The sequence below is a fragment of the [Clostridium] symbiosum ATCC 14940 genome, assembly GCF_000466485.1.
Lineage (GTDB): Bacteria > Bacillota > Clostridia > Lachnospirales > Lachnospiraceae > Otoolea > Otoolea symbiosa.
Map to the genome: position 1 here is coordinate 1 of NZ_KE992963.1, position 43,048 is coordinate 43,048.

The 43,048-nt window shown below is 48.1% G+C and carries 36 protein-coding genes; 9 read left to right on the forward strand and 27 right to left on the reverse strand.

The annotated features are described in order from the left end of the window. Positions 1-119: 119 nt before the first annotated feature. A complete protein-coding gene (locus CLOSYM_RS15120; protein WP_021642768.1) occupies positions 120-2,195 on the forward strand; it encodes a sigma-54 interaction domain-containing protein in 2,076 nt (691 codons plus the stop codon). Here the strand turns inward: CLOSYM_RS15120 and CLOSYM_RS15125 are convergent. The 13 genes from CLOSYM_RS15125 to CLOSYM_RS15185 form a co-directional block, all read right to left on the reverse strand. Beyond that, on the reverse strand, positions 2,174-3,139 hold the full coding sequence (locus CLOSYM_RS15125; protein ID WP_021642769.1) for a dipeptidase: 966 nt from the start codon (positions 3,137-3,139) through the stop codon (positions 2,174-2,176). The genes CLOSYM_RS15120 and CLOSYM_RS15125 overlap by 22 nt on opposite strands. A 77-nt stretch (positions 3,140-3,216) precedes the next feature. Then, the gene (locus tag CLOSYM_RS15130) at positions 3,217-4,218 is read right to left on the reverse strand and encodes a D-cysteine desulfhydrase family protein (RefSeq protein WP_021642770.1); all 1,002 of its coding nucleotides are present in this window, start codon (positions 4,216-4,218) and stop codon (positions 3,217-3,219) included. An 18-nt stretch (positions 4,219-4,236) separates the two neighbouring features. Further along, positions 4,237-5,040: a M55 family metallopeptidase gene (locus tag CLOSYM_RS15135; protein WP_021642771.1), complete on the reverse strand. Its 804-nt coding sequence runs from the start codon at positions 5,038-5,040 to the stop codon at positions 4,237-4,239. After that, positions 5,037-6,419 carry a transglutaminase-like domain-containing protein gene (locus tag CLOSYM_RS15140; RefSeq protein WP_021642772.1) on the reverse strand — a complete coding sequence of 461 codons (1,383 nt, stop codon included), beginning with the start codon at positions 6,417-6,419 and terminating at the stop codon, positions 5,037-5,039. Before CLOSYM_RS15140 ends, CLOSYM_RS15135 begins: the two co-directional genes overlap by 4 nt. 19 nt (positions 6,420-6,438) lie before the next feature. After that, positions 6,439-7,443 (reverse strand): 1-aminocyclopropane-1-carboxylate deaminase/D-cysteine desulfhydrase, encoded by a 1,005-nt coding sequence (locus CLOSYM_RS15145; RefSeq protein WP_242828686.1) that lies wholly within the window; start codon positions 7,441-7,443, stop codon positions 6,439-6,441. 85 nt (positions 7,444-7,528) lie between these two features. After that, positions 7,529-8,512 carry an ABC transporter ATP-binding protein gene (locus CLOSYM_RS15150; protein WP_003503271.1) on the reverse strand — a complete coding sequence of 328 codons (984 nt, stop codon included), beginning with the start codon at positions 8,510-8,512 and terminating at the stop codon, positions 7,529-7,531. Further along, positions 8,490-9,524, reverse strand: a complete 1,035-nt coding sequence (locus CLOSYM_RS15155; RefSeq protein ID WP_003503268.1) for an ABC transporter ATP-binding protein — start codon at positions 9,522-9,524, stop codon at positions 8,490-8,492. Before CLOSYM_RS15155 ends, CLOSYM_RS15150 begins: the two co-directional genes overlap by 23 nt. 16 nt (positions 9,525-9,540) lie before the next feature. Next, entirely contained in the window at positions 9,541-10,890 is a 1,350-nt protein-coding gene (locus tag CLOSYM_RS15160) for an ABC transporter permease (RefSeq protein ID WP_003510091.1), read from the reverse strand. A gap of 10 nt (positions 10,891-10,900) precedes the next feature. Next, positions 10,901-11,818: an ABC transporter permease gene (locus tag CLOSYM_RS15165; RefSeq protein WP_003503264.1), complete on the reverse strand. Its 918-nt coding sequence runs from the start codon at positions 11,816-11,818 to the stop codon at positions 10,901-10,903. Between the two features lie 104 nt (positions 11,819-11,922). Next, the gene (locus tag CLOSYM_RS15170; RefSeq protein ID WP_021642776.1) at positions 11,923-13,665 is read right to left on the reverse strand and encodes a peptide ABC transporter substrate-binding protein; all 1,743 of its coding nucleotides are present in this window, start codon (positions 13,663-13,665) and stop codon (positions 11,923-11,925) included. Positions 13,666-14,038: 373 nt separating this feature from the next. Further along, positions 14,039-14,305 carry a hypothetical protein gene (locus CLOSYM_RS15175; protein WP_003503260.1) on the reverse strand — a complete coding sequence of 89 codons (267 nt, stop codon included), beginning with the start codon at positions 14,303-14,305 and terminating at the stop codon, positions 14,039-14,041. A gap of 42 nt (positions 14,306-14,347) precedes the next feature. Further along, positions 14,348-15,595, reverse strand: coding sequence for a dicarboxylate/amino acid:cation symporter (locus CLOSYM_RS15180; protein WP_003503258.1), 1,248 nt, complete (start codon positions 15,593-15,595; stop codon positions 14,348-14,350). Between the two features lie 70 nt (positions 15,596-15,665). After that, a complete protein-coding gene (locus tag CLOSYM_RS15185; RefSeq protein WP_003503255.1) occupies positions 15,666-16,847 on the reverse strand; it encodes a MalY/PatB family protein in 1,182 nt (393 codons plus the stop codon). 254 nt (positions 16,848-17,101) lie between these two features. On the opposite strand from CLOSYM_RS15185, the gene CLOSYM_RS15190 reads away from it, so the two are divergent. Continuing rightward, entirely contained in the window at positions 17,102-18,412 is a 1,311-nt protein-coding gene (locus CLOSYM_RS15190; RefSeq protein ID WP_181900355.1) for an HD-GYP domain-containing protein, read from the forward strand. A gap of 105 nt (positions 18,413-18,517) precedes the next feature. On the opposite strand, the gene CLOSYM_RS15195 is transcribed toward CLOSYM_RS15190, so the two are convergent. Then, positions 18,518-19,867 (reverse strand): glucose-6-phosphate isomerase, encoded by a 1,350-nt coding sequence (locus CLOSYM_RS15195; RefSeq protein ID WP_021642781.1) that lies wholly within the window; start codon positions 19,865-19,867, stop codon positions 18,518-18,520. Between the two features lie 275 nt (positions 19,868-20,142). Here CLOSYM_RS15195 and gdhA point away from each other — a divergent pair, with 275 nt between their 5' ends. Further along, positions 20,143-21,477: an NADP-specific glutamate dehydrogenase gene (gene gdhA / locus CLOSYM_RS15200; RefSeq protein ID WP_021642783.1), complete on the forward strand. Its 1,335-nt coding sequence runs from the start codon at positions 20,143-20,145 to the stop codon at positions 21,475-21,477. A 175-nt stretch (positions 21,478-21,652) separates the two neighbouring features. Here gdhA and CLOSYM_RS15205 read toward each other — a convergent pair whose 3' ends face one another. Together CLOSYM_RS15205 and CLOSYM_RS15210 are read right to left on the reverse strand one after the other, a co-directional pair. Further along, positions 21,653-22,660, reverse strand: coding sequence for a hypothetical protein (locus CLOSYM_RS15205; protein ID WP_003503248.1), 1,008 nt, complete (start codon positions 22,658-22,660; stop codon positions 21,653-21,655). Between the two features lie 165 nt (positions 22,661-22,825). Then, positions 22,826-23,518, reverse strand: a complete 693-nt coding sequence (locus CLOSYM_RS15210; protein WP_021642784.1) for a 5'-methylthioadenosine/adenosylhomocysteine nucleosidase — start codon at positions 23,516-23,518, stop codon at positions 22,826-22,828. Positions 23,519-23,873: 355 nt separating this feature from the next. Between CLOSYM_RS15210 and CLOSYM_RS15215 the strand changes: the two genes are divergently transcribed. Together CLOSYM_RS15215 and CLOSYM_RS15220 are read left to right on the forward strand one after the other, a co-directional pair. Then, positions 23,874-24,128 carry a TIGR03905 family TSCPD domain-containing protein gene (locus CLOSYM_RS15215; RefSeq protein ID WP_003503243.1) on the forward strand — a complete coding sequence of 85 codons (255 nt, stop codon included), beginning with the start codon at positions 23,874-23,876 and terminating at the stop codon, positions 24,126-24,128. A gap of 263 nt (positions 24,129-24,391) precedes the next feature. Further along, entirely contained in the window at positions 24,392-25,012 is a 621-nt protein-coding gene (locus CLOSYM_RS15220; RefSeq protein ID WP_003503239.1) for a flavin reductase, read from the forward strand. Between the two features lie 55 nt (positions 25,013-25,067). Here CLOSYM_RS15220 and CLOSYM_RS15225 read toward each other — a convergent pair whose 3' ends face one another. Then, on the reverse strand, positions 25,068-25,964 hold the full coding sequence (locus CLOSYM_RS15225; protein ID WP_021642785.1) for a LysR family transcriptional regulator: 897 nt from the start codon (positions 25,962-25,964) through the stop codon (positions 25,068-25,070). A 159-nt stretch (positions 25,965-26,123) separates the two neighbouring features. Here CLOSYM_RS15225 and CLOSYM_RS15230 point away from each other — a divergent pair, with 159 nt between their 5' ends. Genes CLOSYM_RS15230 through nhaC form a run of 3 tightly spaced genes read left to right on the forward strand, consistent with a single transcriptional unit; the run spans position 26,124 to position 30,791 of the window. Continuing rightward, the gene (locus CLOSYM_RS15230) at positions 26,124-27,317 is read left to right on the forward strand and encodes a M20 metallopeptidase family protein (RefSeq protein WP_021642786.1); all 1,194 of its coding nucleotides are present in this window, start codon (positions 26,124-26,126) and stop codon (positions 27,315-27,317) included. Next, complete coding sequence (locus tag CLOSYM_RS15235; protein ID WP_021642787.1) at positions 27,302-29,287, forward strand: DUF3604 domain-containing protein; 1,986 nt, start codon at positions 27,302-27,304, stop codon at positions 29,285-29,287. Before CLOSYM_RS15230 ends, CLOSYM_RS15235 begins: the two co-directional genes overlap by 16 nt. Positions 29,288-29,303: 16 nt before the next feature. Then, a complete protein-coding gene (nhaC, locus tag CLOSYM_RS15240; protein WP_021642788.1) occupies positions 29,304-30,791 on the forward strand; it encodes a Na+/H+ antiporter NhaC in 1,488 nt (495 codons plus the stop codon). A 62-nt stretch (positions 30,792-30,853) separates the two neighbouring features. Here the strand turns inward: nhaC and CLOSYM_RS15245 are convergent, their stop codons facing one another. After that, positions 30,854-31,792 (reverse strand): helix-turn-helix transcriptional regulator, encoded by a 939-nt coding sequence (locus tag CLOSYM_RS15245; RefSeq protein ID WP_021642789.1) that lies wholly within the window; start codon positions 31,790-31,792, stop codon positions 30,854-30,856. A 92-nt stretch (positions 31,793-31,884) separates the two neighbouring features. On the opposite strand from CLOSYM_RS15245, the gene CLOSYM_RS15250 reads away from it, so the two are divergent. Then, complete coding sequence (locus tag CLOSYM_RS15250; RefSeq protein WP_003503228.1) at positions 31,885-32,301, forward strand: pyridoxamine 5'-phosphate oxidase family protein; 417 nt, start codon at positions 31,885-31,887, stop codon at positions 32,299-32,301. Positions 32,302-32,388: 87 nt separating this feature from the next. On the opposite strand, the gene CLOSYM_RS15255 is transcribed toward CLOSYM_RS15250, so the two are convergent. The 9 genes from CLOSYM_RS15255 to CLOSYM_RS15295 form a co-directional block, all read right to left on the reverse strand. Beyond that, on the reverse strand, positions 32,389-32,766 hold the full coding sequence (locus CLOSYM_RS15255; protein ID WP_003503227.1) for a RidA family protein: 378 nt from the start codon (positions 32,764-32,766) through the stop codon (positions 32,389-32,391). Continuing rightward, positions 32,767-34,371: an N-acyl-D-amino-acid deacylase family protein gene (locus CLOSYM_RS15260; protein WP_003503225.1), complete on the reverse strand. Its 1,605-nt coding sequence runs from the start codon at positions 34,369-34,371 to the stop codon at positions 32,767-32,769. Between the two features lie 34 nt (positions 34,372-34,405). After that, complete coding sequence (locus CLOSYM_RS15265) at positions 34,406-35,803, reverse strand: cytosine permease (protein WP_021642791.1); 1,398 nt, start codon at positions 35,801-35,803, stop codon at positions 34,406-34,408. A 37-nt stretch (positions 35,804-35,840) separates the two neighbouring features. Next, positions 35,841-37,265, reverse strand: coding sequence for a dihydropyrimidinase (hydA, locus tag CLOSYM_RS15270; RefSeq protein WP_021642792.1), 1,425 nt, complete (start codon positions 37,263-37,265; stop codon positions 35,841-35,843). A gap of 51 nt (positions 37,266-37,316) precedes the next feature. Continuing rightward, positions 37,317-38,498, reverse strand: coding sequence for a YgeY family selenium metabolism-linked hydrolase (locus tag CLOSYM_RS15275; RefSeq protein WP_044902526.1), 1,182 nt, complete (start codon positions 38,496-38,498; stop codon positions 37,317-37,319). Between the two features lie 29 nt (positions 38,499-38,527). After that, positions 38,528-39,727, reverse strand: coding sequence for a diaminopropionate ammonia-lyase (gene dpaL, locus CLOSYM_RS15280; RefSeq protein WP_021642794.1), 1,200 nt, complete (start codon positions 39,725-39,727; stop codon positions 38,528-38,530). A 292-nt stretch (positions 39,728-40,019) separates the two neighbouring features. Beyond that, on the reverse strand, positions 40,020-40,565 hold the full coding sequence (locus tag CLOSYM_RS15285; RefSeq protein WP_003503216.1) for a DUF6933 domain-containing protein: 546 nt from the start codon (positions 40,563-40,565) through the stop codon (positions 40,020-40,022). Positions 40,566-40,618: 53 nt separating this feature from the next. Continuing rightward, entirely contained in the window at positions 40,619-41,113 is a 495-nt protein-coding gene (locus CLOSYM_RS15290) for an acetyltransferase (protein ID WP_003503214.1), read from the reverse strand. Next, entirely contained in the window at positions 41,091-42,869 is a 1,779-nt protein-coding gene (locus tag CLOSYM_RS15295) for a sigma-54 interaction domain-containing protein (RefSeq protein ID WP_021642795.1), read from the reverse strand. Before CLOSYM_RS15295 ends, CLOSYM_RS15290 begins: the two co-directional genes overlap by 23 nt. Between the last annotated feature and the right edge of the window lie 179 nt (positions 42,870-43,048).

Consider the following 43,048-nt stretch of genomic DNA (forward strand, 5'->3'; position numbering starts at 1 on the left):
CGCGTCCTCCCAACCTCAGTTAAATCTCCATATTTCTCTCCCCCGCTCTGGAAAAACAGCCGGTGAAATGATACAATAAAACAGTATTTTACCCATTTGCGCATTTAACAGGAGGCATAATGAAAAAGCTGGCCGTCGTCGCTTATCAGAAACACACAAGAGAACAGTATGCGGAAACACTCAGGGAACTGTTCGGAGATTCCGCCCAGGTGGCATATTATTCCATATACGGCAATGAACTGGAAAATCTGGATGCAGATATCGTCCTCGCTTCCACCTATACGGTCTGCGAGCTGCTGAAACAATACGTACCCGACTATGACAACATCGTTATAGCCAATATTACGCTGCGAAAGGATTCCGTCGCCCGGCTGCGGGCCGTCCCTCCCGGAACGCAGGCGCTGCTTGTAAACGTGTCGCTCCAGGACGCCATTGATACAATTTCTCTGATACACAGGTGCGGGATTAAACATATTGATTTTGCCCCTGCTTATCCTCCTATATCACAGGCTCTTTCCTGTGATATGGCCGTTACTCCCGGCGAGATGAATCTCGTCCCGCCCTATGTAAAAAATGTCATCGATCTGGGTGACCGCGTACTGTCCATGAAAACAATCATTGAAATAGCCGTCCGCCTGAATTCAATCGAGCTGCTGCACAAACCTATTTTCCGGGAATATTTTGACAGCATTATCTCTACCGATACCAGCGTACACGGGATGCTCTACCAGATTAATTTTCTTGAACAGCAGCTCCAGTTTGTCATGCAGGTGTTCGGATCCGGAATTATGAGCCTGAATGAACACGGCAATATAATTTTTGTCAATGAACCGGCGGCCGGGCTTGTCGGCTGGCCGCCGCAGCATTTATTCAAAAAGCATCTTTCCATGGTTCTGCCCGGAATCTGGGAAGACGCGTCCATGACCGCCGTAAAAGACAAAGTCATAACTGTGAATTCCAACGTGATTATCGTCTCCGTTCACACGATCGAATATACTTCCGTACAGCACGGCTATATCGTCCTTCTAAAAAAATTCACTGATTTGGAACAGGAGCAGTATAAGATACGCAGGCAGGTTATGTCCAAAGGCCATGCCGCTAAATACACCTTTGACGATATCGTCGGCAACAGCCTGGTAATCCGGCAGACTAAACAATTAGCCGGGAAGATGGCGTGCTCTAATTCCGCGGTGCTGATTTACGGACAGACCGGAACGGGTAAGGAATTATTTGCCCAGTCCATTCACAATGCATCTCCCCGCAGGAATTATCCGTTTATTGCCATCAACTGTTCGGCGATACCGGAAAACCTCCTGGAAAGCGAGCTGTTCGGTTATGCGGAAGGCGCTTTTACCGGAGCCAGAAAAGGAGGAAAATCCGGATTCTTTGAACAGGCCCACGGCGGAACGCTCTTCCTGGATGAAATCAGCGAGATGAATATCCATCTGCAGACGCGTCTGCTGCGTGTCCTGCAGGAAAAGGAAGTCACGCGCATCGGCGGCGACTCGGTTATCAATGTGGATGTCCGGATTATTGCCGCCTCCAATAAGAAATTGAAAACCCTTGTGAATCAGTCGGCCTTCCGCAAGGATCTCTACTACCGGCTGAATGTGCTGAGCCTTCAGATTCCTCCGCTCGAGGAGCGCAGGGAAGATATTCCGCTTCTGCTTGAAAAAATGAAAGAAGAACTGCACGCCGGCTATACCCTCGCTCCGGACGCTATGGAACTGATACAAAATATTCATTTTGAGGGAAATATACGTGAGCTGCGCAATCTGGCGGAACGCCTCAACTACTCAGATCAGCAGTATATAGACGCGGGGGAGCTGAAACGTTATCTGGATCAGGATGTTTACGGGGACGAGGGCGCGAACCGACAGGAGACGGAACTTCTGGAGCAGTTTTTGTCGGAAAATTCAGGACGGCTGGACCGGATCCTCCCTGTCCTGTCTGTTATTAAGCAGACGGAACACAGCCGCCTGAGACTGGGCCGGAAGACCGTTTTGAAAGAACTCGAGGACCGCGGCCTCTTCTTTTCCGAACAGGAGATCCGTACCCTGTTCCAGACGCTTGCCTTTTACCGCCTGATCCGGATTACGCGCGGCAGAGGAGGAACCTGTATCACCGGCCTGGGCATAAAAGCTTATAACCTCATGATGGAAAAAGGAGCGGCTCAGACAGAGTCGCCCCAATAACGATAGAAAAAGTTTTCTGCATTCCGGTAGCAGATGAGTTCCGCCTGACGTTCGGAAAACCCGTTATCCGCCATGGCTTCGGTTAATTTACCAATATCCTGTACTCCGTTAATCTCCAGCTCGATATCCATACCGTCAAAGTCGGCGCCGATACCAAGTACCTCTTCGCCGCCGACATTGATGATATGGCGGCAGTGCCGGATTATATCGGAGATACGGCTGACCGGATCGTCCGAGAGAAAATCAGAGTAGAAATTCACTCCGATTATTCCGCCGCAGTCGGCAATCTGCCGGATCATCGCGTCACTGAGATTACGGCTGACGGCGCGCAGGCTGCGTGCGTCTGAATGAGTGGCTATTACGGGCCTGCGCCCATACCGTATAATATCCTGGAACCCTTCGTCCGACAAATGGGAAACATCTGCGACCATTCCCAGCTCATCCATCCGCTCTAACACCTCAAAGCCAAACGGTTTTAAGCCTCTATGGCCGGAATGCGGGGCATTGTGAGGATATCCCAGACAATTCTCGTGATTCCAGGTCATATTAATCACGCGGATTCCTTTCTCATATAATTCATCCAGACGTTCCATACGGTTTTCAAGAACACCGCCCTCCTCCAGGGTCAGGAAACCGGACAATATCCCCTGCTTTTGGTTTTCGGCATAATCCTGAAAGCTTCCTGCAAAGCGGACTTTATCCTCATATCCGCAGGTCTGCTGGTAAAATAAATCTATCATGCCGAGTACGTCCTGATAATGGCTTCCCAGACGCGGTTTTTTGGCAAGGTTCAGAAAGCAGGCAAACATTTGGGCCGTATAACCGCTACGCCGCAGATGCTTCAGCGACACATGGCAGCTATTCTCCCATAAATCGCCCAGCTCACGGTTCTCCTGGTAAAACAGGCGGTACAGAGTATCCGCATGAAAATCAATAAATTTCATTTCTCCAAGCTCTCCTCATCTCTAAAAAATAAAGTTACAGCGTTGCGTTAACGATACATGTACGCTCCGCGCACAGGTCACCCTTTGCGCAATCCTGTAAATAGCTCCCTGGCCGGGAAAAGTCCGAACAGGCCGCCCGTATGCAGGAAAAGCACATTTTTACTTCCGGCAAAGCTTCCTTTTTTGACTTCCTGTGTGAATCCGTACATACATTTTCCCGTATAAACGGGATCTAATAATACGCCCTCCATACGGGCAAAATCCCTGATAAAGTTAAGCTCTTCCTGACGGCTCAGAGCATATCCCCTGCCTACATAGCCGTCAATGATTTCCACTTCTTCCGGCCGGATTGCGACAGGCTCCTCCAGATAAGCGCCCGCTTCCTCCACTATCTCTGAAACACGCTGCCGGAAAAACGGAGCGTCGTCACACACATTTATCCCCACAACGCGTTTATTAAGCCCATACAGCCGGTTGGCCAGGCAGACACCGGCGAAGGTGCCGCCGGAACCGACTGCATCCACGATGGTATCAAAGGTAACGCCAAGTTCCCGTTCCTGCTCCATGATTTCCTGCATACAGGCCAGATATCCGAAGGTACCGATGCCATTGGACGCCCCTTCCGGGATAATATAAGCTTTACGGCTGGCTGCGGCATATTCGGCGGCCAGCTCTTCCATAATCTCACCACGCCTCGAACGGTAGCTTTCCGCGTCAATAATGCGCACATCCGCCCCCAGAAGACAGTCGATAAAGTAATTTCCGTCCACGGGCGGTTCCTTATCAGCGCTTCTAAGCACCAGACAGGTATTTAGTCCCAGCTTTACCGCCGCGGCTGCCGTAGCGCGGCAGTGGTTGGACTGGAGGCCGCCACAGGTGATGAGCGTATCGGCTCCCTGATCCAGGGCCTCCCTGACGGCATATTCCAGCTTGCGGATTTTGTTGCCGGAGTATTCCATACCGGTCAGATCATCTCTTTTTATGTAAATGGAAATTCCTGTTTGTTCCGAAAAACGTTCCAGTTTTTCAATTTTTGTCGGCAGATTGGCTAACGGAATCTTATTTGGAAAAGGTTTCATGATTTTATTCCTCCTGATTTATACTACAAAATGGAAAAAGCGGAGAACCTCATAGTAATCAGCCGATTGAAAGCCGATCGTATGAGGATCCAGCCTGCACGCTCCCGGATAGTACGAAGAGCCTTCCGCATCATAATGCTTGTGGTACGACACCGTCACGTGAAACTCGGGGGGCAGTACATAGGTATAGCGATCCGGATTCCCTTCCAGCGCCTTCCTGGCGGAGTCTTCCAGCATTTTCTCCGCCTTTTCCGGATGCAGACCGGCAACGGCCGCCCCGATTCCTCTTTTCACAGGGCAGGCCGCAATCAGCGGATTCAGCATCTTTGCCTTTTCACAGATTGCCTCATCCCCGGAAACAAAGGCCGTGGGTATTCCGAGGTAAGTACATGCATAAGAAAAGAGCATCAGTTCCGACGCAGAGGCGCCGTTAATGGTAATCTCCCGGATCCGCCTGCTGCTGATCGTGTGCGCCATGGGATTTCCTCCCTGGCCGGCGCCGTCGTGATATCCTACAAACAGCACGGCGTCATAGCTTTCATCGATGCCGCCCACCATGGAATAGGGGTTTCTCACTTCCCCCCGGATAAGGGTGACCGGCTCCGGCAGGTATTCATGCATGATATTAAGGCCGTATCCATGCGAATCCTTTACCGCCACAAACTCTGCCCCGGCTGACAGAGCGCCGCGGCAGACTGCGCCCACTTCCCGGCTCATTTGAATCATCCCTCTGGTATAAAGCTGCGGATTTTCGTTCCCGGCCTCCGCAAAAGAGGCCAGATCCGCGGTTCCTTCTATATCTGCGCTGATGAATACTTTCATTTTCCTTCTCCCTCCCACGGAATCTGACAAATCCCCAGTATTTCATGCTTAGTTTCGTATTCCGAGCTTCTGAGGGCGCGATCCTCATATTCACATTCTCCGTACTGATTGTCGGTCGGATCCTGGCGCATGAATTTTTTAGGCGGCATAAATTCGTGCTGGAATGCGGAGTTGGCTGGCATTCGGAACGGATCCAGATTACCAAAATAAAATTGCCGTCTCTCCTCATTGCCTGCGCGTCTGGAACTGCCGCCAAAGGACGGATCCGCAAAGAGCCAGCCATACGGCGCAATATAGAACTGTGCCCAGTCGTGTCCGCCGATATCGTACGGCGCGGCAAACAGCCCCGACTGCCAGCGGGCAGGCACCCCGCCGTAACGGCAGAGCGTAATGAAAAGAAGAGCCTGGATCCCACAGTCCCCTTTCTGGTTTATGCCTGCATATTCAGGTATATTCTCAATAATGCTGTATTTGCGCACATAGGAATACCGTATGTTGGAAGTAATATATTCATAAATTTTTTTTGCTTTCAGAAGCGGATTCGTTTCATCCCCCACCACTTCCCGGTACAGACTGCGTATGTACGGAGTAAACATGATGTGAGGGGCCTGCTCTTCCAGAAAGAAACCGGGCTGCACCGCCTCCACTTTTTCCGGATCCGGCGAAATGTAAGCCAGATGGTTTTCATATTGATACTCTACTGAAAACTCGCTGTCTTTTTCCAAGGTCCCCTGAAAGCAGACCGTACGGCTCTCGAAATCCTCGGGTGAGGCAAAAGCGCCGGAGGGAACGGAGATAAGCTGAATATTCCTGACCTGTGTTCCCGCACAGGGAATCGGCAGATGGACGGTAATCCGGCTGCCCACGCGCCGGGCCTCTTCTTTCACCTTCAGGGTTGTGCGGATCCTGATGAGATAGGCATTCCCGCCCTTCTCCTTCATGGTGCGCATATTTTCATTGAGAACCGTCTGCTTTAACTGCGCGTCACCGGACTGCTGGGGCGCCGACAGACGGGCGGTAACAGGATGCTGTACTTTCAGCAGATTATCATAAAACGTGCGGATAAAATGCATTTTTCCATCCCTGTATATCCAGTCGAACAGCCCTTCGTCAATGTATTTATCAAATTCTTCCCTTGTAAAACCGCTGATGTTTTCGCTGAGGATGGCAAGAGCCTCATCGAAGGAGTACGGGTAATCAGCTTCCCAGACCGGAATCAGCTCCCGCTCCAGTTCCAGTCTTTTTCTCAGCGCCTGGGGCAGGTTCCCTCTCAGGCGAAGTTCAATTAGTTTCAGCGCTTCGGAAAAATATCCCGCATCTTTCCTCCTTCTGATATCTTCAGGCAGCGGTACTGCCAAATATGGCACATGATCCAACATAATTAATTACCTCCCTTTACTAGAGCGTTTCGAACTGGCTGAAAAGCGCGCCGAATCCGCCTGAATGGAGATAACAGGCGCTTCCGTCAATGCTTCCCTTTTGTATCAAATCCAACATGCCGTAAAGCGTTTTGCTCGTATAAACCTTTTCTACAAAGATGCCCTCTGCTCTGGCCAAATCGTGTATCCAGTCCACGGATTCCGGGGTGGGTATGCCCCATCCTTCACCGCGGTATTCTTCGTGTATCGTATACAAATCATCAAAGGATGCGCCTGCCAGACTTCCGGTAAGCTCCTGCAGGTCCCTGATAAAGCCGCATAAAATTTCCTGCAGCTCCTGTTTTTCATGTTCTACCGTTACCACATGCACGTGAAACGGAGCTTCCACCAGAGCCGTGCCGAATATCACTCCTGCCGCCAGTCCGCCGTTCCCGCCCGGGACGAACAGATGCTTAATCTCTATTCCCCTCCCGGCACACTGTTCACACAGCTCGACAACAGCCTGTACATAGCCCAGGGAGCCGAGCGCCGTTGAGGCCCCGTTTCTTATAACATACGGATGCCTGTTCTGTTCCTCCAGTTCCCGGCAGAACTGCTCCACATATTTCTCGCGTTCCCGGTCCGGCATATCCCCTATAAACCGCATATCGGCGCCGGATAAAGAATTCAGAAGCTGATTGCCTTCCGCCCGTTCCGGCTTGTCGTCGTTGTGAATAATGACGCAGTCAAGGTCTGCCTTGCTGCAGGCGGAGACAGCCAGGGAACACAGATTGGACTGGCATTTCCCTGAGGCAATTACAACATCCGCCCTTCTTTGCACCGCATCTCCCAGCAGGTATTCCAGGTTTCTGATTTTGTTGCCCCCGGCCCCCAGCCCGGTGAGATCATCTCGTTTAATATAGAGAGGAAACGGCGCTCCCGTTTTTTTCCTTATATTATTCATCTGATGAAGCGGAGTCGGAAAAGTCCCCAGCTCCAGACGGTGAAAGTTCGACAAAACTTTTTTCGCTTGCCCGGTATTCATATCAATCTCCATTCTGCCGCAGACGCAGGCGGCACTAATTCTGTTAATCTGTTCAAGCGTCTTGTACAAATCATTCCGATAACTGTTACTGTCCTTCAACTAGATGGCAGGCAACAAAATGGCCTTTGTGGGTTTCCTTAAGCACAGGCGCCAGCTCTCTGCAAACGTCCTTCGCATGAGGACAGCGGCTGGCAAATTTACAGCCTGCCGGGGAATTCAGCGGACTTGGAACATCTCCCTCCAGAAGTATCTGCCTGGACTGCCTGGACAGGTCCGGATCCGCCACGGGAATCGCCGAAAGCAGAGCCTTTGTATAGGGATGCTGGTTGTGGTTATATAATTCTTCCGTCTCGGCTATCTCCACCAGGCTTCCCAGATACATGACGCCCACACGGTCCGAAATATGCCGTACCATTGAAAGGTCATGGGCGACAAAGAGATAAGTAAGCCCCATCTGCTCCTGCAAATCCTCCAGCATATTAATGACCTGTGCCTGGATCGAGACATCCAGGGCCGAGATGGGCTCATCGCAGATAATAAATTCGGGACCTACGGCCAAAGCCCTCGCTATGCCCACACGCTGCCTCTGTCCGCCGGAAAATTCATGGGGATAGCGGCTGGCGTGATCTTTATTGAGACCGACCCGGGAAAGCAGATCCAGAATGTACTCCTCTCTCGCCTTTCCTGAACAGATATGGTGAATGTCCAGCGGTTCTCCCACAATGTCCGCCACAGTCATGCGGGGATTTAAGGATGCGTAAGGATCCTGGAAGATCATCTGTATTTTCTTTCGGTAGGCCATAAACTCCCTGGCGCTTAAATGTGTAATGTCGGCGCCGTCATACCGTACCGTTCCGTCGGTTGGTTCATAGAGACGGCTGATAGCGCGGCCCGTTGTGGTTTTTCCGCACCCGGACTCTCCTACCAGGCCGAACGTCTCACCCCTGTCTATAAAAAAGGACACGTTATCAACTGCTTTCACATAAGAAACCTTCTGCCTGATGACTCCCCTCACTTTTTTAAAATACATTTTGAGGTTTTCAACTTCAATCAGATGCTGATTGGCCACGCTTCACACCCCCCTTTTGCATTTCATACTTTTCTACGGCCGGCGCCTGTGAATGACAGAGCCAGCACCGGACCATGTGATCGCCGCCGGCAGGAATATCGGGAACCTCCCGCTCACGGCAGATGTGCATGGCAAATTCGCAGCGGGGATAAAATGGACAGCCTGTAGGAGGCTTCAGCATATCCGGAGGGGTTCCCGCTATGGAGCTCAGGCGTTCCCTGCTTCCTCCCGCCTTCGGTATCGACTGCAGCAGCCCGATGGTGTAGGGGTGGAGCGGTGAATAGAAAATATCCTCCACCGTCCCGGTTTCCATAATCTGTCCTCCGTACATTACGATAATCCGGCTGCAGGAGCTGGCAACAACTCCCAGGTCATGGGTAATCAGGATCACCGCCGTATTGGTACGCTCTTTTAGCTCCTTTAAAAGACGGAGTATCTGGGCCTGAATGGTAACATCAAGAGCTGTGGTCGGTTCGTCCGCGATAAGAAGTTCCGGCCTGCACGATAAGGCCATTGCAATCATGACGCGCTGACGCATTCCGCCGGAAAATTCATGAGGATAACAGTGTAACCGTTCCTCCGGGTCCGGAATGCCGACCAGGCGGAGCATTTCTGCAGCCCGCTCCATCGCCTCTTTCTTTGAGATCTTCTCATGCTCCAGGATTGCCTCGCTTATCTGGGCCCCGACAGTAATCAGGGCGTTTAAAGAGGTCATGGGATCCTGGAAAATCATGGCTATTTTGCTGCTTCGTATTTTTCGGATTTCCCTCTTGTTTTTTTTGAGCAGATCCTCGCCGTGAAAGAGAATCTGTCCTCCCGTCACTTTACCCGGATGCTGAAGCTGCATGATAGAAAGGGAGGTTACGCTCTTGCCGCTCCCGGATTCGCCCACAATACCTACCGCTTCCCCTTTTCGGATGGAAAAGCTTACATCCCGTATCGCTTTAACTTCTCCCACGTGGGTAAAAAAAGAGGTTCTCAGGTTTTTCACCTCTAATAATTGTTCTTCCATGAAAAATCACCTCTCTTTATTTTCTTTGTTTCGGGTCAAATGCATCGCGCAGGCCGTCGCTGAACAGATTAAATGCCAAAATTGTGACAGAAATGGCGATGGCGGGCGTCAGCATCTGATAGGGGTAGACATAAATCCCGGGAAGGGCGTCGTTGCACAGCGTTCCCCAGGAGGCCATCGGAGCCGAAACGCCGAGACCTACAAAACTCAAAAATGCTTCGGTAAAAATAGCATTCGGGATCTGCATGGCAATCGCAACCATGATAGCTCCCATCATATTGGGGATAAGATGCTTAATAAATATGCGCTGTGTGGATGCGCCGAGAATTTTAGCCGCCAGAACAAACTCATTATTCTTTAAGCTGAGTACCTGTCCACGGACGATGCGGGCCATTCTTACCCAGTAGGTCAGTCCCAGTGCAATAATAATGGATTTCATTCCCGGTCCTATCACGACCATGATGAGGATTACATACAGCATCATGGGAACTGAATCCACCACGTCTACTATACGCATCATCACATTGTCCACCATACCGCCCTTATAGCCTGCAAAGCAGCCGTAAAAGACCCCGATAAGGAAATTGACGAGGGCGGCGACGAACCCCACCGTCAACGACATCCTGGCGCCGTAGATGACGCGGATAAACAAATCGCGCCCGAGTGAATCGCTTCCCAGGATATATGTCTTATTCCTGAGCGTCCGCGTCTCAGTCAGAGGCTGTCCGTCATATGTAATGCTGCACTTGTCAACATCTTCCTCCAGGATTCTTTTGGCTTCCGCCAGCGAGACAAGCGTTCCCTCCTGTCCGCTGCCAAAATAAGAGGAAAGGTAAGGTGTCTTTGACACCGGTATACAGTCTCCCTCGGCATCCGAATATTTCTTCTCCAGTTTCCTGTATTCCTTTAGCGCCTGTGAATACATGCTGTAATCAATCGACAGTATTTTACCGTTCAAATCAAAGGTGCTTTTTCTGGCTATCGTATCCTTATAGACCGGCTCCAGCAGCTCCACCAGAGTTCCGTCTGCGGCAACCTCGACAACATCGTAATTCTGCGTGATATAGATATTCCGCTCATTGGCGTCATCCGACAGCGGATATACTTTGAGAACCGGCGGAATGTTCGACAGCGTCAGATTCTGTTCCTGATAGCTGTATTTCCAGAAAAAGGGGATAAATATGGCGCCGAGTACCAGAATAACTATAACGATCATGGACAGCATTGCTGTTTTATTCTGTTTAAGCCGTCTCCATCCGTCCTGCAAAAAGGTCAGGCTGGGTTTTTCAATTTTATCTGAATGTTTTTCTCCTGATTCCAATGGCTCCCAAAGAGAGGCCGGAATCTGTTCTGCATTATTCGTCATCTTCTCTCTCCTAGTCATACTTAATTCTCGGGTCCACAAAGACATACAGGATGTCCACAATCAGCGTGCAGACTACCAGAAATACGGCAAAAAACACGGTAATTCCCATGATAAGCGTATAATCCCTGCTCAGAATACTGGTTGTAAATAAACTGCCGATTCCGGGAATGCCAAATACTTTTTCTATTACAAAGGAGCCTGTGACCACCATTGCCACCATGGGACCGATATACGTCACGACGGGAAGCACTGCATTTCTGAGCGCATGCCTGGTAACCACCTTAAACTCTGAGATCCCCTTTGCCCTCGCTGTCCTGATGTAGTCCTGGTTTAACTCTTCGATCATGGATGTACGCATCAGGCGGGTGACAAAGGCCATGGAAAACACGGAGGTAACCAGGACAGGGCCGATGTATCCCTTCCAGTTTGCCACTCCAAAGGCCGGTACAAGCCCCAGGATTTTGCTGAATAAAAACAGATACAGCGTCGCAAACACAAAACTGGGGATGGTGGAACCGAGCGTGGATAAAACCATCAGAAAACGATCTACAAATTTGTTTTGGCGCAGCGCCGCCAGGATTCCGGCTGCGATGCCGAAGATAATAATGAGCACGGAGGAATAAATACCGATCCGGAGTGAATATGGAAAGCCTGCGGCAATAATCTCATTTGTGGAAAGCCCGACTTTGATGTATGAGATTCCAAAATCACCGTGAAGGTAATCCGCCAGGTATTTCAGGTACCGCTCATATAACGGTCGATCAAGCCCATACTTTGCCAGCATGGCCTGTTTGAGTGTAACGTCTAAAAACTTTTCCGAATCCAGAGGGCTGCCTGGAATTGCATTCATTAAGACGAATGTAATGGTCATAATAAACCATATCGTGATAAGAGCTGCCAGCACCCTCTTTACTATGTATCTGGCCAAACCGATCCCTCCCTTAAAAGCAACCGGGAGCGCCCGCCCTGCGGGCACTCCTGATTTACTTTTGTAACAGTTCTGACATCATGAACTGTTACCTACTGTTACCATTAATCTACAAATTCCGCATTTCTGAATAACCAGTTGCCGGTCTTGGAAAATTCCACATTGGCAACGACATCTTCGTTAATCAGCGCTTTAAGCACATAGTAATAGATTGGACACGCCGGGGCCTCTTCCATCAGAACCGCCTCTGCTTCCATCCACAGCTCATCGCGTTCGCTGCCCTGTGCGGCCATTGCAGCCTGGTAAGCGTCTTCAAAAGCTTTTTGCCCCGGATTCAAAATATGATCATGGGGTGCGCTCGGATGCTCCGCATATCTCCACTGCGCATAACAGCCGGAATCAAGCTTAAACTGTTTCATCATCTGGCTGGCGTCATAGTATCCGGCGCTCCAGCCAGACAGGCTGATATCATATTTACCGTCAGCCTTTGTCTGTAAGGCTACGCTCTTATCCTCATTGCGCAGCTTGACGTCAATATTAAGATTGTCCTTCCACATCTGCTGAATCGCTTCACAAATCTTCTTATCACTTTCTCCTGTGTAGTATAAAAGCTCCAGCTCCGGGAATCCTTCTCCGTCCGGGAAACCGGCTTCGGCGAGAAGCTGTTTTGCCGTATCTACGTCGGCTGAATCAGGAGAAATTCCATATGCCGGCTCAGGCAGGCCGCCTGCCTGTACGGTGCGGTAAGAACTGCCGTCCGTCTTCTGTGTTGTAATCGGAAGAAAACCGCTGGCGGGAATCTCACCGGAGCGTGTAATCTGATCCGTGATTAATTTACGGTTGATGGCAAGTGTCAGCGCACGGCGGACCCTTACGTCACTGACCGGATCCCTGTCCACGTTAAAGTCCAGGTATTTTGTTCCGGTAAGCGGGGATACGTACAGATTGGGATCCTCAGCCAGCAGTGTCGGTATTTCTTCGGCCGGAATTACCTCCGTACAGTGAATGTCGCCCGCCTTATAGCCCTGCAGGGACGTATTCTCATCATTTACCATAATTCCTTTAATAGCAGGCATCTTAATGCTGTCCGCATCATAATATTCGTCGTTCTTGACCATCAGGATATGAGAGCCTATCTGATATTCGGCGAGCTTGAAAGCGCCGTTACAGATAAATGTCTCCGGGCGTTTTTCCCAGCCTTCGCCTAAATCAACGCACTTCTTGTTAACGGGACAGTAGATATCGGCGGAAATACGGTTTAAAAAGAACGGAGCCGGATTTTTCAGTACTACCTCAAACGTATAATCATCCAGGGCTCTGGCCATAACCTCATCCGCGGTTCCCGTTCCCGCCAGATACTCGGCCGCACCGACCACGTAATCCGTTACACCGGCCGCAGAAGGAGACGCAACCGACGGGTCACACAGACGTTTCCAGGTATACTCAAAATCATTGGCAGTCAGCGGAGTGCCGTCCGACCAGTTAGATTTTCTCAGATGAAACGTATAGGTCAGTCCATCGTCGGAGACATCCCAGGACTCGGCCACACCCGGCTCAATACCGTCTGCACTCTGCCTGGTCAGTCCCTCAAACATCGAAATTGTTATGTACTCGGAAAGAGTCTCCGAGCTGAGGGTGGGATCCCAGGTTTTAGGCTCATTTCCCATATTCCACACCAATGCTTCCGGATGATCTGCCGACGGTTCGGCGGCAGGCTCCCCGGCTGACTCTGCGGAAACCGGAGCAGATGATGCGGGGGCCTCTGTCGTCTTCTGGCTGCACCCTGCCAACAAGCCTCCGAGTGCTGCAATTGCTAAAATACCGGTGAATAAACTGCGTTTTTTCATAAAATCCTCCTTTATTAATTTATGCTGACGGAAACCGCTCTTAGTTTCCTGGCCATCACTTATGTTTTATAAACAAGCAATTTATGTGCCAATTCCTGTAAATTTAAATAGTTTTGTAAATTATTTTGTATTTTTATGTAAATATTGTTTTTATTTGTTGTTTCTGTACTTCCGTCAGCACTTTTTCAGTATAAAAATTCTCCTATATATTTAAAAAACGGCTGATTCGCCAATTAAATGGTTATTAAATATAAAATAATAACCATTTAATTGGCGAATCAGCCGTTTAAAGTACAGCTGTCCGAAACAGGCATATGCACAGAAACGGTAAAAAACACCGTTTCGCGCTGTGCACCGCAAACCCGATCCCTGCCTACTCTTCCAGCACCTGGATTTCCAGATAATCAAAATCAATCGATTCAATAAAATTATCACTGGTAAACCTGGCCTTGTCGTGGCGTTTAAATTCTTCGACCGTAGCGTCCAGCCAGACAGGATGGCCCAAATCAAACTGGTAACACAGTTGATCCATGGCATCGAAAATCATGGCCGTTCTGGACATGGTATAGTCACTGTTGCAGATGACCGCATCCTGCAGCATTCTGTTATCTTTAAATATTTTTCCCCACAAGCGGAACATGGCAGGTCTCCTTTGCACTTCTTTTGTTATTTTATATTATTATCAGCCTTCTTCCGGCGCTCTGTCCATCCAGTCCCTGCCCTCTACCAGCCTTGTAACCATCATGGACGCAACGGTATCTCCCGTTGCATTGATCCAGGTAGCCGGAGGGTCTACGAGGAATCCGATTGTCGCAATAATCGGAAATGCCTCCGGCGGGAATCCGAACAGGTTTACAATGAGCATCTCACCAATCAGTCCGCCGCCGGGGACGCCGGACATGACGACGCCTCCCAAAATCGCAATACAGACACAGGTAATATAGGTTCCGATTCCGGAAAAATCCTGGCCGAATATTCCGAATAAAAACGATATCTTTAAGATCGAGGACAGACATGTTCCATCCATATGCATTGTTGCTCCAATCGGAAGCACAATATCCCTGATGTCTTTCGGAACGCCGATGGTTTTTGCAGCATCCAGATTGACCGGAAGCGTGGCGATGGAGCTCTGGGTAGCCAGTGATGTCACCGACGCATTTAAAATGTTTTTAAAAAACTTCCTGGTGCCCGGCCTTCCCCCTGCAAAATAAGAGTATGCGGCAAATGCGGCAAAGAAATACACAACGCAGAGCGGATAGTAGATAATCATCGCTTTTGCATAGGAGCCCAACAGCTGAGGTCCAAACTCACCAATCAGGGCCGCAAAATAGGCTCCAAGGCCGATGGGCGCATAGTACATTATCAAAGAAATCATCTTCATCATAACTGCCGAGAGCGCTTCCAGCCCTTTTGCAACCATACTGTTATTATCCTTCCCCGTCAGGCTCACACATACTCCAAACAGGACGGAAAAACAGATCAGCGGAAGCATGTTTGCTTTGGAGAGCAGTCCGGCAAAATCATTCACCGTAAGCGCCTTTACAATCTGTTCGCCCAGATTGACGCTGTCTAAGGCTTCCGGAGCGGTCAGCGCTATATTGACACCCTCAGCCGGCGGAAATAATTTTACCATAACAATGATAACAACAGATGCAATCGCACCCGTCACGATGAAAACCCCCAGCATATAGCCAAGAATCTTTCCCAGGCGCCTCATACTGAGCATATTTCCCACAGCGCTCGATATGGTTATAAACACCAGGGGAACAACCGCACAGAACATCAGGTTAATGAATATGTCCCCGAAGGGCTTTAATATTGTTGCCTTCTCGCCAAATACGAGACCGATGATACTTCCGATTGCTATACCTGCAATCAATGTAAGAGGAAAACGGTAGTTCTCCCAAAATGTGGATTTATTTTTCTCCATCCCCCATACCTCCTGATCTGTCTGATTGCTGCAGTTCAGCCTTCGGCCAAACTGCAGCAAATGATGCTCCCTATAACGCGCGCTCCCGGCAAACGGCGGCATTCAGCTGCTCCATTGCCTTTTCCAGTATCTTTCTGGGGCAGGCCGTATTCAGGCGCATATATCCGCTCAGCTCCCGGTCAAAATCACAGCCCGCATTTAATCCGATGCCTGCTTCCTCTATCATAAAACGGTTTAATTCTTCATCTGTTTTACCAAGGCCGCGGCAATCCAGCCACATAAGATAGGTACATTCCGGAATATTGGCTTTTATCTCCGGAATATTCTTATCACAGTAATCCCGGACATATTTGACATTCCCTTCCAAATAAGTCAGAAGCTGGTCAAGCCATTCTTCACCTTCGTTATAGGCAGCCATTGACGCTACAAGACTGAAGCAGTTATTCCTGTGTATCTCCAGGCTGTGCCAGAATTTTTCGAATTTGTCCTTCTCCTCCCGGTTGTTAAAAATAACGGAGGACGCCTGAAGTCCAGCCAGGTTAAACGTCTTGCTGACTGCCGTACAGGTGATGGTGACAGCGGCAATTTCCGGCGAAATCGAAGCAATCGGCGTATGGCGGTTCCCCCACAGCATCAGGTCGGCATGAATCTCATCGGAAAGAATCGGAACCCGGTATGTAACGCAGAGATCCCCCATCCTTTTTAACTCTTCCCGGGTCCAGGACCGCCCTACCGGGTTCTGCGGGTTGCTCAGGATAAATGCCTTTGGCCCCTGCTTCAGCTTTTCCTCAAAATCCCGGAAATCAATCTCATAACGGCCGTCCTCCACGGTCAGACGGTTTGTCAGCACCACCCTGCCTGCATTTTCCACAATCTCATAGAATTCTGGATATACCGGAGGCTGAACCAGAATCAAATCTCCTTCGCTGCTGAACTGCCGCACCAGAGCCGCCAGTGAAGGCACTACTCCGCAGTTAAAGCTCAAAAGCGATTTGTCCACTTCCCAGCCGTTCCTTCTCTTCTGCCATCCGGCAAGGGCATCCCAATATTCCCCGGGCCTGGAAACATAGCCAAAAATACCCTGATGCGCCTTGTCGGCCAGAGCATCCTCGATCGGCTTTGCCACACGGAAATCCATATCGGCAATCCACAGTGGTATCACGTCTTGCGTTCCGAACTTTTTAATTCTTTCGTCATACTTGGCAGCATTATTGTGAGTTCTGTCAATTATCTCATCAAAATTATAAATCACATCAACCGCCTCCCTTCTTTTTATAGTATATCAAGTTCAGTGTCCATTCACAACGTAAACTTTAGCCGGTTCAGAAACCGGAAGGTTACTGTTCGGACCATGCCGCTTTTGGGCATGGTCCGAACAGTAACTTTGGAGGTTCCGCTTGAACCCCCGGCCCGCCTATGCTAAAATCAAAGGTATCAATTATTACGTATTATAGAATGGAAAATTTCAGAAATGGGCAGGGATCTGCTGCCCGGGAAGGCATTCATATGTATCATTATACACTGCCTGTCAGCAATAAAAACATTGTTGAAATTGTGAAGCGGGCCTTCAATATGGTGGATAAACGGCTTATCGGCCATGGTTCCCGCGTTTCCTACATCGTATTTCAAATGTTAAAAGCGGCAGACAAATATTCGTCCCGGGAAGTCAGGGATCTCCTGATCCTTGCGGCTCTCCATGACATCGGCGCATACAAGACAGATGAAATTGACAGAATGGTGGAGTTTGAAACAAACCACGTCTGGAACCATTCCATCTATGGCTACATGTTCTTCAAATATTTTACGCCGTTTGAAAAAAGCGCTCCCGTTATCCTCTTTCACCATACACCGTGGGAGAAGTTAAAAGGGATTGATAAAATAGCCGGACCTCTGAAGCTGTCCGCCCAGCTCATTAATCTGGCCGACCGCTTTGATATTTATCTTGAACAGGCAAAGGAGTACCGTTGTTACCAGACATTCAGCCGCTATATCGAAGGATGCTGTCCGGATCGGTACTGCCCGGAGGCAGTTGCGCTCTTTAACAAAGCCGATTTTTCTTTTCTGTTCAGGGAGACATCCGGCGAATCGGCCGGGGCTTTACTGAATGATATACTGGAAACTGAATTTGATAAAGTCCTGGAGGACGTCCCTTTTACGGAGGACGAGAGGAATTCCCTCCTGAGGATGATGACTTACGCCATTGATTTCCGAAGTCCGCATACGGTTACCCATACAATCACCACCACTGTAATCAGTTCCGAACTGGCAAGAATATTTACCGGCTCCGGGCCGGAGGTAAATGACATCATATGCGGCGCCATGCTCCATGATCTGGGTAAGATCGGCATTCCCTCCGAAATCCTGGAGTTTCCGGGAAAACTGAGTCCCCAGGCCATGAATGTAATGAGAACCCATGTCGATCTGACTGAAATCATATTGGGAGACAGCGTGACCCGGAAGGTAAAAGATATCGCATTACGTCATCATGAGAAGCTGGACGGTTCCGGTTATCCCCGCGGCCTGAAGGGATGCGATCTGACGGTTCCGCAGCGGATTGTCGCCATCGCCGATATTGTCAGCGCCCTGACGGGAACCAGGAGCTATAAAGACTCTTTCCCCAAAGAAAAAACATGCTCGATTCTGAATGATATGGCGGAAAGAGGATTGATCGACTCTGTGATTGTGGAAAGAATAGTTGAAAATTATGACGTCATTATGGGAGCGGTGCGTGAAAAGGCAACGCCTATCCTGGAGATTTACCAGGAGATGCAGACCGGTTATCTGGAACTGCTCAAACAGCTTACCGCATATATGTAGGCGGAGTGGTTGAGGCAGCCATCATCAAAAAGAATTGGCAGGCCGGAGTGATATTCTCCGGCCTGCCAATTTTTTTTAAGACATTATTATCTATTCTTACACGTATTACAGTCTCTTTAACAGCTCTTCTCTCGCCTTCTCATACCCCGGCTTTCCAAGAAGCGCAAACATGTTGCTCTTGTAGCTCTCGACGCCCGGCTGGTTGAACGGATTAACGCCCAGCAGGTAGCCGCTGACGCCGCAGGCAAACTCAAAGAAGTAGAACATCTGGCCCAGGGAGTATTCATCCTGCTCCGGAATATTTACCTTCAGGTTCGGTACATTGCCGTCCGTGTGGGCAAGAATTGTACCGTTCATCGCGCTCTTATTGACAAAGTCCACATTCTTTCCTGCGAGATAGTTCATACCGTCCGTATCAACCTCTTCCTCTTCCAGAATGATTTCTGCCGGGGATTCCTCCACGTTCAATACGGTCTCAAACATAATTCTGGAACCGTCCTGGATAAACTGGCCCATGGAATGAAGGTCGGTGGTTAAATCAACAGAAGCAGGCATGATACCTCTCTGATCCTTACCCTCACTCTCGCCGTAGAGCTGTTTCCACCACTCAGACACATAGTGGAGGCTCGGCTCATAGTTGGCCACAATCTCAACCATCTTTCCTTTTCTGTGGAGAATGTTTCTGACTGCCGCATATAAGAGCGACGGATTCTCCTCATAAGACGCCTCAAGCGCTTTCTTTCTTCCGCTTGCCGCGCCCTCCATCAATTTATCAATGTCGGCTCCGCTTACAGCGATTGGAAGCAGTCCTACCGCCGTCAGAACCGAGTAGCGTCCGCCCACGTCATCCGGAACTACGAAGGACTCATATCCCTCCTCATTTGCCAGGTTCTTAAGCGCGCCTCTTGCCTTATCCGTCGTCGCATAGATTCTCTTGTTGGCCTCTTCTTTACCGTATTTCTCGATCAGCATCTTCTTGAATACGCGGAATGCAATGGCCGGCTCCGTCGTTGTGCCGGATTTACTGATAATATTGATGGAAAAATCCTTGCCTTCCAGCATATCCTGAAGATCTTTAATATATTTGCTGCTGATGCTGTTGCCCACAAAGTAGATCTCCGGTGTTTTTCTTCTGTCCTTCGGTAAATTATTGTAAAAGCTATGGGATAAGAAATCGATGGCTGCTCTCGCACCGAGGTAAGAACCGCCGATACCTACCACCAGAAGTACATCCGAGTCATTCTGAATTCTCTTTGCCGCTTCTTTGATTCTTGCAAATTCCTCTTTATCGTAATCTACAGGCAGGTCAATCCAGCCCAGGAAGTCATTTCCTGCGCCTGTCCTGTTCACAAGGATGTCCTTCGCAAACAGTACGGTATCCTTTAAATTGTCCAGCTCCTCCTGATTTACAAATCCGGCCGCTTTTGAATAATCGAAGCTTACTTCTCTTCCCATTGTCTTCGTCTCCTTTTCACATGCCTTACGGATACTCTGATGTCTCCATAGGGCTTTGATAAAAACTTGTCTATGTTTTCTTTCTTATTATAACAATGCGGCAGGTATTTATCAACCGGGAAACTGGAAAAATTATGAACCGGTAAAGTGCTTCTTGACTTTACCGTGGTACAATACTACAATTGATGCAATCGGCACGCAGTCCGGGATGTCCGCTATTCCGAACGGGCCGGTGATGCTTTGAGGGGAGCATGTGAATATGAGGAGGATAAGTTATGTCGTATGTCGATGAAGTTTACAGTAAAACCGTGGAAGATAACCCCGGTGAATATGAATTCCACCAGGCTGTAAAAGAGATTCTGGATTCTCTTAAGCTCGTTATTGATTCGGATGAAAAGAAATACCGGGATGCATCTCTGCTGGAGCGCCTGATTGAACCGGAACGTATTATTTCCTTCCGGGTTCCCTGGGTTGACGACAGCGGGCATCTTCAGATAAACAAAGGCTACCGCATTCAGTACAACAGTGCAATCGGTCCCTACAAGGGAGGACTCCGCTTCCACTCCTCGGTAAACCTGAATCTCTTAAAATTTCTGGGATTTGAACAGACCTTCAAGAATGCTTTGACCGGCCTTCCCATCGGAGGCGCTAAGGGAGGCTCTAATTTTGACCGCAAGGGGAAATCCGAACGCGAAATTATGGCCTTCTGCCAGAGCTTCATGTCGGAGCTATTCAAATATATCGGGGACGATCTGGATATCCCGGCAGGCGATATCGGGGCCGGCTCCCGGGAAATCGGCTTTCTCTTCGGACAGTATAAAAGACTGGCCGGGCTCCACTGCGGCGCCCTGACAGGAAAAGGCCCCTCTTTCGGAGGTTCCCCGATCCGTACCCAGGCAACGGGATACGGACTCGTCTATATGCTGGAAAATATGCTGCGCCGGCATGGAAAGGGACTGGACGGCAAAGTCGTCGTTATCTCGGGCGCAGGCAGCGTAGCCGTACATACCATTGAAAAAATACAGCAATTCGGGGCAAAAGTCGTAACTCTGAGCGATTCGAACGGTTATATCTACGACAAGGACGGAATCCGTCTCGATGTGGTAAAGCAGATCAAAGAAGTGCGCCGGGGACGCATTAAAGAATACCTGGATGAAGTTCCAACTGCCGTTTATGAGGAAAATAAACGTATCTGGAATATCCCATGCCACATTGCCCTTCCCTGCGCGACACAGAATGAGCTGAATTTGCAGGATGCCAGAACCCTGGCCGCAAATGGCTGCATCGCCGTGGTTGAAGGCGCCAACATGCCCTGTAACCGGGAGGCAACCGACTTCCTGCTTGGCAGCAATCTCCTGTTTATGCCGGGTAAAGCGGCCAACGGCGGGGGCGTAGCCGTCTCGACACTGGAAATGCGCCAGAACAGCATGCGGATGAGCTGGACCTTTGATGAGGTGGACGAACAGCTCCACAAGATTATGGCTGAGATTTACGAGAAAACATCCGATGCCGCGGAGCGCTACGGTGTAAAAGGCAATTTTGTGGCCGGCGCCAATATTGCGGCATTTGAAAAGATTGCGGATGCGATGATGTCGCAGGGGTTTGTGTAAACACCTGGGTTAATCCCATATTATTTAGGAACAAAAGCAGAAAGCGGAAAAAGGTATTGTTTCCGCTCAAACAATACCTTTTTCCGCTCAAAATTATGTAAACAATTTTCAATTGGCGCCCCGAAGGCTTCTTATGTAACATCTATAATAAAGTTATTTTCCGATTCATTCTTTTTCAGCTTCCGGTAAAATACTGTCTCATGATTTCACCGATAATCTTCATTTCGTCGCCATTCAGGTTTTTCATCCAGTCCTTATCATCGCGGCCCTTCTCCTTGCTGGCGGCAATCTGATCCAGGCTGTGCTTCAGATAGTCAATATCCCGCCGGACCGTATTATCTCCGTCCCGGTTCCTGGACGGACCGTCAATTTCACTGTCCCGGTTCCTTCCGCGCAGAGGCAGCGTGTCCGCTCTCGACGCGGCTGTCTTGTCCACGGCAGAACCCTCCTCCTCGTCGGGCCGCATATCGTCTTCTTTCATATTACGGACCGTCCTGAGCAGTTCCTCCGCTTTGGAGTTTCTGTTTCTTATATTTCTTGGAGACAGCTGACGCGGTTCTTCTTCACGCACCAGGCCGTCTTTGATTTCATTCTCACGGCTGAGCCGCTCTCTTCCTGCTATTCCCGCAACCGCACGGGCCTGTCCCGCCGTTTCCCGCGTGGAATTCTCTCTGGCAGCTCTGACAAATACTGAATTATCCACATATTCCAATAATACGGTTTCCAGCTTCTGCTGTTTCTGGGTGATGTTAAAGCTGCTGTCCATAAAAGTGAGGAACAGGCCGCTGAGCGCACCAATCGATGCATACAGGACAATATAATAGGAATCCAGCCTGTACCAATAAGACATAAAGGAACCAAATCCTCCCGCCAGAAGGCTCAGGATCGTCATCTGTAAAGACAGATTGTTCCAACTGTCCAGTGAAACATGCATAAACCGAAACCCATACAGGTGCTTGTCCAGATACGCCTGGGTATTGACGATATTCTGGTTTAGACGATACGCATTTTCCAATTTCTGCTTTAGTACCTTTAAATTCTTGTTCTTGGTCATTGCCATGTTGTCAGTTTCTTTTAATAATCTTTTGTAGAGGCTCCGTGTGATTAATTTGCTGACGATTCCTATAATTCCTATTGCCGCCAACACGGATAATGCTTTTCCGGTTTGTAAAAATTCCAGCATAAAAAAGCTCCCCTTTCTTCTCCAGATTGTTCCAGATGACATTTATTATAGCCGCCCGTCCCTGGTTTGGGAAGATGAGAATGGGAAAAATCGATCGTCAAATATAGCCACAATTCGATTATCAGGTTAAAAAAGCAGTCATATCTAAACCTCAGGCGCCGATGCTCAGGCCCTGGAAACCATTTCCAGAAGGAGCCGGACGGAGTGCTTAATTGCCTGTTCTTCAAATACGGCGTAATCCATACCTGCGCTGTCGTCCGCTTTATCAGAAATCGCTCTGATTACCAGGTACGGGATCCCGTTAAGATATGCCGCCTGGGCAATTGCGGCCCCTTCCATCTCCGTACAGCTTGCACCGAACGTCTCAATCAGCCATTTCTTTTTATCTTTATCGGAAATAAACTGATCTCCGCTCACCACGCGTCCCTTAAATGCCTGAATATCGGGATTAACCCTCTTATTACACTCCATCGCAAGCTCTAAAAGCTTCTCGTCCGCTTGAAACGCAAAGGTATCCACCCTCGGGATCTGCCCTTTCTGATAACCAAACCCGCTGGCATCCATATCATGCTGGACCGCGTCTGTGGAAAGCACAATATCACCGATATTAATTTCATTCCGCAGGGAGCCGGCGATACCGGTATTAATTATCGCACTGACGCCGAAACGGTCGGCCAGGATCTGGCTGCACATCCCCGCATTCACCTTGCCGATGCCGGAGCGCACCACCACTGCGTCCCTGCCGCTTAACTTTCCTTCATAAAAATCCATTCCGGCCACCGTTGTGATCGTAACATCCGTCATTTCTTCTTTTATTTTTGCCACTTCCTCGTCCATTGCTCCGATTATTCCAATCATATTTCATTCCTCCATACTTTCTCTGCTTCTTCTATAATATATAATTATAGCCATTTTTGCACAGCTATCTCATCTTGCGCATATCTAGATTATTATAGTGTATTTTTACATTCTTGACAATTCCTTTAGAATAAGGCTATAATCAATTTTTGTATGGCTCATAACAGTTCATGCTGTTTGGATTGTTACGATGGCCCTGAAGCCGTCCGGGCTGTATAGTAACCTTAATATACATATTTTCATACATGTCTGTATGATTTAGAACGTATACAACGCATATTTACAAACGAAGCGGCTGTATGGATTTACAGTTCACAAGTAGTATTATTATTAATTCATTTGGAGGTAGCAACACATGAAGTATAAGACGCAGGGAGTCTGTTCCCGTGAAATCAGCTTTGAAGTAGAAAACAATAAGCTCAAAAATGTAAAATTTGTAGGCGGCTGCGCCGGTAACACCCAGGGCGTGGCCCGTCTGGTGGAGGGCATGGATATCGACGATGTAATCGCCCGTACGGAGGGAATTAACTGCGGTTTCCGCCCAACTTCCTGTCCGGATCAGCTTGCCCGGGCTCTGAAGCAGTATAAAGCAGAACAAGCCGGAAGATAGTAACGTTGTTACTGTTCACACGGTAACGTCCCGCGAGGTGTTTTCGTGCGTTTTCTGCGCGAAAATCCCGGGTTACACGGCGCGAAACTGCGTTTTATGCAGTTTCTGTGCATCGCGAAGCGTGTTATTGTTTACATCATGCCGCTTTTGGCATGGTGTGAACAATAACGCTGTTACTTATATCTTGGGATATTTTATAGTTTTGTAATATATTTTCCCATCTATCCATGGTATAATGGGGCTATCAGAAGGGAGAGATAAAAATGAATGAGAAGACAATGTTTAAATTAACCTATGGTTTGTTCGTCTTGACAGCCAGACAGGGAGAGAAGGACAATGGATGCATCATCAATACCGCAGGCCAGGTAACCGCTGTTCCTAACCGCATCAGCATCGCTGTCAATAAGGCAAACTATACCCATGACATGGTATTGGCTACAAAGAAATTCAATGTCTCCATTTTAAGTGAAGATGCAAAGTTCTCCACATTCCAGAGGTTTGGATTCCAATCAGGAAAAGATGTGAACAAATTCGAAGGATATGATCAGGTTAAACGGGCCGAAAACGGTATTTACTATGTAACAGAGGGGACTAACGGCTATATTTCCGCCACCGTGGAAAGCACGATGGATCTTGGAAGCCACACTCTGTTTATTGCCGCCGTGGATGATATGGACGTTCTGAGCGATGTTCCCTCCACGACATACAACTACTACCAGAGCAATATCAAGCCAAAGCCTGCCGCACCGGCCAGTAAGACCGGAAAGACAATCTGGCGCTGCCGGATCTGCGGATATGAATATGAGGGAGAAGAGCTTCCGGCTGACTTTATCTGCCCGGTCTGCAAGCATCCCGCTTCCGACTTTGAGAAGGTTATTGTGTAAGAATATTACCTGCCTCCGTATTGTTTCCGACAGTGCGGAGGTTTTTCAATTCTGATCACTCATTTTCCTCCCGATCCCGTTCTTTCATCTTAAAACATAACGCCATGAAATCTTTTGCCGGCTTGTTCAGGAATTTATTCTGATGATAGATAATATAGAATTCACGTTTCAATTCCACGCCTTTAACGTAAAACTGAGCCACTTTACCAGCAGCCAGATACTCCTTGGCCGCCTGATAGGAGATGGCCGCGATACCCAGATTTTTCTCCACAGCCTTCAGAATTGCCTGATAGCTTACACTCTGCCACACTGTGCGGAACCGTATTTTATTCATCTGCAGAAGTTCGGTGAGCAGCTTCCGTTCAAAGGAATCACGTTCCCTCATAATAAAACTGCAGTCGTCCATCTGCTCCATTTCGATCACGGAACCGGCCCAGGGATGCTCCCCGGCGCAGATAAAAACGAGGGAATTATCCATGAAAAGCTCACTCTTTATAAAATGGTTAAATACCGGGCCTTCAATAAGCGCAAAATCCAGCTTGCTGTTTAGTATGAGCTGCTCAATTCTGGCCGAATTGTCAACAGTCACCTCTATTTCGATGCCCGGACAGCTATTATGAAACGCCTTCACACATTGGGGAAGAAAATTGTTGCCGATTGTGACGTTACTGCCGATTCTCAGGGAACCGAGTGAATCCCAGTTCTTAATTTCAAATTCCATCTCATCAAACAGAATGACTATCTGCCTGGAATATTCCAGAAATCGCCGGCCTGCCTCCGTGATACGGAGACGGTTTGAGATGCGGTCAAATAGTTTCTGTCCATAATAATGCTCCAGCTCCGCAATGGCAAAGCTGACTGCCGGCTGTGCAATATACAGTTCTTTTGCCGCCGCAGTCGTACTTCCGGTATCGCAAACAGCTATAAATATCTTGATATGTCTCAACGTCATATAGTTCTCCCCAATCCTCTAAACCTGATTCTATCACATTTTCCTTGATAGTTAGTATACGGATTCCATATAGTCTGTATACTTTTATATTATTTTACATATAGTCCGTCAAGATATACAATATTTTCATAATTTACCACCTTCAAAAAGGAGACCGGCATGGATATTGTAAGTCTGGCTAATGAACTAGAAGATTATATTATTGGACAGCGACGCTATTTTCACCGCTTTCCCGAGCCTGCATGGGAGGAAGTGCAGACGACGCTGGCCATTGAACGCCAGCTTGAGGAAATGGGGCTGGAACCTTTGCGCTTTGATGACATTTCCGGCGTCTATTCCTATATACGGGGTAAAAAAGCAGGCAAAAACGCAAAGACCATCCTGCTGAGAGCCGATATTGACGGTGTATCTGTCCAGGAAAAAACCGGCCTTGCCTTCTCCAGTGAAAATGCCGGCATGATGCATGCATGCGGACGTGACTGCCATATAGCAATGCTGCTCGGTGCAGCAAAACTCTTAAAAAACATGGAAAATTCCCTGGCCGGTCATGTGAAGCTTTTTTTCCAGGCCGCAGAGGAAAGCGCCGAATCTTCCCAGGAGTATATCAGAAGGGGCTTTCTGCAGGATGTGGACGCAGTCTGCGGAGCCCATGTCTACGGGGGGCTCGAAGCTCCCTACATCGATATTTCACCGGGATACAGGATGGCCAGTGCAGATAAATTCGATATAGAAATCACGGGACTGGCCGCTCACGGCAGCCTTCCGCATACGGGCAGGGATGCACTGGTCGCAGCCGCAGCCATAATCAGCAGCCTGCAGACCTATGTTTCCAGAAACAATGATCCTCTGAATCCTCTTGTCATTACTATCGGAACAATCCGCGGAGGCTCCCAGAGGAATATCATAGCGGGCAGGGTTAAAATGGAAGGCACCGTCCGGATGCATTCTGCCGAAAGGAGAAAGTTTATCGAAAGCGGCATGCAGAAAATCATAGCCGGAACAGCGGAAGCATTCGGCTGTGAAGCGGTTCTGTCTTATCAGTACATGCTGCCGCCTCTGTATAATTCTCCCGGACTGAGCGCGATTGCCGGAAACGCAATCCGAAAGCTTTTCGGCGATAATATCCGCCGGGACATGCCTCCGGTCATGGCAAGTGAAGATTTTGCCTGTCTTACGGAAAATATCCCCGGACTGTATATCAATCTCGGATGCGCCAATAAGCTGCTCGGTTTCACGGAAAACAACTACAGCAGCCGGTTTATGGTGGATGAAAGTGTATTAAAAAACGGTTCAGCCCTTTCTGCACAAATAGCTGCCGATTATTTAGGAGGAAACGAATGGCCAAAAGACTGAAATATTTTAATGAAGTGCAGATTATGCGAAACAACATGGAGCTTGTGAAGGATACGAACGGCAGTGTCAGCGTAACGCCCGAAGAAGTGACAGTCCAAGACAGGGGGACCTTTGTCATCACCTACACCGTCGGGGACGATCCCATCCATATCGGAGGCGTTCTGCGTTTCACCATCCCCTTTGGGTTTACAAAGCCCCAGATATCCATGCCGATTTTTCCAGGATATGTGACTGCAAAAACCACGAGAGCAAACGCCTCAGTAAAAACCTTTATCGTAGAGAATGACTGGTGGAAGCGTGGGCCTGACCGCACCAAGACAGAGAATGTATCCGAGCACGTCGGCTCCCATGTATGGGTCCGGATACTGGGGCATGGACTCACAAAGGGGGATCAGGTTATCCTCACCTACGGCGATACCTCATACGCCGCCCAGGCAGCCGCCGGATACTGCCGGACTACAGGGCCGGTCCAGTTTGATGTGGCGACGGATCAGAAGGGTACGCTTGAAGCGCCTTACAGCGGTTATTATCTTACCTCAAATCCGCCAATCGTGATGGTTCAACCGAAACCGGCCTCCTTTTTTGAAATTTTTATCCCCTCGGATTTGAAAACCGGAGTTGAGGCGGAGTGTACGGTTATTGCCGTGGATCCCTGCCACAACCTGGCCGAATCCCACACCGGGAGACTGCAGTGCTGGCTTGAAGGCGGTATGTCCGAAACCACTCTTATCTATGACGGTCAGTTTGAAGCGGACGACTGCGGAATAAAGAAGATACGTTTCATACCTCAGACAGAAGGTACTCTGAGCATCCGGGCCGGGGATGAAAGCGGCTGTCTGTCCGGAGTGAGCAATCCAGGTATCTGCCGCAGGGAGGAATGCGCTGTCAGGCATTATTGGGGAGACCTACACGGCCATACAGGCATCCAGTGGGGACGCGGCAGCGGTCGGTCTTATTATGAATTTGCCCGGGAAGCTGCCGCCATAGATTTCTGTGCCCTGACGGATCCGGATGCAGGAAGATACACCAACGATAATAAAACAGCCCGCCTCTCATTGAGCTGTTATATGACGGAGCGTCAGTGGAAAGAGATACAGGAGGTCAACAAGGCCTTTTATGAGGAAGGCCGGTTTGTTCCCATACTCGGCTATGAGTATCATAATGATGCTCCGAACCCGGAGTTCGGAGGAGATCGGAATGTTTATTATGAGTCTTATGATGAACCTATCCGGCGCTGTGTCGATGAGGGAAGCTTCTGCCCGGAAGAACTGTGGGTCCAGCTAAAGGAACAAAAGGTGAGAGCCATTACGGTTCCCCACCACACTGCCAAAGAGGTCATGCTGGGAAGCTGGGAAATCCATGACGAGGAAATCCAGCGTCTGGCGGAAATCTATTCCTGCTGGGGCAGCTCCGAATGCGAGGGATGCGAACGTCCGATTATCGGAGGTTCCGTCTACGAGAACCATTCGATCCAGTATGCGCTGAACAAGGGGTACCGCCTCGGTTTTGTGACCGGCAGCGATACGCACGCAGGAAACCCCGGCTATGCCCACTGGGTATTTTCGGCGGAGTTAGAAAGCTACCGGGGAGGATTAACCTGTATTATGGCAGACCGCCTTGATAAACACAGCCTGTTCGAGGCGCTGTGGAACAGGCGGGTATATGCGACGACCGGTGAGCGCATTATTCTGGATTTTACGGTTAACGGCGCCTGCATGGGACAGGAGATATCCCTGTCGGACAACCGGGTGCGGACGCTCCATGTAAAAGTAACCGGTACCGGGGAGATTGAATCGGTTGAAATTATTTCAATGGGGCATACAATTTACAGAAAAGGGGGGTGCGGGAAGGAAATGGAATTTGACTGGCAGGATGAGAGCCTGCCGGAGGCCGGATGGCTTTATTACTACGTTCGTGTAATCCAGAAGGACAAGGCTATTGCGTGGTCCAGTCCAATCTGGGTGAGCTGATAAGGGGGAGCATACCATGGAAAGTGAGAGAAAAAAGAAAACTGAGGGGATTCAGAAACAGGAAGGAACCGTGAAACCAGAAAGGACGGAAGGCCGGGAGGTGATGGAGAGGCATCTCTTATCCTCCTCCAAATCATTGCTTGTAATGGCGGTATCCCTGGCAATCCTGCTGTACTGTGTTGCCATCTTAAAAGTAAATCCCGGTGTAAGCCTGATTCTTTCGGCGTTGTCCGCCGTCTATCTGGGCATGGCTTTCGGCTGTCCCTGGAAACAATTCGAAAATGACATCGGGGACACCTTTAAAACCATGTTTATGGGCATGCTGATTATGATGTTTGTGGGCATTCTGATCGGCTCCTGGATGGTGTCGGGAACCGTTCCGCTGATGATGTATTATGGCTTAAAGCTGCTCCCGGCTCCTATCTTCCTGGCAGCCAGCTGTCTGCTCTGCTGCCTGATGTCCCTGATGACCGGCACCTCATGGGGAACCATGGGAACCGTGGGCGTTGCCCTGATCGGCGTGGCGGAGGGGCTGGGAATCCCTGTAGCCTATGCGGCCGGCTCCATCGTGGTGGGCGCCATCTTCGGCGACAAACTCTCGCCGCTTTCGGATACGACAATCATGGCTCCCTATGTCTCAGGGGTGGATATTATCGACCATATCAAATCCATGCTGTATACGACCGTTCCGTGCCTGGTTATTTCATTGATTCTCTATGCGGTACTGGGTATGAAATTCCAGGGAGGACATATTGACAGCCAGGCTTACAGTCAGATTCTTAGCACCCTTGAAGGGACTTTCAACTTAAATCCCATACTGCTGCTGCCTCCCGTTGTTGTACTCGTTCTAATCTTCATGCGCAAGCCGACGATCCCGGTCTTTGGAATCGGGATACTCCTGGCAGCGGTACTTGCCGTCGCCGTCCAGGGAAAGGGAATCAAAGAAGTTCTGTCTGCCATGACAAGCGGACTCGGTATCTCCACCGATATGGCGCTGGTCGACTCCATGATCAACCGCGGAGGCCTGCTGAGCATGATGCCGTCCGTAGCCCTGATCATCGGCGCAGCCGTGTTCAGCTCGGCCCTGAAGGCCACGGGCGTGTTCCAGATGTTCCTGGACGCCATCCAGAAGTACGCGACCGGACGCAAGTCGCTGCTGGGATTCAGTTACCTCCTTCACCTTATCCTGGCATCCTTTACGGGCGTCTATCTGGTAACCTTCTCCATCGTCGGTCCTATCCTCGGCCCAATGTTTGACAAGTATGATCTTGACAGGAAGAATCTCTCCAGAATGCTGGAGGACACAGGAACCGCATTTTCCCCGATTGTACCATGGAGCAATATCTCCATTTTTATCCTGGGCACGCTGGGAGTCAGTTCCTTCCAATACGTTTTATATGCGCCGATCACTTATCTGGGCGTTGTATTTGCTGCTATCTACATAATAACAGGGTTTGGGATATTCAACAGGAAAGGCGAGATGCTGATTAAGGAAAAGAAATGATTCATTACCGGCCCGGAGAACGCTTTCAATACGAAAGGCGTTTTCCGGGCCGGTTGTTCTGACTAGAACCGCTCATATTTTTGAAGGAGATTGTTCAATCTATCAGTTATTAGCAATTTAAGTTTTGCAGGTTCTACTTTGAGTAAGTTATCGCCATAGTGAATAAAATAATCAGCAATAAAGTTTTGTTCGTCCCTATTGTAAAATCCCTTAATAACATGGCACCCCATTTCCGAACATAATTGCATGGAAGGATAATGCTCTTTGTAAAATAAGTCTACTCCTTTCTCTGAAACCGTAACTTGAAATTCAGTAGCAGAGCCGTCTTTATATAGCTTATCCGCCGGACGCTTAAACTCTTCTATTGGCTTACCCTTAAATAGGGCAGTAGCATTGACAGATTGGATTCTGTCACATCTAAAAACCTGGATTTTTTCGGTTTCAAAATTATAGGCGGTTCCGTACCATTGTCCAAACGCCGAAGAAATGTCAAAAAATTGTACCGTATATTCATGGATATCTTGTTTTTTGTATTCAATAATGCATGGACTTTCTTTAATTGCCATTTTTAATATATCTTTTAGACATGTACTTGAATTTGAGTGCTCAACAGTGTTTAGCCGGAAAACAGTCTCCATCTTATGCAAAGCGTGAATTTGTTCTTCTGATAGACATTTCTCAAATTTTAGTTTTAACTTTTCTACACTTAGATGAAATGGCGTGGACTGATATGCGCTTAATGTAAGCATGGCAAAATAAAGTGAATACACTTCATCAATGGTAAACACAATGGGAGATAAGAGCCGGTTAGGCAATATTTTATAAGAGCCATTTCTACCAGACTTTGAGTATATTGGCATACCTAATTCTTCCAACGACTTTATATCTCTAATAGCAGAGCTTCGAGATATATGGTATCTCTCCATAATATCCTTGATGTTAAAAGAGTTTTTATTGTTCAAAAACATCATCATATCATTAAGACGTTCAGATTTTTTCATTAGTTTTCTCCATTTCTATAAAAGGTGTCACATTTTGACACCTTTATCTATTATACTATATCTAAATCATAAATCAATGGAGGCGAACAGAAATGAGAACAAGAGATGAATTTTTTAGGATAATGGAACAGCAGACAGAAATAGCCCTTGCCACAAGTGCAGACAATGTACCGAATGTGCGAATTGTAAATTTTTATTTTGACCCTCAGAGTAAGATTTTATATTTCTCAACATTTAAGGGTAACAATAAAGTAAAGGAAATGAAAATAAATTCCAGTGTTGCTTTTACCACCATTCCACATACAGGGAATGAACATATAAAAGCAAAGGGTATTGCTCAAAAGAGTGAGCGGACAATTTTTGACCTCGCAGACTTCTTTATCAAAAAAGTGCCAGATTACAAAGACACCATAGAGCATGTGGGAAAATCTCTAGTGCTATATGAAATTAAATTTGATTCTGCAACAGTTACGCTTGATTTAAACAATATCAAGAAAGTCAAGATATAATCGGCAGTTATATAAAGTAGCAAAGCCAGCCGAGCCGGTCAGCGTCAAGGAAAAGGGCCCTGAAAATCCAGAGCCCTTTCATTATAATTACAGTTGTGCAATGCACTCGACTTCTACCAGACCGCCAAGCGGCAGCTTGGCCACCTGGACACAGGATCTTGCCGGAAAATCACCCCCGAAATAAGACTCATAAATCTTATTAACCGCTGCAAAATCGTTCATATCCGTCAGGAAAATCGTAGTCTTAACAATCTTTGTATAGTCTGTTCCCGCCTGCCTGAGGATGGCTCCCAGGTTCTTCATGGAGCAGTGCGCCTGAGCCTCTACACCGTCGGCCAGCCCGCCTGCGGCAGTGTCAATTCCAAGCTGCCCCGACACGTAAACCATCCCGTTTGATCTCACTGCCTGCACATAAGGCCCAACCGCCTTTGGCGCATTTTCTGTAAAAATGATTTCTCTTGCCATTTATCTGATTACCTCTTTTCCTTTTTTCCGAAGTACCGCTCCGTTTCTCTTACCGGTGTGTTTTCCGTTCTCAACCGTCAGCTCGCCGCCGATAATCACATATTCAATTCCCTCCGGATACTGAACCGGATCCACGAAGGTTCCTTTATCAATGACAGTATCAGGATTGAAAATACACAGATCGGCGCAGTACCCTGCCTTCACTTCGCCTCTGCCCGTCATATTAAATGTCACAGCCGGTTTCTTCGTCATCTTGTAAACGGCTTCCTCCAGTGTCAGAGCCTTCTCTTCCCTTACATACTTTCCGAGAATTCTCGGAAATGCGCCGTATACGCGGGGATGCGGCTTGCCGCCCAGCAGTCCGTCGGTACATGCGTTCATCTCCGGCCGTTTCATGATACGGATTACGTGTTCCTCCGTTCCGTAGAAATCCACCATGCCTACCGCATTCTCCTCCTCAAAGAGAAGGTCGAATGTGGCCTCATACGGATCTTTTCCTCGCAGTTTACCCAATTCAATGAGGTTTAACCCGATTGCGTCCTGGTTCTTTTCGGTCTTCACGCTTGTCACAAATATCTGGTCAAGCCCGGCAAATTCCACAAAGTTGTCCCATCCCGGAATACCATGCTCGATATCATAAACCATCTTTTTTCTCAGCTCCGGATCAGCCAGACGCTCCAGCACTTTATCTGTGCCTCCGTCATGCACCCATGGAGGAAGGATTACACCCAGCATCGTGCTTCCGGCCACATATGGGTACTGGTCGAAGGAAACACGGATGCCCTCCTTCTTAGCCTCTTCCAGAAGCTCGATAACCTTATCAACCTTATCCCAGTTCTTTTTACCGCATACCTTGAAATGGGAGTAGTGAATCCTTACGCCCGACTCACGGCCGATTTTAATAACTTCTTCCATAGAATCGAGGATGGTATCTGCCTCACTTCTCTGGTGGATGACAAAAAGCCCGTCGTACTCTGCCACCACCTTACACATCTCAATGATTTCCCTGGACTCGGAATATGCACAGGGCATATAAATCAGGCCCGTTGATAATCCTACGGCTCCGGCCTCCATCTCCCGTCTTGTGACAGCACACATTCTCTCCAGCTCTTCATCGTTTGGAAGACGGTTTTCGAGACCCATCGCCTCCATTCTGATATTGCCGTGCGGCACGAGATAACATTCATTCAGTCCCGGTTTTACGTCGTCGATCATCTGAAGATAATTCTCAGTGGTCTCATAATTCCAGTCAATCAGGTCGCTGTCACCGTCCAGTCCCGCCAGATTCTTTCTCCACGGGCTGACATATTCTTTTGGAAGAGGCGCCATGGAGATACCGTCCTGTCCGAGAATCTCGGTTGTGATTCCCTGCAGTACCTTTGGGGCAACCTCCGGCTCTACCAGAACCTGAAGGTCACTGTGGCTGTGCGTATCGATGAAACCGGGAGCTACAACAAGCCCTTCGGCATTAATGATTTCTGCTCCGTCCTCTTCAATCGTCTCCGCTATCTTCTCAATGATACCGCCGTTTAATAATACATCAGCTTTATATCCCGGATTACCGCTTCCGTCAACGATAAAACCATTTTTAATTAATTTTTTCACTGTTATCACCTCTGTTTTTCCACGTTAGCCGCCATTATTCCCGGAAAGGTATATCCTGTCCCAGCTTTTGATCATATTTTTTCAGAGTAAAGTTTTTCATTAAAATTACGTAGATTACAACACTGATAGCAAGTCCCGCAAAGAAGGAATAATCGCCTGCCAGGAGTGACAGTCCAAACGAAACCACCATAGTGACTACTGAACTCATATTAAAGCCGCGCGTATACTGATACTGGCCTCCCACATTATATAAATCATCCACGTTAAGCGTGCATTTGCGCACCAGGAAATAGTCCGCCAGCATGATACCGATGATTGGCCCTAACAATGTTGAGAAATTTGACTGAATTACTACCAGGAAATCTCCTCCCTGCTGTTTCCACGGCATCATCAGAAGTCCGATAATACCCGAAATGATTGTCGTCATCCAAAACTTGCATTTAGGAAAAATATTTAACAGGATATAAGCCGGAGGCATCAGGTTTGCCGCCGTGTTCGTCGACCACTGGGCAAAGGCAATCGCAATGAAACAGAAGACAAGCACTACCATATTATTTGAGAATAAACTGTATACTACGTTGTTTAAATCCCACTCATGTGTATAGATACCGGCTGCCATACCAACCATCATAGCGATGATACCTACAGCCATCAGCCCCACAAGCTGTCCCAGGATTGCATTTTTATTACGCTTTACAAGGCCCTCATTTTTATAATTATCACTTCGTTTAATCTGTCTTGCCAGATCCGGGCCGTTCAGGGCCATCGTAATCCATCCTCCTGCAATGCCGGAAATGGCAAATGCCATGGAATAATTACCTGCCGCCTGCACTCCCATGATATCGGGAATCGACACTCCATATTTACTGCACACCGTCACTACTATCGCCGCAAACATAATTCCCAGCATCGGAACCGCAATCCAGTCAAATTTTGCCATTGCCTCCATTCCGAACAGGGCGTTAATAATCTGAAATGCAGCAAACAGAATCAGCATCAATGTTACATTGTTAAATGACGGGAACATAATTCCCATAATCATATTTAACGCATTGGCTCCAACCCACGTCTGGAATCCAAACCAGTAAAAACACGGAACACAGCGGACAAGTCCTGCAAAGAAGGAACCTTTATATCCAAATGCCGCCCTGCTGTATACAGCGAACGGAACACCGTATTTAGTTCCGATATCACCGGCTAAAACAGTCAGGAACGTAACAAGGCCGTAGCCCAGAAATACCACAAGTACCAGCATCCAGGGTGATAATCCGTCGCCGCCGTTAAAATACTGGGCTCCCAGGCTGAATGCTACGATATTGATGGTCATGCCTGCCCAAAGTATTGTATAATCCCACAGGGATAAATTCCGTTCGCTGTCCTTGGTCGGGAGCAGTTCCGGGCTCCTTAAACTGAGTGACTTTTCATTCTGCATAAAATAACCTCCACCTCTTTGTCTTGTGTAATAACTATCAGTTCAACCCATACCGCTCCAGATAATCCGGATTAATCTTTCTCTTGATAAATTCTCCTTTGCCTTTTTCCCCTTTGAATTCGCCGTCTTCCACAATTACATCGCCCTTTGCAATCGTCATCACCGGATAGCCCTTAACCTGGAATCCGTCATGCAGGCAATAGCTGATGTTATTATGCAGGACCTCTTTTGACAGCGTAACCTCTTTATCCATATCAACTATGACGATGTCCGCATCGGAACCTGGCGCTATCACGCCTTTCTGAGGATAGCAGCCATAGATCTTTGCTATATTGGTACTTGTAAGCTCACATACCTTGTTTATGGAAATACGCCCTTTTGACACATCCTCGGAGAGCATCAGCGGGAGTCTTATTTCAATGCCGCTCATTCCGTTTACCACTTTGGTGAAATCCTGCTTCCAGGTTCCGTCCGGATTCTTTTCGAGGAACAGGGATTTTTCATCCACGTCAAATGTGCAGTCATCGGAACCGGTCAGCAGGATAGTGCCGTCCTTCAGGCCCTCCCATAATTCCTCCGCCTCCTTTGGCGTCCGCAGCGGCGGTGAACAGATAGCCAGATGACCGTTCTCGCCTTTATACAAATCATCAAATAAAGTGAGGTAGTGAGGTCCTGTTTCCACATACAGGGGTAGTCCCTTTCCGTGCGCCCGTCTGGCCGTATTTAACGCCTCTCCGTTTGTCGTATGTACAACCAGCAAAGCATTTCCTACATATTCCTGGAAATAAACGGCCCTGGCAAATGCCTCCGCCTCGCAAAGCACCGGTTTGCATTTTGCAAAATTAACCCAGCTCAGATCGTTTTCTTCCATACACTTTTCAATATTCGTCTCCGCAATTGCATTGCTCTCGCAGTGAACCATAGGAAGGCCGTTGACGGATTTTGCTTTTTCAAATACTTTCAGCATCGTCTCATCATCACTCATTACGCCTTCTTTTTTATAGGTCATAAACATTTTGAATGTCGGTATGCCGTATTCAGCCATCTTTTCGATGTCGGCAATCGCCTCCGGCGTGGATTCCACAAATTTACCGTGTACGCTGTAGTCAATTGCCGATTCTTCCATCTCCTCTGCTCTTGCCAGCGCTTGTGTATATGGGGAATCCCCTTTTCCCATATTGGCAAAATCCATAAACATTGTTACTCCGCCGTGTGCTGCGCTGACGCTCTGCTCGTAAAAGCTGTTGGCGCCCAGACATCCCTGGAACGGAGCCTGGCAGTGCATATGAGCCTCGATAACACCCGGGAGAATATATTTTCCCTCCGCATCTATAACTCTTTTTCCCTCGGACCCGCTATAGGTGCCTAACCCGGCAATCTTTTTTCCGCTGACGGCAATATCACATTTTACTGTCGAAGACGGTGAAACTACATACCCATTTTTGATAATTAAATCATACATATAAAAACCTCCTCTAAGTTTTCAGCGGCGGTTAAACTGCCGCCGTCCAAATTATTTTAACAGCGCTTCCATAACCCCATAGTAGCACTCTGTTACTTTTGTCAACTGTTCGATTTCCACATACTCATTCAGCGTGTGGGCCAGGTTTTCTCTGGACGGCCCAAGTCCGAAGGTCTTGATTTTTGCTTCACCCGCGTAATGGCTGCCGTTTGTGCAGAAGTTGTACTGGGTAATTTCGGGAGTAAACCCTTTTTCCGTCAGCTTTGTATAAACAGCCTGAACAAAGTCGTCATCCTTGTCATATAACCAGCCCGGGAAGAACCGCTCCCCTTCTATCTCATTGCCGGTATGGCATCTCTCCCTGCCTACCGCATAGGATGCCTTTACCTTAAGCTCCGGATCTTCTGCCATCAGTTTTTCCAGCAGCCCGTTAATCGGCTCCAGCACGCTCTCCTTTGTCTCTCCTACCAGAAGACGCCTGTCATATGTGGCCCGGCAGTATTCCGGCACAACGGATGCTCCAGGATAAGGGGCTGATTTAATGTCGGTCAGTTCCAGGATTCCGTCACCTAATACGGGATGATGGGTGGGAACCAGGGTACGGATTGCCCCGATTACTTTTGCCATCTTATACACGGCATTGATTCCTTTTTCCGGATTCGCAGAGTGACACGGTTTTCCAAAGGTCTCAATTACGATTTCGGCTCTTCCTCTCTGGCCTATTTTCAAGTTAAGCTGGGAAGCTTCTCCGATTACCACGTAATCCGGCCGGACATTCTTACTGATTTCCCTTGCCGCAACACCTTCAAAACATTCCTCATGCACCACGCCCGCCACATAAATCTCACCGGCAAAATCTTTTCCCGTATCCTTTGCGTAATTGGATGCCGCACAGGTCATTGCCGCTACGGCTCCCTTCATATCGCTGGTTCCTCTGCCGTAGATTTTGCCGTCATGGATTTCTGCCGCAAAGGGAGGATAAAGCCACTCAGCTTCCTCTGTTACCGGAACCGTATCGATATGTCCGTCAAATAAAACTTTTTTTCCCGGTCTGTTTCCTTTGATGCAGCCAATAATATTACCGTATTTATCAACCGTTACCTCATCAAAGCCCATCTGTTTCATGTTTTCCGAAAGAACGCCGACCACTCCGCTCTCCTCTCCGGAATAGCTTTTCTGCTGAATCAGCTTCTGACACAGTGAAATCACCTGTTCTTCTCTCTCTTTTTCCATTTTCCCATCCTCCTTAACTGAAACCTTTGTCAATTTCTCTGATACGCTCCGTCCCAAACGATAGATTTATAATTTTCCTTGTCTGTGTCTCCCTCCGTACTGAAAAACAGCACTTTGGAATTTTCATCCAGCTTCAATTTATTCTTAAGCTCCACCAGCGTTTTATCCCTCATAATCTCGGCAATACAGCCAAATGCCGATGCCCCGCTTTCACCGGAAACCACCTTTGTATCTCCTGCCTCCGGATTTCCAAGCACTCTCATTCCCTGGGCTGCCGCATAGTCGGGGCAGGAAATGAAGTTGTCGGCATAGTCCCTCAAAACATTCCACCCGATGCTGCATGGTTCTCCACAGGCCAGGCCCGCCATAATGGTATCCATATCGCCGGTTACAAAATGAAGTTTCCCGTCGGCTGCCTCCGCCGTCTTGTAAATACAGTCTGCCTTATTAGGCTCTACAATCGTTATTATAGGGCGATCCCCGCCATACACGGAAGCGAAGAATCCGGCCACTGCCCCGGCCATGGAACCGACTCCGGCCTGGAGGAAAATATGAGTCGGCTTCTCAGGAAGCTGCATGTACGCTTCATATCCCATCGTTCCGTATCCCTGCATGATCCAACCGGGAATATCCTCATATCCCTCCCACGCAGTATCCTGAACCATCACCCAGCCCTTCTGTTCCGCCTGGCTGTTGGCAAGCCTGACGGCTTCATCATAGTTGAGGTCGGTGATGGATGCATCTGCGCCCTCTGCCCTGATATTCATCAGGCGTTCTTCGGCGCTGCCCTTCGGCATGTATACCACCGATTTCTGCTGAAGCTGTTTTGCTGTCCAGGCTACTCCCCTGCCGTGGTTGCCGTCAGTCGCAGTGACAAATGTAATGTCGCCAAGCTCCCGTTTAATTTCTCCTGAAACTAATTTCTCATACGGCATCTCTGTGATGCTTTTCCCCAGGCGCTTTGCAAGATAATTGCCAATTGCATAGCTTCCGCCTAGCACCTTAAATGCATTCAGGCCAAACCGGTAGGACTCATCTTTTATGTAGATATTGCCAAGTCCCATTGATTTTGCTGTATGTTTTAACTCAACTAGCGGAGTCTCTTTATATACCGGAAAGCTTGCATGAAAACTTTGTACTTTTTTAGCACTTTCAAGATTCAGGAAATCCAGGTTATACTTCGGGCCTGATTTGCGCTCATACTGAACAACTTTAAATTCCTCTCTCATTGTGATTCTCTCCTTTGGGTTTATTCACCTTTATAATAAGCAAACAGCGTGCCAAATTTAACTCCAAAATGGTGCTGTTTCGACATGAAACTTTATTTTTGTAAACATTACACAAAAGCACTCTCACAAAACCCGTGAAATACGTAACCAGTTTTGTGAATATTTTCAGAAAAAGAAACGCATTAAAATCACTGCTTAGATTTTAATGCGTTTCTTAATCCTGTCCCAGGAATTTTTTTGAAAAACCATTCCTGTTAATTCATATTTTAGTTCTCATAATGAGAATAAATTCTCAAATCGAGAATTGCTTTTTATCAAAATGAGAAATAATTCCAATACGAACCATGTCCTTCCTGAAAAATTCCTGCGGTTCCCCGTATACGTCAAATCCGCTCGGCGAACAGATATCCCGGTTCATCTGCCGGCAGTGCAAAACCTGCAGCCTTTGCTGTTCCGTCACCGTGCCGGGTATATGATATAAATAGTCAATTGCACGGTTTAAACCGGCCACCGGCTTTCTCCCATGGGTTTTTGTCAGCATCGCCGGACCTGCAATATTAAAATATGCATCAATCTGCTCACTGGAATATCCCTCATCACACATACCTTTTTCCACCGCCTCTTCGACAAGCTCCGGAAGGCGCTTCCAGTCGGAAACCGTGATGCCAGCCAAAGCAACGCCAAACCGGTTGTTCGCATTGACCGCTATCATCATATCTCTTCCCTGATAAAGGATCCGGTGGATTTCCCAGCAAAAAAACAGGTCCTCCGGTTCTCCATAGGATTGCTTCGGCAGATTCAGGTACTTCTGCAATGGTATCGTAATCCCAAGCTGCATCGCACATCTCCTTAAGTTTCTTTATTTCCAAAGTTTTGTTGATTTTCTGTAATTTATTTATCTTCCAAGCAATACTGATAGGCAATTCTGGGACTGCCATCCTCCATATAAACAATACCGCACCGCCGGAAGCCGTTCTTCCCAATTAAATGCTGCATTGTGGAGTTATCGTGATGTGTATCAATCCTCAGATTGGAAATCTGATCCCGGCAAAATGCCAGGCAGTTGTCAAAAACTCCTTTTACTGCTCCGTCACCGGCAATCCGGTGAATTGTCCCATACTCTTTATCATTCAGCCACTTTCCATCCTCAATATAAGCATATATGGGATCCGCTCCGATTATAAATGCAAACACACCATGCAAAATTCCGTCTTCTGCCGTAAAGACATATAACTGCTCCTTTTTAATATCCTCCTCCAGAAGCTCTCTGGGCGGGTGGTTCTTGCCCCACTGAGACGGGTTTCCCGTCTCCTCCATATATTTTCTGGCCGTTTCGTAGATTTTCATTATTGCATCTAAATCTTTATCTTTTGCCAGCCGTATCATCTGTACCCTCCATTTTGCGGTATAAAGTTGCCAGTCCAATTCCCAGTTTCTTTGCCGCCTGTTTTTTTCCTTCGGTATTATTGCCGTAAATGCGGATCGCCTTCGCTATCTCAGAGCGTTCCAGTTCCCTGAGAGGTGTCACCATATCCGTGACTACTGTGCCGCTTTCACCCGTTTTCCCGACACCGGGCTGCGGCTCCGATATGTTGGCCGGGAGGGTTCCCATGTTAAGAACACCGTCCTCCTCCATCATATTAATCATAAACTCAACCGTATTTTCCAGTTCCCGGATATTGCCATACCACGGATACTCATAAAGATGTTCCATCGTCTCTTCTGAAATCTTCTGAAGATTTTTCCCAAAAAGGCTGGCATAGCGCTTTGCAAAATAATACACCAGCTCCCTGATATCCTCACGGCGCTCCCTCAACGGTGCAATCTTCAGCGGGATAACATTCAAACGGTAGTATAAATCCTCCCTGAATTTATTATTGTACATCATCTCTTTCAAATCTTTGTTCGTCGCAGCGATAATTCTTACATCAATCGGAATTACCTGGTTGGAACCAATACGGGTTATTTTCCGCTCCTGAATCACCCGCAGCAGCTTGACCTGAAGATACAGGGGCATATCCCCTATCTCATCCAAAAAGATAACCCCTTTGTTAGCCAGTTCAAATTTACCCATCCTGCCATTCGGATCCGCCCCGGTAAACGCCCCTTTGACATAGCCGAAAAGCTCCGATTCCAGAAGAGGCTCCGGTATCGCGCCGCAGTTGATTGCAATAAAGCGGTTATCTCTCCTGTCGCTGGCCTTCCAGATGGCAGTCGCCACCAGTTCTTTTCCTGTTCCGCTCTCGCCTGTAATCAGAACCGTGGAGGTACTCCTGGCAATCTTCTTAATCTCCTCCTGCATCTGCCGGGTTTGAGGACTGGTTCCGATTATATTAAAGGTGCTGAGCGGATTCACCGTATTCGTTATCTCGTAAAAGCGCTCCTGCATCTCTCTGGTACTCTCAAATATCAGTACTTTTGAGTAACGCCTCGGATCCTGGTCCAAATCATAGAGATGTCCCATGACAAAATACTCTTTACCATTCAACAGAATTTTGTACTCATTCTGGCGGCTGAAATTATCTCCCGTCGGTGTAACTACTGCCATCTGCCCTTCCGGCATATCGACTGAAAGCTGCCGTTTAGCCGGTTCGTTTGCCATAGTGACTACATTATCCCCGCCTAAAATCAAAATCCCCTTCTCCACATGATTGATCACGCAGTCCAGAGCGTCAAGCAGAACCGCCCGCTTCTTAGATTCCGTCAGTTCTCCCGCTTTCACCGCAATGAACTCCGCAATCTGTGCCAGCAAATCAAGATACATCTTCTCATTCGAAAGGACGCGCTCTTTCTGCTCCGGGGTACTCCCCACCAGGCCAATAACTCCGATAATCTCCCCTCCCAGCCGGATGGGCATTGAAATCTCTATCTCTTCATTGCAGATATCCATTTTAGGACATTTCTGGCAAAGTCTTTCTTTGCCCGGATTATATATAATTTCCACATTGCCGGTACGAAGCAGATGCTCATAGACATACCCCTCCTGAGCCATATCTTCATTGACATGCTGCTCAAAAATACCTGTTCCGGCTACCCGGAAGAGATTCTCGTCTACTACTTCTACCTCTACCTGCGCAACCTTTGACATGATATCGGCGTATTTCATTACGGTTTCCTGGATTTCTAGGAGGATACTGGGCATGGGGTGCGGGTCCTTTCTGAAGGAATGGTTTTCTGTCTTGTGCCTGTGTTATGGTATATCAAAGCTATAATAACCTTATATTATTTTTAAAGAGACAAATTGTCAATAAACATTTTATTTATGAAATAATCTTAATCTATTATAAAATCATGACCACCCGTCAAACGGGTGGTTTGCTC

What these genes read in the sequence shown, in the direction of transcription:
- CLOSYM_RS15120 (WP_021642768.1), top strand. Translation starts at nt 120, where the DNA reads ATGAAAAAGCTGGCCGTCGTCGCTTATCAGAAACACACAAGAGAACAG.
- CLOSYM_RS15125 (WP_021642769.1), bottom strand. Translation starts at nt 3,139, where the DNA reads ATGAAATTTATTGATTTTCATGCGGATACTCTGTACCGCCTGTTTTAC.
- CLOSYM_RS15130 (WP_021642770.1), bottom strand. Translation starts at nt 4,218, where the DNA reads ATGAAACCTTTTCCAAATAAGATTCCGTTAGCCAATCTGCCGACAAAA.
- CLOSYM_RS15135 (WP_021642771.1), bottom strand. Translation starts at nt 5,040, where the DNA reads ATGAAAGTATTCATCAGCGCAGATATAGAAGGAACCGCGGATCTGGCC.
- CLOSYM_RS15140 (WP_021642772.1), bottom strand. Translation starts at nt 6,419, where the DNA reads ATGTTGGATCATGTGCCATATTTGGCAGTACCGCTGCCTGAAGATATC.
- CLOSYM_RS15145 (WP_242828686.1), bottom strand. Translation starts at nt 7,443, where the DNA reads ATGAATACCGGGCAAGCGAAAAAAGTTTTGTCGAACTTTCACCGTCTG.
- CLOSYM_RS15155 (WP_003503268.1), bottom strand. Translation starts at nt 9,524, where the DNA reads ATGGAAGAACAATTATTAGAGGTGAAAAACCTGAGAACCTCTTTTTTT.
- CLOSYM_RS15160 (WP_003510091.1), bottom strand. Translation starts at nt 10,890, where the DNA reads ATGACGAATAATGCAGAACAGATTCCGGCCTCTCTTTGGGAGCCATTG.
- CLOSYM_RS15170 (WP_021642776.1), bottom strand. Translation starts at nt 13,665, where the DNA reads ATGAAAAAACGCAGTTTATTCACCGGTATTTTAGCAATTGCAGCACTC.
- CLOSYM_RS15175 (WP_003503260.1), bottom strand. Translation starts at nt 14,305, where the DNA reads ATGTTCCGCTTGTGGGGAAAAATATTTAAAGATAACAGAATGCTGCAG.
- CLOSYM_RS15180 (WP_003503258.1), bottom strand. Translation starts at nt 15,595, where the DNA reads ATGGAGAAAAATAAATCCACATTTTGGGAGAACTACCGTTTTCCTCTT.
- CLOSYM_RS15190 (WP_181900355.1), top strand. Translation starts at nt 17,102, where the DNA reads ATGTATCATTATACACTGCCTGTCAGCAATAAAAACATTGTTGAAATT.
- CLOSYM_RS15195 (WP_021642781.1), bottom strand. Translation starts at nt 19,867, where the DNA reads ATGGGAAGAGAAGTAAGCTTCGATTATTCAAAAGCGGCCGGATTTGTA.
- gdhA (WP_021642783.1), top strand. Translation starts at nt 20,143, where the DNA reads ATGTCGTATGTCGATGAAGTTTACAGTAAAACCGTGGAAGATAACCCC.
- CLOSYM_RS15205 (WP_003503248.1), bottom strand. Translation starts at nt 22,660, where the DNA reads ATGCTGGAATTTTTACAAACCGGAAAAGCATTATCCGTGTTGGCGGCA.
- CLOSYM_RS15210 (WP_021642784.1), bottom strand. Translation starts at nt 23,518, where the DNA reads ATGATTGGAATAATCGGAGCAATGGACGAGGAAGTGGCAAAAATAAAA.
- CLOSYM_RS15215 (WP_003503243.1), top strand. Translation starts at nt 23,874, where the DNA reads ATGAAGTATAAGACGCAGGGAGTCTGTTCCCGTGAAATCAGCTTTGAA.
- CLOSYM_RS15220 (WP_003503239.1), top strand. Translation starts at nt 24,392, where the DNA reads ATGAATGAGAAGACAATGTTTAAATTAACCTATGGTTTGTTCGTCTTG.
- CLOSYM_RS15225 (WP_021642785.1), bottom strand. Translation starts at nt 25,964, where the DNA reads ATGACGTTGAGACATATCAAGATATTTATAGCTGTTTGCGATACCGGA.
- CLOSYM_RS15230 (WP_021642786.1), top strand. Translation starts at nt 26,124, where the DNA reads ATGGATATTGTAAGTCTGGCTAATGAACTAGAAGATTATATTATTGGA.
- CLOSYM_RS15235 (WP_021642787.1), top strand. Translation starts at nt 27,302, where the DNA reads ATGGCCAAAAGACTGAAATATTTTAATGAAGTGCAGATTATGCGAAAC.
- nhaC (WP_021642788.1), top strand. Translation starts at nt 29,304, where the DNA reads ATGGAAAGTGAGAGAAAAAAGAAAACTGAGGGGATTCAGAAACAGGAA.
- CLOSYM_RS15245 (WP_021642789.1), bottom strand. Translation starts at nt 31,792, where the DNA reads ATGAAAAAATCTGAACGTCTTAATGATATGATGATGTTTTTGAACAAT.
- CLOSYM_RS15250 (WP_003503228.1), top strand. Translation starts at nt 31,885, where the DNA reads ATGAGAACAAGAGATGAATTTTTTAGGATAATGGAACAGCAGACAGAA.
- CLOSYM_RS15255 (WP_003503227.1), bottom strand. Translation starts at nt 32,766, where the DNA reads ATGGCAAGAGAAATCATTTTTACAGAAAATGCGCCAAAGGCGGTTGGG.
- CLOSYM_RS15265 (WP_021642791.1), bottom strand. Translation starts at nt 35,803, where the DNA reads ATGCAGAATGAAAAGTCACTCAGTTTAAGGAGCCCGGAACTGCTCCCG.
- hydA (WP_021642792.1), bottom strand. Translation starts at nt 37,265, where the DNA reads ATGTATGATTTAATTATCAAAAATGGGTATGTAGTTTCACCGTCTTCG.
- CLOSYM_RS15275 (WP_044902526.1), bottom strand. Translation starts at nt 38,498, where the DNA reads ATGGAAAAAGAGAGAGAAGAACAGGTGATTTCACTGTGTCAGAAGCTG.
- dpaL (WP_021642794.1), bottom strand. Translation starts at nt 39,727, where the DNA reads ATGAGAGAGGAATTTAAAGTTGTTCAGTATGAGCGCAAATCAGGCCCG.
- CLOSYM_RS15285 (WP_003503216.1), bottom strand. Translation starts at nt 40,565, where the DNA reads ATGCAGCTTGGGATTACGATACCATTGCAGAAGTACCTGAATCTGCCG.
- CLOSYM_RS15290 (WP_003503214.1), bottom strand. Translation starts at nt 41,113, where the DNA reads ATGATACGGCTGGCAAAAGATAAAGATTTAGATGCAATAATGAAAATC.
- CLOSYM_RS15295 (WP_021642795.1), bottom strand. Translation starts at nt 42,869, where the DNA reads ATGCCCAGTATCCTCCTAGAAATCCAGGAAACCGTAATGAAATACGCC.